The organism is Streptomyces sp. NPDC006261, assembly GCF_040613515.1.
GTDB lineage: Bacteria > Actinomycetota > Actinomycetes > Streptomycetales > Streptomycetaceae > Streptomyces.
The window spans coordinates 56,358-111,234 of sequence record NZ_JBEXSI010000022.1 but is presented as its reverse complement, the minus strand read 5'-3'; the positions used below and the strand labels follow the sequence as shown (position 1 = coordinate 111,234).

General features: G+C 71.9%; 57 protein-coding genes and 1 pseudogene (2 of these 58 only partly in view). 27 read left to right on the top strand and 31 right to left on the bottom strand.

Features of this window, described 5'->3' with window-relative positions:
• From ABZ154_RS16970 to ABZ154_RS16960, 3 genes are all read right to left on the bottom strand, one after another.
• On the bottom strand, positions 1-674 hold the 5' portion of the coding sequence (locus ABZ154_RS16970; protein ID WP_356833284.1) for a sigma-70 family RNA polymerase sigma factor. It extends 367 nt beyond the left edge of the window; the window shows 674 of its 1,041 coding nt (coding positions 1-674); the start codon lies at positions 672-674; its stop codon lies off the left edge, out of view.
• 121 nt (positions 675-795) lie between these two features.
• On the bottom strand, positions 796-1,512 hold the full coding sequence (locus ABZ154_RS16965) for a L,D-transpeptidase (protein ID WP_356833282.1): 717 nt from the start codon (positions 1,510-1,512) through the stop codon (positions 796-798).
• A 147-nt stretch (positions 1,513-1,659) separates the two neighbouring features.
• Positions 1,660-2,967 (bottom strand): MFS transporter, encoded by a 1,308-nt coding sequence (locus ABZ154_RS16960; RefSeq protein ID WP_356833280.1) that lies wholly within the window; start codon positions 2,965-2,967, stop codon positions 1,660-1,662.
• 62 nt (positions 2,968-3,029) lie between these two features.
• Here ABZ154_RS16960 and ABZ154_RS16955 point away from each other — a divergent pair, with 62 nt between their 5' ends.
• On the top strand, positions 3,030-3,983 hold the full coding sequence (locus ABZ154_RS16955) for a LysR family transcriptional regulator (RefSeq protein WP_356833278.1): 954 nt from the start codon (positions 3,030-3,032) through the stop codon (positions 3,981-3,983).
• Positions 3,984-4,285: 302 nt separating this feature from the next.
• On the opposite strand, the gene ABZ154_RS16950 is transcribed toward ABZ154_RS16955, so the two are convergent.
• Entirely contained in the window at positions 4,286-5,047 is a 762-nt protein-coding gene (locus ABZ154_RS16950) for a dienelactone hydrolase family protein (protein WP_356833276.1), read from the bottom strand.
• Positions 5,048-5,160: 113 nt separating this feature from the next.
• Here ABZ154_RS16950 and ABZ154_RS16945 point away from each other — a divergent pair, with 113 nt between their 5' ends.
• Together ABZ154_RS16945 and ABZ154_RS16940 are read left to right on the top strand one after the other, a co-directional pair.
• Entirely contained in the window at positions 5,161-6,315 is a 1,155-nt protein-coding gene (locus ABZ154_RS16945; RefSeq protein ID WP_356833274.1) for an adenosine deaminase, read from the top strand.
• Positions 6,316-6,449: 134 nt separating this feature from the next.
• Entirely contained in the window at positions 6,450-6,752 is a 303-nt protein-coding gene (locus tag ABZ154_RS16940) for a hypothetical protein (RefSeq protein WP_356833272.1), read from the top strand.
• 122 nt (positions 6,753-6,874) lie between these two features.
• Here ABZ154_RS16940 and ABZ154_RS16935 read toward each other — a convergent pair whose 3' ends face one another.
• The 5 genes from ABZ154_RS16935 to afsQ1 all read right to left on the bottom strand — a co-directional run bounded on the left by ABZ154_RS16935 (position 6,875) and on the right by afsQ1 (position 10,760).
• Positions 6,875-7,081 (bottom strand): PspC domain-containing protein, encoded by a 207-nt coding sequence (locus ABZ154_RS16935; RefSeq protein ID WP_073879056.1) that lies wholly within the window; start codon positions 7,079-7,081, stop codon positions 6,875-6,877.
• 94 nt (positions 7,082-7,175) lie between these two features.
• The gene (locus ABZ154_RS16930) at positions 7,176-7,748 is read right to left on the bottom strand and encodes a VanZ family protein (RefSeq protein WP_356833270.1); all 573 of its coding nucleotides are present in this window, start codon (positions 7,746-7,748) and stop codon (positions 7,176-7,178) included.
• A 65-nt stretch (positions 7,749-7,813) separates the two neighbouring features.
• On the bottom strand, positions 7,814-8,512 hold the full coding sequence (locus ABZ154_RS16925; protein ID WP_356833268.1) for a hypothetical protein: 699 nt from the start codon (positions 8,510-8,512) through the stop codon (positions 7,814-7,816).
• The gene (locus ABZ154_RS16920; RefSeq protein ID WP_356833266.1) at positions 8,509-10,086 is read right to left on the bottom strand and encodes a HAMP domain-containing sensor histidine kinase; all 1,578 of its coding nucleotides are present in this window, start codon (positions 10,084-10,086) and stop codon (positions 8,509-8,511) included. The genes ABZ154_RS16925 and ABZ154_RS16920 overlap by 4 nt, the downstream gene beginning before the upstream one ends.
• Positions 10,083-10,760 (bottom strand): two-component system response regulator AfsQ1, encoded by a 678-nt coding sequence (gene afsQ1 / locus ABZ154_RS16915; protein ID WP_078533099.1) that lies wholly within the window; start codon positions 10,758-10,760, stop codon positions 10,083-10,085. The genes ABZ154_RS16920 and afsQ1 overlap by 4 nt, the downstream gene beginning before the upstream one ends.
• A 201-nt stretch (positions 10,761-10,961) precedes the next feature.
• Between afsQ1 and ABZ154_RS16910 the strand changes: the two genes are divergently transcribed.
• From ABZ154_RS16910 to ABZ154_RS16895, 4 genes are all read left to right on the top strand, one after another.
• On the top strand, positions 10,962-11,759 hold the full coding sequence (locus ABZ154_RS16910) for a SigE family RNA polymerase sigma factor (protein ID WP_356833264.1): 798 nt from the start codon (positions 10,962-10,964) through the stop codon (positions 11,757-11,759).
• Between the two features lie 309 nt (positions 11,760-12,068).
• The gene (locus ABZ154_RS16905; protein ID WP_356833262.1) at positions 12,069-12,593 is read left to right on the top strand and encodes a hypothetical protein; all 525 of its coding nucleotides are present in this window, start codon (positions 12,069-12,071) and stop codon (positions 12,591-12,593) included.
• 83 nt (positions 12,594-12,676) lie between these two features.
• Entirely contained in the window at positions 12,677-14,944 is a 2,268-nt protein-coding gene (locus ABZ154_RS16900; RefSeq protein ID WP_356833260.1) for a hypothetical protein, read from the top strand.
• A 62-nt stretch (positions 14,945-15,006) separates the two neighbouring features.
• Complete coding sequence (locus tag ABZ154_RS16895; RefSeq protein ID WP_356833302.1) at positions 15,007-16,014, top strand: hypothetical protein; 1,008 nt, start codon at positions 15,007-15,009, stop codon at positions 16,012-16,014.
• Positions 16,015-16,020: 6 nt separating this feature from the next.
• Here ABZ154_RS16895 and ABZ154_RS16890 read toward each other — a convergent pair whose 3' ends face one another.
• Positions 16,021-16,731, bottom strand: coding sequence for a uridine kinase (locus ABZ154_RS16890; protein WP_356833258.1), 711 nt, complete (start codon positions 16,729-16,731; stop codon positions 16,021-16,023).
• A 60-nt stretch (positions 16,732-16,791) separates the two neighbouring features.
• On the opposite strand from ABZ154_RS16890, the gene ABZ154_RS16885 reads away from it, so the two are divergent.
• Positions 16,792-17,214, top strand: coding sequence for a hypothetical protein (locus ABZ154_RS16885; RefSeq protein WP_356833256.1), 423 nt, complete (start codon positions 16,792-16,794; stop codon positions 17,212-17,214).
• 67 nt (positions 17,215-17,281) lie between these two features.
• Here ABZ154_RS16885 and ABZ154_RS16880 read toward each other — a convergent pair whose 3' ends face one another.
• From ABZ154_RS16880 to deoC, 3 genes are read right to left on the bottom strand one after another with little or no spacing between them, the layout of a single operon-like run.
• Positions 17,282-18,223, bottom strand: a complete 942-nt coding sequence (locus ABZ154_RS16880) for an aldehyde dehydrogenase family protein (RefSeq protein ID WP_356833254.1) — start codon at positions 18,221-18,223, stop codon at positions 17,282-17,284.
• On the bottom strand, positions 18,216-19,652 hold the full coding sequence (locus ABZ154_RS16875) for an aldehyde dehydrogenase family protein (protein WP_356833252.1): 1,437 nt from the start codon (positions 19,650-19,652) through the stop codon (positions 18,216-18,218). Before ABZ154_RS16875 ends, ABZ154_RS16880 begins: the two co-directional genes overlap by 8 nt.
• Positions 19,653-19,658: 6 nt before the next feature.
• The gene (deoC, locus tag ABZ154_RS16870; protein ID WP_356833300.1) at positions 19,659-20,606 is read right to left on the bottom strand and encodes a deoxyribose-phosphate aldolase; all 948 of its coding nucleotides are present in this window, start codon (positions 20,604-20,606) and stop codon (positions 19,659-19,661) included.
• Positions 20,607-20,733: 127 nt separating this feature from the next.
• Between deoC and ABZ154_RS16865 the strand changes: the two genes are divergently transcribed.
• Complete coding sequence (locus ABZ154_RS16865) at positions 20,734-21,378, top strand: PH domain-containing protein (RefSeq protein WP_356833250.1); 645 nt, start codon at positions 20,734-20,736, stop codon at positions 21,376-21,378.
• A gap of 109 nt (positions 21,379-21,487) precedes the next feature.
• Here the strand turns inward: ABZ154_RS16865 and ABZ154_RS16860 are convergent, their stop codons facing one another.
• From ABZ154_RS16860 to ABZ154_RS16850, 3 genes are all read right to left on the bottom strand, one after another.
• A complete protein-coding gene (locus ABZ154_RS16860; protein WP_356833248.1) occupies positions 21,488-23,128 on the bottom strand; it encodes a phospho-sugar mutase in 1,641 nt (546 codons plus the stop codon).
• A 298-nt stretch (positions 23,129-23,426) separates the two neighbouring features.
• The gene (locus tag ABZ154_RS16855; RefSeq protein WP_356833246.1) at positions 23,427-24,251 is read right to left on the bottom strand and encodes a purine-nucleoside phosphorylase; all 825 of its coding nucleotides are present in this window, start codon (positions 24,249-24,251) and stop codon (positions 23,427-23,429) included.
• Positions 24,252-24,356: 105 nt separating this feature from the next.
• Positions 24,357-24,794: a gamma-glutamylcyclotransferase gene (locus ABZ154_RS16850; protein ID WP_015610940.1), complete on the bottom strand. Its 438-nt coding sequence runs from the start codon at positions 24,792-24,794 to the stop codon at positions 24,357-24,359.
• A 320-nt stretch (positions 24,795-25,114) separates the two neighbouring features.
• On the opposite strand from ABZ154_RS16850, the gene ABZ154_RS16845 reads away from it, so the two are divergent.
• Positions 25,115-26,554, top strand: coding sequence for an NAD(P)H-quinone dehydrogenase (locus tag ABZ154_RS16845; RefSeq protein WP_356833244.1), 1,440 nt, complete (start codon positions 25,115-25,117; stop codon positions 26,552-26,554).
• Between the two features lie 219 nt (positions 26,555-26,773).
• Complete coding sequence (locus tag ABZ154_RS16840; RefSeq protein WP_356833242.1) at positions 26,774-27,745, top strand: DeoR/GlpR family DNA-binding transcription regulator; 972 nt, start codon at positions 26,774-26,776, stop codon at positions 27,743-27,745.
• 199 nt (positions 27,746-27,944) lie between these two features.
• Here the strand turns inward: ABZ154_RS16840 and ABZ154_RS16835 are convergent, their stop codons facing one another.
• Both ABZ154_RS16835 and ABZ154_RS16830 read right to left on the bottom strand, forming a co-directional pair.
• Positions 27,945-28,541 (bottom strand): TetR family transcriptional regulator, encoded by a 597-nt coding sequence (locus ABZ154_RS16835; RefSeq protein ID WP_356833240.1) that lies wholly within the window; start codon positions 28,539-28,541, stop codon positions 27,945-27,947.
• 119 nt (positions 28,542-28,660) lie between these two features.
• Positions 28,661-30,415: a biotin carboxylase N-terminal domain-containing protein gene (locus ABZ154_RS16830; RefSeq protein ID WP_356833238.1), complete on the bottom strand. Its 1,755-nt coding sequence runs from the start codon at positions 30,413-30,415 to the stop codon at positions 28,661-28,663.
• A gap of 379 nt (positions 30,416-30,794) precedes the next feature.
• Between ABZ154_RS16830 and ABZ154_RS16825 the strand changes: the two genes are divergently transcribed.
• Positions 30,795-31,232, top strand: a complete 438-nt coding sequence (locus tag ABZ154_RS16825) for a hypothetical protein (protein ID WP_356833298.1) — start codon at positions 30,795-30,797, stop codon at positions 31,230-31,232.
• A gap of 21 nt (positions 31,233-31,253) precedes the next feature.
• Here ABZ154_RS16825 and ABZ154_RS16820 read toward each other — a convergent pair whose 3' ends face one another.
• From ABZ154_RS16820 to ABZ154_RS16805, 4 genes are all read right to left on the bottom strand, one after another.
• On the bottom strand, positions 31,254-31,865 hold the full coding sequence (locus tag ABZ154_RS16820; protein ID WP_356833236.1) for a nucleoside triphosphate pyrophosphatase: 612 nt from the start codon (positions 31,863-31,865) through the stop codon (positions 31,254-31,256).
• Positions 31,866-31,948: 83 nt separating this feature from the next.
• A complete protein-coding gene (locus tag ABZ154_RS16815) occupies positions 31,949-32,077 on the bottom strand; it encodes a hypothetical protein (RefSeq protein WP_356833234.1) in 129 nt (42 codons plus the stop codon).
• A gap of 77 nt (positions 32,078-32,154) precedes the next feature.
• A complete protein-coding gene (locus tag ABZ154_RS16810) occupies positions 32,155-32,361 on the bottom strand; it encodes an acyl-CoA carboxylase subunit epsilon (RefSeq protein WP_356833232.1) in 207 nt (68 codons plus the stop codon).
• A gap of 30 nt (positions 32,362-32,391) precedes the next feature.
• Positions 32,392-33,972 (bottom strand): acyl-CoA carboxylase subunit beta, encoded by a 1,581-nt coding sequence (locus tag ABZ154_RS16805; protein WP_319175078.1) that lies wholly within the window; start codon positions 33,970-33,972, stop codon positions 32,392-32,394.
• Positions 33,973-34,178: 206 nt separating this feature from the next.
• Here ABZ154_RS16805 and ABZ154_RS16800 point away from each other — a divergent pair, with 206 nt between their 5' ends.
• From ABZ154_RS16800 to hutH, 5 genes are all read left to right on the top strand, one after another.
• Entirely contained in the window at positions 34,179-35,051 is an 873-nt protein-coding gene (locus ABZ154_RS16800; protein WP_356833230.1) for a biotin--[acetyl-CoA-carboxylase] ligase, read from the top strand.
• A 331-nt stretch (positions 35,052-35,382) separates the two neighbouring features.
• Positions 35,383-36,582 carry an adenylate/guanylate cyclase domain-containing protein gene (locus ABZ154_RS16795; RefSeq protein ID WP_356833228.1) on the top strand — a complete coding sequence of 400 codons (1,200 nt, stop codon included), beginning with the start codon at positions 35,383-35,385 and terminating at the stop codon, positions 36,580-36,582.
• Between the two features lie 156 nt (positions 36,583-36,738).
• Complete coding sequence (locus ABZ154_RS16790; RefSeq protein ID WP_356833226.1) at positions 36,739-37,551, top strand: enoyl-CoA hydratase-related protein; 813 nt, start codon at positions 36,739-36,741, stop codon at positions 37,549-37,551.
• 91 nt (positions 37,552-37,642) lie between these two features.
• Positions 37,643-38,797 carry a diguanylate cyclase gene (locus ABZ154_RS16785; RefSeq protein ID WP_327220229.1) on the top strand — a complete coding sequence of 385 codons (1,155 nt, stop codon included), beginning with the start codon at positions 37,643-37,645 and terminating at the stop codon, positions 38,795-38,797.
• Between the two features lie 78 nt (positions 38,798-38,875).
• On the top strand, positions 38,876-40,426 hold the full coding sequence (gene hutH / locus ABZ154_RS16780; protein ID WP_356833223.1) for a histidine ammonia-lyase: 1,551 nt from the start codon (positions 38,876-38,878) through the stop codon (positions 40,424-40,426).
• Between the two features lie 70 nt (positions 40,427-40,496).
• On the opposite strand, the gene ABZ154_RS16775 is transcribed toward hutH, so the two are convergent.
• Complete coding sequence (locus ABZ154_RS16775; RefSeq protein WP_356833221.1) at positions 40,497-40,808, bottom strand: hypothetical protein; 312 nt, start codon at positions 40,806-40,808, stop codon at positions 40,497-40,499.
• Between the two features lie 153 nt (positions 40,809-40,961).
• Here ABZ154_RS16775 and ABZ154_RS16770 point away from each other — a divergent pair, with 153 nt between their 5' ends.
• From ABZ154_RS16770 to ABZ154_RS16760, 3 genes are all read left to right on the top strand, one after another.
• Entirely contained in the window at positions 40,962-41,366 is a 405-nt protein-coding gene (locus tag ABZ154_RS16770) for a hypothetical protein (RefSeq protein ID WP_356833296.1), read from the top strand.
• Between the two features lie 236 nt (positions 41,367-41,602).
• A complete protein-coding gene (locus tag ABZ154_RS16765; protein ID WP_356833219.1) occupies positions 41,603-42,868 on the top strand; it encodes an Ig-like domain-containing protein in 1,266 nt (421 codons plus the stop codon).
• Positions 42,869-43,096: 228 nt separating this feature from the next.
• Positions 43,097-43,456: a DUF1330 domain-containing protein gene (locus tag ABZ154_RS16760; protein WP_356833217.1), complete on the top strand. Its 360-nt coding sequence runs from the start codon at positions 43,097-43,099 to the stop codon at positions 43,454-43,456.
• A 21-nt stretch (positions 43,457-43,477) separates the two neighbouring features.
• On the opposite strand, the gene ABZ154_RS16755 is transcribed toward ABZ154_RS16760, so the two are convergent.
• Positions 43,478-43,954 (bottom strand): RDD family protein, encoded by a 477-nt coding sequence (locus ABZ154_RS16755; protein WP_356833294.1) that lies wholly within the window; start codon positions 43,952-43,954, stop codon positions 43,478-43,480.
• A 490-nt stretch (positions 43,955-44,444) separates the two neighbouring features.
• On the opposite strand from ABZ154_RS16755, the gene gdhA reads away from it, so the two are divergent.
• The 4 genes and pseudogenes from gdhA to ABZ154_RS16735 all read left to right on the top strand — a co-directional run.
• Positions 44,445-45,848: an NADP-specific glutamate dehydrogenase gene (gdhA, locus tag ABZ154_RS16750; protein WP_356833215.1), complete on the top strand. Its 1,404-nt coding sequence runs from the start codon at positions 44,445-44,447 to the stop codon at positions 45,846-45,848.
• 155 nt (positions 45,849-46,003) lie between these two features.
• On the top strand, positions 46,004-46,567 hold the full coding sequence (locus ABZ154_RS16745) for a hypothetical protein (RefSeq protein WP_356833213.1): 564 nt from the start codon (positions 46,004-46,006) through the stop codon (positions 46,565-46,567).
• A 91-nt stretch (positions 46,568-46,658) separates the two neighbouring features.
• Positions 46,659-47,069, top strand: coding sequence for a helix-turn-helix transcriptional regulator (locus ABZ154_RS16740; RefSeq protein WP_356833211.1), 411 nt, complete (start codon positions 46,659-46,661; stop codon positions 47,067-47,069).
• 54 nt (positions 47,070-47,123) lie between these two features.
• Positions 47,124-47,732: pseudogene (locus ABZ154_RS16735) on the top strand (TetR/AcrR family transcriptional regulator); the annotation flags it as partial.
• A gap of 31 nt (positions 47,733-47,763) precedes the next feature.
• On the opposite strand, the gene ABZ154_RS16730 reads toward ABZ154_RS16735, so the two are convergent.
• From ABZ154_RS16730 to ABZ154_RS16720, 3 genes are all read right to left on the bottom strand, one after another.
• Positions 47,764-48,198, bottom strand: coding sequence for a VOC family protein (locus ABZ154_RS16730; RefSeq protein ID WP_356833209.1), 435 nt, complete (start codon positions 48,196-48,198; stop codon positions 47,764-47,766).
• A 61-nt stretch (positions 48,199-48,259) separates the two neighbouring features.
• Complete coding sequence (gene msrA / locus ABZ154_RS16725; protein WP_356833207.1) at positions 48,260-48,925, bottom strand: peptide-methionine (S)-S-oxide reductase MsrA; 666 nt, start codon at positions 48,923-48,925, stop codon at positions 48,260-48,262.
• Between the two features lie 86 nt (positions 48,926-49,011).
• On the bottom strand, positions 49,012-50,115 hold the full coding sequence (locus tag ABZ154_RS16720) for a hypothetical protein (RefSeq protein ID WP_356833205.1): 1,104 nt from the start codon (positions 50,113-50,115) through the stop codon (positions 49,012-49,014).
• A gap of 67 nt (positions 50,116-50,182) precedes the next feature.
• Here ABZ154_RS16720 and ABZ154_RS16715 point away from each other — a divergent pair, with 67 nt between their 5' ends.
• Complete coding sequence (locus ABZ154_RS16715; protein WP_356833203.1) at positions 50,183-51,328, top strand: cystathionine gamma-synthase; 1,146 nt, start codon at positions 50,183-50,185, stop codon at positions 51,326-51,328.
• A 61-nt stretch (positions 51,329-51,389) separates the two neighbouring features.
• Here ABZ154_RS16715 and ABZ154_RS16710 read toward each other — a convergent pair whose 3' ends face one another.
• From ABZ154_RS16710 to ABZ154_RS16695, 4 genes are all read right to left on the bottom strand, one after another.
• Positions 51,390-51,581, bottom strand: coding sequence for a DUF1059 domain-containing protein (locus ABZ154_RS16710; protein WP_356833201.1), 192 nt, complete (start codon positions 51,579-51,581; stop codon positions 51,390-51,392).
• Between the two features lie 70 nt (positions 51,582-51,651).
• Positions 51,652-51,912 (bottom strand): hypothetical protein, encoded by a 261-nt coding sequence (locus tag ABZ154_RS16705; RefSeq protein WP_356833199.1) that lies wholly within the window; start codon positions 51,910-51,912, stop codon positions 51,652-51,654.
• Complete coding sequence (locus ABZ154_RS16700; RefSeq protein WP_356833197.1) at positions 51,909-52,430, bottom strand: sigma factor-like helix-turn-helix DNA-binding protein; 522 nt, start codon at positions 52,428-52,430, stop codon at positions 51,909-51,911. Before ABZ154_RS16700 ends, ABZ154_RS16705 begins: the two co-directional genes overlap by 4 nt.
• A 269-nt stretch (positions 52,431-52,699) precedes the next feature.
• Positions 52,700-53,227, bottom strand: coding sequence for a MarR family transcriptional regulator (locus ABZ154_RS16695; RefSeq protein ID WP_356833195.1), 528 nt, complete (start codon positions 53,225-53,227; stop codon positions 52,700-52,702).
• A 157-nt stretch (positions 53,228-53,384) separates the two neighbouring features.
• Here ABZ154_RS16695 and ilvA point away from each other — a divergent pair, with 157 nt between their 5' ends.
• Positions 53,385-54,614 (top strand): threonine ammonia-lyase, encoded by a 1,230-nt coding sequence (gene ilvA / locus ABZ154_RS16690; RefSeq protein ID WP_356833193.1) that lies wholly within the window; start codon positions 53,385-53,387, stop codon positions 54,612-54,614.
• Positions 54,615-54,739: 125 nt separating this feature from the next.
• A protein-coding gene (locus ABZ154_RS16685) for an ATP-binding cassette domain-containing protein (protein ID WP_356833191.1) crosses the window boundary here: on the top strand, positions 54,740-54,877 show its beginning. 858 nt of this gene lie beyond the right edge of the window; 138 of the gene's 996 nt are visible here — the first part of the coding sequence; its start codon is at positions 54,740-54,742; its stop codon lies off the right edge, out of view.

Here is a 54,877-nt window from a genome sequence, read left to right as displayed (position 1 = left end):
CGCTCCAGGAGCTTCTGCTGCTCCTCGTCGAGCGGGTCCGCAGCGTCCGGGACCCGGCCCTCGTGCTCGGTCAGGGTGGCGCGGGCCCGCTGAAGGGCGCTGTTGACCGAGGCGACGGTGGTCTCCAGCAGCTCGGCGACCTCGGCGGCCTTCCAGGCGAGCACCTCGCGCAGGATCAGCACGGCACGCTGCTTGGGCGGCAGGTGCTGGAGGGCCGCGACGAACGCCAGGCGCACCGACTCCCGCGCCACGGCGGCCTCCGCCGGGTCCTCGACCGTCGGCAGGATGCGGCCGTCCGGCGCCGGCTCCAGCCAGACGTTCTCCGGCCGGGGACTGAGGGCGGCCTGCGCGAGGGGGGTCGGGCCCGTCAGGTCGACCGGACGGGCCCGCTTGTTGCCCGCGCTCAGCATGTCCAGGCAGACATTCGTGGCGATCCGGTAGAGCCAGGAGCGCAGCGAGGAGCGGCCCTCGAACTTGTCGAAGTTGCGCCAGGCCCGCACCAGGGTGTCCTGCACCGCGTCCTCGGCCTCGAACGCCGAGCCGAGCATCCGGTAGCAGTACCCGGTCAGCTCGGTCCGGTGGCCTTCGAGGCGGGCGTCGACATCCGTGGGGCCCGCGGCATCCGCACCGCCGGCACCCGCCCCCGCGGCCGTCCTCGTGGTCAGATCGCTCATCGCTCCACCCCTGTCGCGCAGCCGCGCCGCGGCATCCGTCACCCGGTAGGTCGGAAGCTACCGCAGGCCACTGACAACAGGGGTGGAAAGGAGCCGACGGGCGAACGCCGGACAGAACGGATCAGGTCCCGGGCTTGCGCCCGTAGACGTACACGTCGTCGCCGTTCTTCAGCAGTTTCCAGTATGCCTTCGCGTCGGCGGGGCGCATGTTCACGCACCCTCCGGAGCCCGGCGGGTTGTACATGGACTTGGTGACCGAGTGGAACGCCTGGCCGCCGTCGAAGAACTGCGAGTGCGGCATCCATACCTTGTAGATCGTCGACCAGTGCTTGATGTTGCGCCAGTAGATCTTCTTCGCGCCGGTCCGGGTCTCCGCGCCGTCACGCCCGGTCCGCACCGGCACCGGGCCGTACTTCAGCTTCTTGCCGTCCTGGATCCAGCTCAGCTGCCGGGTCAGGTCGACGCAGGCGATGCGGCCCTTGCCGGTGGGGCACTTACCGGCCTTGTTCGGGGTCTTCCCGGCCGCCTTCTGGGCGTTCATCGTGTTCATCGTGCGCCAGGTCAGCGGCCCCGCGTAGCCGATGGTGGGGGTGATCCCGTGGGCCTTCTGGAACTTCTGGATCGCCTTGCAGTCGGCGGCCGACTGCTTGCCGTCCACGGGCCGCTTCAGGAACTTCTCGACCTGCTTCTGGTGCGGCCCGGTGGAAGTGGAGCAGGAGGCCGCCTGGGCCGCGGTGCCGGTGCCCAGGACCAGGGCGGGTGCCGCCACAAGCCCGGCCACGGAGAGCGCGACCCCGCGTCGCAGTCGCCCTCCGGATACGTTCGCCATCACTCCCATGTGCCCCAACTCCCCTTCGCCCACAGTGATTTTGTGGTTACGCCTGGTAGACGCGCGAAAGGGAAGGGTGGTTGCACGGGGCAGGTCTCGGTTGCGTCGCGGTCCGGCATGGCCGGAATGACGCCTCCGGAACGAGCCCCCGGAGGGTCACCGCGTCGCCGGCACCAGCGCCCGCCGCTCGGCCCGCGCCACCCGGGTCCCGTACAGCGTGATGGAGACGACGCCGATGACCGCGAACAGGCCCAGTGCCACCGTCGCCGCCCAGCCGCCCGCGTGGAAGGCGACCGCGCCGAGGGTGCCGCCCGCGCTGGAGCCCAGGTAGTACGCCGACTGGTAGAGCGCCGACGCCTGTGCCCGGCCCGTCGTCGCGGTCCGGCTCACCGAGGAGGAGGCGACCGCGTGCCCGGCGAAGAACCCGGCCGTGATCAGCACTAGGCCCAGCAGGACGGCGGCCAGCTGGTCGGCGAGCGAGAGCAGCAGCCCGGCCGTCGTGGTGGAGACCGCCAGGTAGAGCGCGCCCCGGCGGCCGAGGCGGGCCACCAGGCGCCCGGCCGCGGCGGAGGAGACCGTACCGACCAGGTAGACCAGGAAGATCGACCCGACGATGCCCTGCGGCAGCGAGAACGGCTCCTCGGCCAGCCGGTAGCCGATCACCGTGTAGACCGCGCCGAACACCGTCATGAACAGCGCGCCGATCGCGTACAGCCTCACCAGCAGCGGGTTGCCCAGGTGGGTGGCGACGGTCTTCGCCAGTGCCTTCGGGTTCAGCGAACCGGGGGTGAAGTTACGCTCCTTGGGGATCAGGAAGTGGAACGCCACGGCGCACGCCACCGCCAGCAGCCCGACCGCCGCGAGCGCCGCGCGCCAGCCCCACAGCTGGGCGACCCAGCCGGTGAGGATGCGACCGCTCATGCCGCCGATGCTGTTGCCCGCGACGAACAGCCCGATGGCCGCGATCAGCGCCTTGGGCCGGACCTCCTCCGCGAGATACGCCATCGCGGAGGCCGGAAGCCCGGCGAGCGCCGCGCCCTGGATCGCCCGGAGCGCGATCAGCCAGCCGATCGAGGGGGCGAACGGCACCAGCATCCCGACCAGGACCGCGACCGTCAGCGAGGCCGTCATCATCTGCCGCCGCCCGAACCGCTCCGAGAGCGCGCTCAGCGGCAGCACGCAGAGCGCCAGTGCGCCGGTCGCCGCGGAGACCGTCCAGCTCGCCTGGCCGGCGCTCACGCCGTAGGAGGCGGAGATCGCGGGAAGCAGGGCCTGGGTGGAGTAGAGGAGGGCGAAGGCCGCGACACCTGCGGCGAAGAGCGCGAAGCTCATCCGGCGGTAGCCGGGGCGGCCGGGCTCCAGTCGCTCGGCGGCGGGCGCGGCGGCGCGGGAGGTGATGACGGGGGACGACGGGGCAGAGGCATCCACGACGACGGTGGATGCCCCGGTATCGGCGGGAGGCATACGACGAACGTAGGGCCCCACGTTTCATGCGTCCAATGCACGAAACCGCCATAATCGATCCCATGGCGCATCAACGCAGCTCACAGCCTCGGCTGTCACCGAGCAGTTACGAAGAAGACATCCGGGCCGTCCTCGCGCCCCGCCTCGCGTACTTCGAGGCGGTCGCCCGGCACGAGCATGTGACCCGCGCCGCACATGAGCTCGGCGTCCCGCAGTCCACGCTCTCGCGGGCCATGGTCCGGCTCGAAACGGACCTGGGCGTCGCCCTGTTCGCCCGCAAGGGCCGTACCGTCTCGCTCACGCCGGCCGGCCGCACCTTCCTCACCTCTGCCGAACGGGCCCTGGCCGAGGTGGAGAAGGCCGCCGACTCGGTCCGGGCGGACGCCGACCCCACAGCGGGCCGGGTCTCCTTCGGCTTTCTGCACACCATGGGGTCGGAGACCGTACCCGCCCTGATCCGCGGCTTCCGGGCCGACCACCCGAAGGTCCGCTTCCAGCTCGTCCAGAACTACGGCGAGGCGATGATCGAGCGGCTGCGCGCGGGCGGTCTCGACCTCTGCCTCACCTCGCCCGTGCCCGACGCCCCCGACCTGGTCACCCGCCGCCTGGACGAACAGCGCCTGCGTCTGGTGGTCCCCGACGACCACCGACTGGCTTCCCGCCGCCGCATCCGCCTCGCGGAGGCCGCCGACGAGACGTTCGTGACGCTGGAGCCGGGTTACGGGCTGCGCCGGATCACCGACGACCTCTGCACGGAGGCCGGTTTCACCCCACGCGTCGCCTTCGAGGGGGAGGAGGCCGAGACCCTGCGCGGGCTGGTCGCCGCCGGGCTCGGGGTGGCCCTGCTGCCGCCGCCCGCGGTCGCCCGGCCGGGTGTCGTGGAGCTGACGGTCACCGCCCCGCGCGCGGTCCGCGAGATCGGGGTCGCCTGGCTGGACGGCCACCCCGACACCCCGCCGGTCGCCGCCTTCAAGCGGTTCCTCCTCTCGCGGCGGGGGAATCTGCTGCCGGACTGAAGTGCGCCCTGGAACCTGAGAGAAGCCCCGAAGGAAGAGCGGAGAGCAGACCGTTGCCCGCCAAGGACACGAGGAGTGCGTTCGACCGGTACGTCGGGAGATGCGAAGCGGCACCCGTCGCCGCCGTCCAGTTCCTGTACCGATCCGTCCTCGAGCACGCGCGGAGGGGGAGGGAGTCGCCGGCCTACCAGACAGACCTGACCGCCTCGCTCCGGGTGGCCCAGGGGGGAGCCCGGTCCGGAGTGGGCCCGGGAGCGTGCGGCCTGACGCCGTACGCGCTCCGCTCCGTAAGCATCAGGCGTTCAGTGCCGCAGCGACCGCCCGAACCCGGCGGCCAGCGGCATCCGCAGCCCCAGCGGCGGTGGTGCGGCCAGCGCGTCCTTCACCGGCCGGGCGTAGGACCGGGCGAAGAGCGAACCCCGGACGAAGTCGGCGGCCAGCGCCACCACTTCGGAGCGGTGCTGGCGCAGCGCGTGCCCGTCCGAGTGGACCTCGAAGCGGCAGGTGTCCCGGTTGGACTTCTTCGCCCGCTCGGCCAGCCGGTACGACAGCTCCGGGTCGGTGCGCTCGTCGTCGGTGCCGTGCACGATCAGCACCCGCCGCCCCACGAGCTGCTTCACCGGCTCCGGTTCGGCGGCGGCGTGCTCCGGCAGCCAGGGGGCCATCGCCAGGACCGAGGTGACCGCCCCGTGACCGGCGGCCCGCAGCGCCGCCCGCCCGCCCATCCCGTGGCCGACCAGGCACACGGGCACGTCCCCGTACCGCCGCTGGACCTCGTCGGCCGCCCAGGCGGCGTCCTCGGCCGGGTGCGCGTCGGTGTCGTTCCAGCCGCGGCAGCGGTAGCGCAGGACGTGCACCGCCAGCCCGTCGCCCTCCCCGGCGCGCGCCAGCGCACGGGCGAACGGCAGCTGGACCGCGTACGACAGGGGGGAGGGGCGGCGCCGTGAGTCGGCCTCGCCGTCAGGGAGCAGCAGGACCACGCCGCTGACCTCGTAGGGTGCTCCGGCCGTCGAAACGGCCCGTCCCAGCCTCGCAGCAGGCAGGGGGAGTGCGCGCTGTGCCATGACAGAACAGTCTCAGAAGGGCAGGTGTACTCCACCCGACTTTCCGGTCACTGTTACGCATCGACGGAAGGCGCCACCCAGCGCTCTACGCGCGTAGGCGCTAGAGTGCCCAGATGACGAGCCAGACCCTGAATGTCCCTGATTCCGACCAGATCCGGCGCGCCCCCAAGGTGCTGCTCCACGACCACCTCGACGGCGGCCTGCGGCCGGGCACGATCATCGAGCTGGCCCGCGCGCAGGGCTACGACTCCCTCCCCGAGACCGAGGCCGACAAGCTCGGCGTCTGGTTCCGCGAGGCCGCCGACTCCGGTTCGCTGCCGCGGTATCTGGAGACCTTCGCCCACACCTGCGCCGTCATGCAGACCCGCGACGCGCTCTTCCGGGTGGCCGCTGAGTGCGCCGAGGACCTCGCCGAGGACGGCGTCGTCTACGCCGAGATCCGGTACGCCCCCGAGCAGCACCTTGAGGGCGGCCTGACCCTCGAAGAGGTCGTCGAGGCGGTCAACGCGGGCTTCCGTGAGGGCGAGCGCATCGCCCGGGCCAACGGCCACCGCATCCGCGTCGGCGCCCTGCTCACCGCCATGCGGCACGCGGCCCGCGCGCTGGAGATCGCCGAGCTGGCCAACAGCTACCGCGACCAGGGCGTCGTCGGCTTCGACATCGCGGGCGCCGAGGCCGGCTTCCCTCCCACCCGCCACCTCGACGCTTTCGAGTACCTCAAGCGGGAGAACAACCACTTCACGATCCACGCGGGCGAGGCCTTCGGCCTGCCCTCGATCTGGCAGGCCCTGCAGTGGTGCGGCGCCGACCGGCTCGGCCACGGGGTGCGGATCATCGACGACATCGAGGTCGCCGACGACGGCTCGGTCACCCTCGGCCGCCTCGCCTCCTACGTACGCGACAAGCGCATCCCGCTGGAGATGTGCCCGACGTCCAACCTGCAGACCGGCGCGGCCACCTCGTACGCGGAGCACCCGATCGGGCTGCTGCGGAAGCTGCATTTCCGCGTCACCGTGAACACGGACAACCGCCTCATGAGCGGGACGAGCATGAGCCGGGAATTCGAGCTGTTGACCGAGGCGTTCGGATACACGCTCGACGACATGCAGTGGTTCACCGTCAATGCGATGAAATCAGCTTTCATTCCTTTCGACGAACGTCTGGCGATGATCAATGAGGTCGTCAAGCCTGGTTATGCCGAGCTGAAATCCGAGTGGCTTTTCCGGCAGACCGCTGTGACCAGTGGTTCTGCTGCTCCCGCGAGCTGACGTTCGGGATATGGAAGATGGCCGGGAATCGAATTCCCGGCCATTTTTCGCGTGTCGGGATGTTTGCGGACGGGGTGGCGGCATGACTACCGTGCAGAGCCGCTCACATCCCCTTCCCCAAGGATGAATTCTTCATGAAGAAGACCGCTGCCAAGACTCTCGGTGTCGCCGCTATCGGCGCCGCTTTCGCCGCGGCCGCTGCCGGGAGCGCCTCCGCCGCCCCCTCGCTGCCGCTCGACACCGTGGCCGGTGCGCTCCCCGTCTCCACCATGGCGCTGGAGAGCGTCGCCACGGCGGCCCAGAACGCGCCGGTCCAGGAGACCGTCGGCAAGGTCCTCGGCGGCGACGCCACCGACGCCGCCGCCCCGGTCACCGGCCTGCTCGGCGGACTGCCCACCCAGGGACTGACCGCCAACGGCATTCCGCTCGGCGGCTGACCGCACCCGCACAGGGACGACCGTGGGGCGCACACCCTGGATCGGGGTGTGCGCCCCACTGTGCTGAGCTGTGCTGCGCCGTGCGTACGCCGACACCGCACCCTGTCGTGTCGCCTGCCGCGTCACCAGGCCGTCGCGGACGAGGAGGACTTCTCCGAGGGCAGCAGCGCCCACAGGGCCAGATAGATCAGGAACTGCGGGCCGGGCAGCAGGCACGAGACGACGAAGATGACGCGCATCGTGCCGGCCGAGGTGCCGAAGCGCCGTGCCAGCCCCGCGCACACGCCGCCGATCATGCGGCCTTCAGTGGGGCGGACCAGTGCGGCCATGGTGGGCTCCTTCGCGAACGGTAGCGGTGGGAGCGGCTCTGTTCGGCTCCCGGTATATCCATGGTGCGCCCGCGAAGAGGGACAAAGCATCGCTCTACGGGGCGATGCCGACCCTGGTAATCGTCGGGGTCGGACCCCCAGGGGCCTCGTCCCTGAGACGGGTCTCCCGCCGGTACCGGGGCAGATCCCGTACGCCCGGCACTCCGCGGCGGCGCAGCCGCGCCCGGCACACCGGGACGACCAGCAGATGGGCCAGGACCACACCGCTGGTGTTCAGCAGCACCGAGTCGATGTCGACCACCTGGCCCGGCACCCCGGTCTGGCCCAGCTCGATGGCGAGCGAGATCAGCGCCCCGGCCGCCACCGTCCGCAGCAGCGACACCCAGGGGGAGACGAAGATCCGGCCCCCGGCCATCGGCAGCAGCACCCCGAGTGGGGCCAGCAGGAGCAGCGCCCCGCCGATCCGGCGCACGGCCTCGACCGGGCCCAGCGCGAGGTCGGCCCTGATCGTGGCGAGCGGCTCGAAGTTGGCGGCCGTGATCCAGGGCACGTCCAGCGGGCGCAGCGTCAGCCACCCGACGAGCAGCAGGTGTGCGAGGAGGAGAGTGACCCCCGCCGCGCGGAAGTGGATGACGGCCTGACCGTCCGGACCTTGACGCACGTCCACCAAGACGCCGCGACCGGCAGGATCGGTTCCGTGACTTCGCCGGGGGCCTCGCGGTGTTCGGACGCTCAGTCCAGGTCGAGCACGTCCGGAGCGGTTCCGTCCTGCGGCCGCGCCTTCGTCTGCGAGGTGCAGAGATAGCCGCGCGGCGGGTACTCCCCGGGGCCGCCGAGGACCACCGAGCCCTTGGTGACCAGCGCCTGGTTCTCCGCGTACGTGCACACCAGCTGGGCCAGCGCCTCCTCCGAGAGGTCCTCGGGCTGGCTGCTCAGCCGAAGAGTGCCCGCCGGGTCGCCGGCCCGGGAGGGCTCCACCCGCAGCCCCGCCGGGACCGCCGTGGAGAACCCGGCCCGGCGCTCGCTCTCGGGCGGCGCCTGCTGCACCTGGCCCAGCAGGGCGCGGGCGGCCACCAGTGCGCCGGAGCCGGACGTGCCGGCCGGTACCGGCCGGTCCACGGTCACCAGCTGCGAGGCGCACACCAGGTACACCGGTGCCGCGACGCTGTCCGGGGACCGGGTCGTGACATCCGCCGAGGGCAGCTTGCACGGCACCCGGGAAGGCGCTGCCCCGGCGTCCACGGGCACGGACGTCGTCCGGATCCCGCACCCCGAGGCCAGCACGACGACCGCCAGGACGGCGCCCAGGGCGGCGACGGCGGCGCGCCGTCGGAACGGGCCCGCCGTCACCCTGGAGGGGCCCTCTGAGACCCAGGACGGGCCCCCGGCCACCCGGGACGAGCGCCTCGTCGGCCGGAACACACCCGTCATGCCACCCCACCGTCCCCGTCCACGTCTCCGTCCACGTCTCCGCCCCGGGACCCGCCGTCCCTGTCCCGCCCGCCGCGCCCGTCCGCCCCGCCGCCGGTCAGCTCCGAGGGGTCGCGCGGCAGCCGCAGGACGAAGACCGCCCCGCCGTCGGGGGAGTTGGCGGCCGTGATGTCACCGCCGTGGATGTGCGCGTTCTCCATGGCGATCGAGAGCCCGAGCCCGCTGCCCTCCGAACGCGGCCGGGAGGCGCTGGCCTTGTAGAACCGGTCGAAGACGTGCGGCAGCACCTCCTCGGGGATGCCCGGACCGTGGTCCCGTACCTCGATGACCAGCTCCTCGCCCTCGGTCCGCACCCTGACCCCCACCGGCGACCCCCCGTGCTTGAGGGCGTTGCCGATCAGATTGGCCAGGATCACGTCGAGGCGGCGCGGGTCGAGGCGGACCATCATGCCGCGCTCCGCGTCCAGGTCCACCGCGTCCAGCCAGGCCCGCGCGTCGATGCACGCGGTGACCTGGTCGGCCACGTCGACGTCGTCCAGGACCAGTCGCGCGGTGCCCGCGTCGAAGCGGGTCACCTCCATCAGGTTCTCCACCAGGTCGTTCAGCCGCCGGGTCTCGCTCACCACGAGGTGCACGGCGGGCGCGATCATCGGGTCGAGACTGTCCGCCTCGTCCTCCAGCACCTCGGCCACCGCGGTGATCGCGGTCAGCGGGGTGCGGAGCTCGTGCGACATGTCGGCGACGAACCGCCGGCTCGACTCCTCCCGCGCGCTCATGTCCGCGACCTTCTTCTCCAACGAGCTCGCGGTCCGGTTGAACGTACGGGAGAGGTCGGCGAGCTCGTCCGTACCGGAGACGGTGAGCCGGGTGTCGAGCTTGCCCTCCCCGAGCTTGCGGGCCGCGTCACCGAGCCGCTGCACGGGGCGCAGGACCGTCGTCGCGGCGGCCTGGGCCAGCAGCGCCGAACCGATCAGCGCCAGGGTGGTGGCGATCCCCAGCGACCAGGCCAGCGAGTTGAGGTCCTGCCGCTCCTGGTCCAGGGACTTGAGCATGTACCCGGTCGGGCCGCCGCCGATGATCCGCGTACCGGCGACGAGGTACGGAGTGCCCGCGATGCTCGTACGCTGCCAGAACAGGTGGTACTCGTGCTCGTTGTCCGAGTTCAGCGGCTGCTTGCGGGCCACCTGCTCCTGCAGCGAGTCCGGTACGTCGTCCCGGGTGAAGGTGTCCAGGTCGGAGAAGCCGACGATCGGCTTGCCGCGCTCGCGCTCGTCCACCAGCAGCACGCTGTAGCCGGGGCCGCCGGAGGCCATCTGCCCGGCGGCCCGCTGGAGGTCGTCCTTGGTGGGCCGCACCGGCAGCGCCGCCGCCGTGTCCTGCATCTGCCGCCGGAAGTCGTCGAGCGCGGTGTCCTGCGTACGGGTCAGCACGGCCTCGCGGTTGAGCCAGTACGCGATCCCCGAGGCGGAGACCGCGGCGGTCAGCGCCACCAGCGCGAACACCACGACGAGCCGCAGCCGCAGACTGGTCCAGCGCAGCCCCGCGCGCAGGGACCGCTTGGTTCTCTCCGTCACTGAGGCGAGTCCAGCCGGTAACCCACGCCCCGCACCGTACGGATCAGGGTCGGCGAGGACGGCACGTCCTCCACCTTGGCGCGCAGCCGCTGCACACAGGCGTCCACCAGGCGTGAGTCGCCCAGGTAGTCGTGCTCCCACACCAGACGCAGCAGCTGCTGGCGGGAGAGGGCCTGGCCGGGCCGGCGGCTCAGCTCCAGCAGGAGACGCAGCTCCGTCGGCGTGAGCTGCAGATCCTCACCGCCCTTGGTCACGGTCATGGCGGAACGGTCGATGACCACGTTGCCGAAGGTCGCCGAGTCGGTCGACTCGCGCTCACCGCGGCGCAGTACCGCCCGGATCCGGGCGTCCAGCACCCGGCCCTGGACGGGTTTGACCACGTAGTCGTCCGCGCCGGACTCCAGTCCCACCACGACGTCGATGTCGTCGCTGCGCGCGGTCAGCAGAATGATCGGCAGCTGGTCGGTGCGCCGGATTCGCCGGCACACCTCGAAACCGTCGATCCCGGGCAGCATCACATCCAGCACGACCAGGTCGGGGCGCTGCTCACGCAGCAGCTCCAGGCCGTCCTCTCCCGTCGCCGCGGTGGCCACACGGTGGCCCTGGCGTGACAACGAGAGTTCGAGGGCCGTGCGGATGGCGTCGTCGTCCTCGATCAGCAGCAGGAAAGGCACGAGCGTCATTCTGGCCCATGGTGGCGCTTCAGTTCGACCTGTGGCCGGTCCCGATGTCCGGGCACGGCCGCGACAGCCCCTGTGACAGGCCTGTGACAGTCGGGGGACAGCGCCATGAAACTGCCCCGGCAAGCTCTTGGGCAGCAGGAAAACGCGGGAAACGAACGGACTTCACCGATCTCCACCGACAGGGGGCGCGAGATGAACGCACTGCACAGCACCAGCTCAAGCGCAGTTGTGACGCGTCTCCACGACGTCGGCCGGTCCACGGAGAAGTCCGGCGCGACGAACGTGACGAACATGCGGGGGTGTGTTCGGAGCGTCGGGCGTCAGCGCCCGGCGGCGACGGCGGAGCAGTTGCGCAAGCCGTACATCACGGTGGTTGACGCGCCCACGGGGGAGAAGCGGGGGGACAACGGGGGAAGCGCGGACGGGGAGGCCACGGGGGACCGCACCGACCGGGCGGGGACCGAGGGCGCCGAAGCGGCGTTCACGGCCTACGTCCAGGAGCGGCGGGCCTCCCTGTACGCAACCGCCTACCACCTGACCGGCGACCGCTTCGAGGCCGAGGACCTGCTGCAGAGCGCCCTCTTCTCGACGTACCGGGCCTGGGACAGGATCAGCGACAAGGCGGCGGTCGGCGGCTATCTGCGCCGCACCATGACGAACCTGCACATCAGCGCCTGGCGCCGGCGCAAGCTGAACGAATACCCGACCGAGGAGCTGCCGGAGACGGTGGGCGACACGGACGCGATGCGCGGCACGGAGCTGCGGGCGGTGCTCTGGCAGGCGCTCGCCCGGCTGCCCGAACTCCAGCGCACGATGCTGGTCCTGCGGTACTACGAGGGCCGCACCGATCCGGAGATCGCGTCGATCCTCGACATCAGTGTCGGCACGGTGAAGTCGAGCATCTGGCGGTCCCTCCGCCGGCTGCGCGAGGACGAGGTCCTCAGCTTCGGACGTGACGAGCAGGAGTCCTTCGGCGAGCTGGTGGCCTGAGGCAGCGGGGGAAACGGGGGAACGGCCACTGCTTCGGGGGAGGCAGGGGCTACGGGGGAGCAGGAAGAACGGGTCCGAGGGGGCCCGGGGGAAACACGGGGGAAACACGGGGGAAACGGTCCGTCGCTTCGGGGGAGGCGCCGGCCACGGGGGAAAAGCAGCGGGGCCGTACGGGCCGGGGGGTCCTGTACGGCCCCGTTCGCCGTGCGCGGGCAGGCTTCGGTCCCACGTGCGGGTGGCGGAAAAGGTGGTTGTTAGTCTGGCGGATCACGTCAAGCGTGGTAGTCCGAGGAAACTCATGGGGGCCAAGTGAGCAGCGAGGCAGGCGAGCGGACAGCGGCGGGCGCGGAGGGCGGAGCGTCGACCTCGATGCAGCTCAACGAGGTCCCCGACGCCCCCTCGCCACCTCCCGTGTACGGCCCCTTCGCCCCGGGGCAGGGCCCTGACGCCTCGACCCAGGTCCCTTACGCCCCCGGGCACGCGCCGCCGTTCGCACCCTCCGCCCCCTCGCTGGCCACCGACCCGGCCCGCAAGAAGGCCGCGGCCGAGGCCATCCGTACGCGCATCAAGCCCCAGACCAAGGCCGCCGGCGAGCACGCGGACGAGGAGACCTCGGCCGCCGTCAAGGGGCTCGGTGCCAAGGACGGCGACGGGTGGGTCACCTCCCGTGCGCTGAAGGACGCGCACAAGACGTGGGGCGGGCAGGTGCGGTCCATGCTGGGCCGGCTCGACGCGGACATCAACAGTCTGAGCGGCGCCCGCCGGAACCTCCTCGGGGCCGACGTGCAGAGCGGACTGGGGTTCCGCCGGGCCTCGCCGTTCGACAACTTCTGACAGGTGCGGAGCGGGAAGAGCCGGCTCAGCGCGTTCATCAGGCATTCCGGACACCTGGAATGCCGGACAACGGGGACAAGGGCATGCCCACCTATCACGAGATCATGACGACGGACCTCTCCGCTCTCACCACGGCCGCGGACAAGTGGACCGGTATGGCAGGCGAGTTCGGCAAGCAGGAGAAGGCGTACGAGAAAGAGGTCCAGGGCATCACGCTGGAGCGGACCTGGATCGGCCAGAGCGCGGACGCCGCCAACGCGCAGTTCCGCGTCATGCTCAACGAGTACCGGGCGGCCCAGACCCAGGCCAAGGCGATCGCCTCGCTGCTGCGGGACGCGCACACCCAGTTCGCGGAGTTCAAGAGCAAGCTCCAGACGGTGAAGGCCGACGCCCTGAAGGCCGACATGCTGATCTCCGACGCCGGCAGGGTCACCTTCGACATGTCGAGCCTGAGCGAGGGTTCCCGGGCCGCCTACCGCCACGACCCGGACTACCAGAAGTCCGTACGCGACGCCGTCGGCTCGTGGCAGCGGGCGATCGACCGGCTGGTCGCGCAGACGTCGGACGCCGACGCCGGTGTCGAGATCGCGCTGAAGGCGGTGGTGAAGGACACCGACGCCACGGACGGCACCAGGGACGGCTTCAACGCCAAGGCGCTCGGCGACGTCGAGGCGTACGAGCTGCGCAACTCCGAGGAGATCGCCGAGCGCCTGCTCGACGGCAAGAAGGTCTCCGACGCCGACCTCGCCGAGCTGGACCGGGCGATGCGGGACCAGGCCGGCGACAAGGTCTTCGCGCAGTCCCTGCTGAACAAGCTCGGCCCCGAGGGCCTGGTCAAGCTGAGCGACGTCATGTCCGACCGGGAGCGGGACGGCGGGTCCTCCGCCGGCCAGTACACCAAGCTCCTCGGCGGACTGGCCAACACGGTCGCGACGGCCACCCAGGTCCCCGGTTCGATGGCGGACGCGGGGCCCGGCTCGGCGAAGTACCAGGCCTGGCTGAACAGCCCGGACGGCGCGTTCTACAAGAAGTTCACCGAAGGCCTCAAGGAGGCCGGGGCCAAGAACTACGACTCGAAGACCAACCCGCTCTACGGCTACCGCCCGTTCGTCGAGATGATGACCCGCGCCGACCAGCCGTTCGACGACCAGTTCCTCAACCAGCTCGGCCACGACATGATCGCCGCCGAGAAGGACAACCGGGCCATCTTCGAACAGTGGGGCGGCAACCACCGCGAGGGCCGGGCGGACGCGCTCGACAGCCTGCTCGGCGTGATGAGCAAGAACCCTGACGCCTCCACCGCCTTCTTCGACCCGAAGATGGAGCACGGCCAGGCGCACCTGGACTACCTGGTGGGCAACGGGGACGATGCGCGGGAGTGGCCGAAGCTGAACACCGTTGCCGGCCCCCGGTTGATCATCGATGACGACCCGTTGAGCCGCCACGGCCTGGGGCTCGCGCTGGAGGCCGGGGCGACGGGAAACGAGCCGGGTGCGCCGCTGGGCAAACCGGGGCCGCACAGCGAGGGGCAGGCCCGGGTCATGCAGGGCATCATCTCCGCGCTGGATCAGGGGACCAAGGGCGACACCGTCCCCGAGGCCCTCAAGGTGCCGCTCGGCCGTGTGCTGAACGACTACACGGCGGACACGCACGCCATCCTGGGCGGGTATGCGCCGGGCAGCCCGAGCGGCCTGAACGACGTCGAAGGATCGGGCGACAGTGCTTCCATCACCAACGGCAAGGCCGGCCTGCTGCGGGTGATGCGTGGCGTGTCGGACGGCGTGGCCGGTGAGGACGAGGAGGGGAATCCCATCCGGGTCTTCGACGCCCTCTACGAGGCGCAGCGCCATTACGCGGTGGAGTACCTGGACACGGGCGATCGCGTTCCGCAGAGCAGTCTGACCGAGAACGTGACCGGCTGGGATGTCAGGTCACGTGATGTGGGGCAGGCCTTCGGCGGCATGAACGCCATTGCCACGGACATGATCCTCGACGTTCGTGACGCCGAGATCGGGAAGATCAACGACCAGGCGCGTTACGGCTACCACGGTCTGGGGGCGGTGGCCAACATGATTCCGCAGGCCGGCGACATCGCGCAGCGGGCCGTGGACGCCGCCATGTACGAGTGGTCCGTCGGCGCCGCGGACGAGGCGGAACTGGTGGCGAAGGGCCAGGTCAGCGAGAAGACGGCGTGGGGCATCACGAGCACGAACGGCCTCATCCAGGACTGGGCCGACACGCGTGGGGCCTCGAAGGACGACAACGCCGTCCGGAACGCCGTGCAAGAAGCGGGACAGAGCTACATCACCGGCCGTGAAGAAGCGTATTCGGCCCTGCGAACCAGGAAGTGAGCCAGTTGAGCACAGCAGGAGCAGCAGGCCGTACGCGTCCGGCGTGGAAGGTCTGGGCGGTCGTGGCCGCCGTGGTCGTGGTGGTCGCGGGGTTGCTGCACGCCTGGCGCAACACCAACGTCCTGACGGCGGAACGGCTCTGCGGGGACCTGGTCTCGGCGAAGAAGGTGGACGCTGTTCTTCCGGGGTCCGGGCGTCTGGACGCCGAAGGGGACGGTCTGGACGACGACGACCTGACGGATACGAGGTGCAGGGTCGAGAAGTCGTCCGTCGTCCTCGGTTCCGGCGAGAGCGGGCTCAGTGTCCGGCTCCGGGGAGTACGGGGCCATGACCCACTGGCGTTCGAAAGCGAGCCCTACCCGCCGGGCGCCTCGTACTTCACCGGCGAGGTGACCGGCGGGGTCAATGCGTACAAAGCGTGGGTCATGCTGCCCGAGAAGTGCTGGACCGACCGGCCGGTGGTCGCCGAGTTCAGCATCACCGAACCGGCTGCCGACCGCACCGCCTTCGCCGCCCTGGCCACCGACACCGCACGGACCATCGTGGCCCGGACCCAGTGCGGTGACCTCCCCGAGAAGCGCGGGACGCTCGTGCCTCCCCGCTCCGGTGCCGCCCGCCCGGTCTCCGAAGGACAGGTGTGCGGCCTGGACAGCCTGACCGTGGCGGGCCAGGTGCCGGCGGGGACGAAGGTGCTCGAAGAGGGGCAGCAGGCCCCCGCCGCCCTATGGGCTTGCAAGCTGACTCTGAATGACGAGACGCGTGGCTTTGTCCGTGCGGACGGCTTCATGAAGTACTCCGCCACCCGAGATCCGCTGCTCATCGACGCCATGCGGAAGTTCCCGGGCACGGCCAAGGGCACGGCGCCGGACGGCCGGGAAGCCGAAATCGTCGACAAGGGTGTCGGATTCATCCTGCCCTGCGCGGACGGCGGCTCTCTCTACCTGGCGGTGGAATCGGGGCAGCAGTACCTGGAGGCGAGCAAGCGCCACGAGGACCTTCCGAAGCGGGACGCCTACTTCGCCCCCTTCGCGAAGGCCGCCGCCAAAACCTTCGGCTGCGCGGCCGGCTGAGAGGCCCTACTCCGGCGCCCCCACCGTCGCCCGGCGGCACCGCCCCGCCGCCGCGGCGGCGAAGCGCCCCAACGCCTCGTCCTTGCCGCACGGGTACGCCCCCAGCGCCGTCTGGCGGGCCACGATGCGCCGCTCGGCCCGCATCAGGCGCCAGCCGCGCCGGAGCAGGAACGGGACCGACTTGCGGCCCTCGCGCAGGTCCCGGACCAGGCGGCGGCGGAACGTGGTGGAGGGGCGGCCGCGCAGGCAGAGCGCGTCCGCCAGCAGACCCAGTTCCTGGCAGCGCCCGACGATGTCCGCCGCGAAGATGCCCTCGGCCACGAAGAGCGGCGAGCGGTCGATGTGGAAGGTCTCGTGGTCCGTACGGGAGCTGGTGGCGATGTCGTACACCGGGACGTCCGTACGGCCGGACCGGCACAGCTCGGCGATGGCCGCCACCGCCGCGTCCGCGTCCCAGGACGCGGCGGAGTCCCAGTCGATGTCCGGGGAGCCGGGGACCCGGGGCAGCGTCGGGTCGTCGTGCTCCTTGTAGAAGTCGTCCAGGCGCAGCACCGGGAGGCCGGTGCGGGCGGCCAGGACGGACTTGCCGGAGCCGGAGGGGCCCGCGAGCAGCACGACGCGGGTCGGGATCGATCGGGAACGGGAACTCACAGAACAGAAGTGTGAGGCATTGACCCGCGCAGGGGACCACCCGGGCCTCCTGTTGGTATCCAGCATCACACCTCAACTACTCTGCGCATACGGACGATTACCCGACCAGGTCGATCAGGTGGAAACATGGCACTTCACGCACGTAAGCCCGAACGTCGCGCCCTGCTGCGCGCCGGTCTGACCGTGACCGCGCTGGGAGCGGCCCTGGGGGCCGCTGCGGGCTCCGCCCAGGCGGCCCCTCAGCTGCCTCCGGTCGCCGAGATCCCGGAGCAGGGCACCGCGGCCGTCCAGGCGGTCACCGAGAGCGCCGGGCCCGCGGTGACCAGCGCGCTCGGGACCTCGCTGACCAACAGCATCCGTCCCATCACCGACCTCCAGCTGCACCCGCTGGCCAAGACCGGGGTGGACCCGCTGGACAACGCGGTGGGCACCCAGGTCGCCGACTTCCAGCCGGTGTCGACGGCGATCCTCACCGACCCGCTCACCGGCGGCGGCGCGATCAACGACCTGCCGGTGGTCGGGACGGTGACCCGGCTCGTCACGGGCTGACCCGGACGGCATGACGGACGGGGCCGCCTCCAGCGTGTGGAGGCGGCCCCGTCCGCGTGCTGATCGGCTAGTACGACGAACCCGAAACTCCCAACGCCCCCGTCGGGTGCCAGACCGTCTTGGTCTCCAGGAACGCCGTCAGCCGGTGCGTGCCGGGCGCGGCCAGCCAGTCGGTGGAGGCGTCCGAGCCGTCCGCCTCGGCGGGGAGCGGGCGCAGGACCCGCTTCAGGTTGTCCGCCGCCGCGATCTCCAGCTCCTTGGCCAGCTCGGCGCCGGCTCCGGTGAGGTCGATCGCGTTGACGTCCTGGTGGGCGGCGAGCGGGGCCGCCAGCTCCGCCGTGGCGCCGGACAGGATGTTGACCACGCCGCCGGGGACGTCGGAGGTGGCCAGCACCTCGCCCAGCGAGAGCGCGGGCAGCGGGGCGTCGGCCGAGGCGATGACGACCGCCGTGTTGCCGGTCGCGATCACCGGGGCGATCACCGAGACCAGGCCGAGCAGCGAGGACTTCTGCGGCGCGAGGACCGCGACCACACCGGTCGGCTCGGGGGTGGACAGGTTGAGATACGGGCCCGCGACCGGGTTCGTCCCGCCGGAGATCTGCCCGATCTTGTCGGTCCAGCCCGCGTACCAGACCCAGCGGTCGATCGCCGCGTCGACGACGGCCGCCGCCTTGGACTTGGACAGCCCTTCGGAGGCCGCCACCTCACGGACGAACTGCTCCTTGCGGCCCTCCAGCATCTCGGCGACGCGGTAGAGGACCTGGCCGCGGTTGTACGCGGTCGCGCCCGACCAGCCGCCGAACGCCTTCCGCGCGGCCACGACCGCGTCACGTGCGTCCTTGCGGGAGGACTGCGGCGCGTTGGCGAGCCACTGGCCCTTGGAGTCCGTCACCTCGTACACCCGGCCGCTCTCGGAGCGGGGGAACTTGCCCCCCACGTACAGCTTGTAGGTCTTGAAGACGCCAAGACGCCGCTCGGCGGAGCCGTTGATGGATTCGCGGTCAGACATCGAGGTACGCCTCCAGGCCGTGGCGGCCGCCCTCGCGGCCGTAGCCCGACTCCTTGTAGCCGCCGAAGGGCGCCGTCGGGTCGAACTTGTTGAACGTGTTGGCCCAGACGACGCCCGCGCGGAGCTTGTTCGCCACCGCGAGGATGCGGGAGCCCTTCTCCGTCCAGATGCCGGCGGAGAGGCCGTACTGGCTGTTGTTGGCCTTGGCCACCGCCTCGTCCGGGGTGCGGAACGAGAGCACGGAGAGGACCGGGCCGAAGATCTCGTCACGGGCCACCGTGTGGGCCTGGGTGACGTTGGTGAACAGGGTCGGTGCGAACCAGTAACCCGAGGACGGCAGTTCGCAGGGGGCGCTCCAGCGCTCCGCGCCCTCCGCCTCGCCGGTCTCCACCAGGGTGGTGATGCGGGCGAGCTGCTCGGCGGAGTTGATCGCGCCGATGTCGGTGTTCTTGTCCAGCGGGTCGCCGAGCCGGAGGGTCGAGAGCCTGCGCTTCAGCGCGTCCAGCACCTCGTCCTGGACCGACTCCTGGACCAGCAGCCGGGAGCCCGCGCAGCAGACCTGGCCCTGGTTGAAGAAGATGCCGGTGACGATGCCCTCGACGGCCTGGTCGATGGGGGCGTCGTCGAAGACGATGTTGGCGCCCTTGCCGCCCAGCTCCAGGGTGACCTTCTTGTCCGTGCCCGCGACGGAGCGCGCGATGGCCTTGCCGACGGCGGTCGAACCGGTGAAGGCGACCTTGTCGACGTCCGGGTGCGTGACGAGGGCCTCGCCCGCGTCCCCGTAGCCGGTGAGGATGTTGACGACGCCCTTGGGGAGTCCCGCCTGGCGGCAGACGTCCGCGAAGAACAGCGCGCTCAGCGGGGTCGTCTCGGCGGGCTTCAGCACCACCGTGTTGCCCGTGGCGAGCGCCGGGGCGATCTTCCACGCGAGCATCAGCAGCGGGAAGTTCCACGGGATGACCTGGCCCGCCACACCCAGCGGCCGGGGGTTCGCCCCGTATCCCGCGTGGTCCAGCTTGTCGGCCCAGCCCGCGTAGTAGAAGAAGTGCGCGGCGACCAGCGGGAGGTCCGCGTCGCGTGTCTCCTTGATCGGCTTGCCGTTGTCGAGGGTCTCCAGGACGGCCAGCTCACGGCTGCGCTCCTGGATGATCCGCGCGATCCGGAACAGGTACTTGGCGCGCTCGGAGCCGGGCAGCGCCGACCACTTCTCGAACGCCTTACGTGCCGCCTTCACGGCCCGGTCCACGTCCGCCGCGCCCGCCTGGGCGACCTCGGAGAGGACCTCCTCGGTGCTCGGCGAGACGGTCTTGAAGACTTTGCCGTCGGCGGCCTCGGTGAACTCACCGTCGATGAACAGCCCGTAGGAGGGAGCGATGTCGACGACGGAGCGGGACTCCGGCGCCGGTGCGTACTCGAATGCAGATGCCATGGCGTATCAGTCCACCGTCACGTAATCGGGGCCGGAGTAACGGCCGGTGCTGAGCTTCTGGCGCTGCATCAGCAGGTCGTTGAGCAGGCTGGAGGCGCCGAACCGGAACCAGTGGTTGTCCAGCCAGTCCTCGCCCGCCGTCTCGTTCACCAGCACCAGGAACTTGACCGCGTCCTTGGTCGTGCGGATGCCGCCGGCCGGCTTCACACCGATCTGTACGCCGGTCTGCGCCCGGAAGTCGCGGACGGCCTCCAGCATCAGCAGCGTGTTGGCGGGGGTGGCGTTGGTGGCCACCTTGCCGGTCGAGGTCTTGATGAAGTCCGCGCCCGCCAGCATCCCGAGCCAGGAGGCCCGGCGGATGTTGTCGTACGTGGAGAGCTCACCGGTCTCGAAGATCACCTTGAGGCGGGCGGTGCCGCACTCGGCCTTCACGGCCAGGATCTCCTCGTAGACCTTCATGAACCGGCCGGAGAGGAAGGCCCCCCGGTCGATCACCATGTCGATCTCGTCGGCCCCCGCGGCCACGGCGTCGCGGACGTCCGCGAGCTTGATGTCCAGCGTGGCGCGGCCGGCCGGGAAGGCGGTCGCCACGGACGCCACCTTCACACCGGAACCGGCGAGCGCGGCTGCGGCGGTGGCCGCCATGTCGGGGTAGACGCAGACCGCGGCGGTGCGCGGGGTCGTGCGGTCGGTCGGGTCGGGGTGGACGGCCTTGGCGGCGAGAGCCCGGACCTTGCCCGGGGTGTCCGCGCCTTCCAGCGTCGTCAGGTCGATCATCGAGATGGCGAGATCGATGGCGTACGCCTTGGCCGTCGTCTTGATCGAACGGGTTCCGAGGGAGGCGGCGCGCGCTTCGAGGCCGACGGCGTCGACGCCGGGCAGCCCGAACAGGAAGCGGCGCAGCGCACTGTCGGACGCCGTCGCGTCGGAGAATGCGGGAGCAGTGGTGGGCATGGTCACCAGGGGAGCATATCTACGCGCGTAGCGACCTGTACAGGGGTCCCGCTCAACCGTGCGCACCGCCACACACGCCCTCGGGGCAGATGACTCCCCCGCGGGTCCGTCAGGCAGAATCGGCCCCATGACGAGCCCCACACCCCCCGCAGAGCCGCAGTTCGCCGACCGGACCTACCGCTCGACATCCGCGCTGGTCTGCGGAGTGCTGCTCCTCGCACTGGTCGCCGTGATGGCCGGGGACGCCCTGCTCCGGGGCGAGGGACAGGCACCGTGGCTGGCCCTGGCCGCCCTGCTCACCGCCGTACCGCTGATCGTGGCGTTCACCCTGCGGCCCGTCGTCTTCGTGAACGACGAGCGGATCCGCGTCCGCAACCCGTTCCGGACGATCCAGCTGCCCTGGACCGAGGTCGCCGACGTCCGGGCGGGCTACTCCTCCGAGCTGATCGCCGCCGACGGCACCAAGTACCAGCTCTGGGCGGTGCCCGTCTCGCTGCGCGACCGCAAGCGGGCCTCGCGCGCGGCGGGCCGCGCGCAGCACAAGGACGCCTACGGCCGCTTCTCGCCCGGCGCGGCGGCCGACGCCCACCAGCACAGCGCGCCGCCCGTCGCGGCCGCCGACCAGACGATCATGGAGCTGCGGGGCCTGGCCGAGCGGGCGGGCGATCCGGCGGGCGAGGCCACCACGGGCTCGGTGCGCTGGGCGTACGAGGTGATCGCGCCGGCCGCCGTGGGGGTGGTGCTGTTCGTGGTGCTGGTGGCGATCGGCTGAGAGGCCCGCACGTCCGGTGCGGAAGGGCTGAGAGGCCCGCACGTCCAACGAGGAAGGACCGGCCCCCTGCGCTTGTGCCGGGGTGCCGGTCCTTTCCCGTACGTACGCCTCAGATCCCGGCGGCCGCCGCCAGGTCCCGCTTGATCCCGGCGAGCAGCTCCGCGCCCCGCGCCCGTGCGGTGGGCAGCCCGGAGGCGTCCGCGACCGGGACCACGACCTCCAGGTAGCACTTCAGCTTCGGCTCGGTGCCGCTCGGGCGGACGATCACCCGGGCGCCCTCCAGCTGGTAGCGCAGCCCGTCGGTGGGCGGCAGCTTGTCCGTGCCCCGCGACAGGTCCTCGGCCGAGGTGACCGCGAGGCCGGCCAGGGCGGTCGGCGGCTGCTCCCGGAGCCGGGCCATGGCGTCCGCGATGACTGTCAGGTCCTCCACCCGCACCGACAGCTGGTCGGTGGCGTGCAGGCCGTGGGCGAGGGCCAGGTCGTCCAGCAGGTCCAGCAGCGTACGGCCCTGCTCCTTGAGTACGGAGGCGAGCTCGGCGACGAGCAGGGCGGCGGTGATGCCGTCCTTGTCGCGGACGCCCTCGGGGTCGACGCAGTAGCCGAGAGCCTCCTCGTAGCCGTACCGCAGGCCGTCCACCCGGGCGATCCACTTGAAGCCCGTCAGGGTCTCCTCGTAACCGAGGCCCGCCTTCTCGGCGATCCGGCCGAGCAGTGACGACGACACGATCGACTCCGCGAACACGCCGGAGACGCCCCGCTCGACCAGGTGCGCGGCGAGCAGCGCACCCACCTCGTCGCCGCGCAGCATCCGCCAGCCGCCCTCGGTGGCGGTGTCGGGCACGGCGACGGCGCAGCGGTCCGCGTCCGGGTCGTTGGCGATGATCAGGTCCGGCGCCGCCCGGCGTGCGGTGGCGAAGGCGAGATCCATCGCGCCGGGCTCCTCCGGGTTGGGGAAGGCCACGGTGGGGAACGCGGGATCGGGCTCGGCCTGCTCGGCGACGAGCACCGGCTCGGGGAACCCGGCTCGGGCGAAGGCGGCGGTCAGCACGGAGGTGCCGACGCCGTGCATCGCGGTGTAGACGGTGCGTGCGGTACGGGGGCTGCCGGGGGCCAGGACCGCGTCCGTACGGGCGAGGTAGGCGGCCAGGACCTCCTCGCCGAGGGTCTGCCAGCCGCCCTCGGGGCGAGCCACGCCGTCCAGCGGGCCGACCGCGGCGATGGCGGCCGCGATCTCGCCGTCGGCCGGGGGCACGATCTGCGAGCCGTCGCCGAGGTAGACCTTGTAGCCGTTGTCGCGCGGCGGGTTGTGGCTGGCGGTGACCTCGACGCCGGCGACGGCCCCCAGGTGCCTTATGGCGTAGGCCAGTACGGGGGTGGGCAGCGGGCGGGGGAGCACGGCGGCGCGGAGTCCGGCGCCGGTCATCACGGCCGCGGTGTCGCGCGCGAAGTCGGCGGACTTGTAACGGGCGTCGTACCCGACGACGACGAGCCCGCCCTCCTGGCCCTGGGCCTTCAGGTACGCGGCGAGGCCCGCCGCCGCCCGGATCACCACGGACCGGTTCATCCGCATGGGTCCGGCCCCCAGCTCGCCGCGCAGTCCGGCGGTGCCGAACTGGAGCGTGCCCGCGAAACGGGCGGCGAGCTCCTCGGTGTCGCCCGCCTCGATGAGGGCGCCCAGCTCGTCGCGTGTCTCGGGGTCGGGGTCCTCGGCCAGCCAGGTCCTGGCCTGCGCGATGAGGTCGTGCTGCACGGGGTCCGCCTTTCGGGATGCGGGAGTTTTCGGGGGTGCGGGGGGTACGGGGGCGGGTGCGGGCACCCAGTGGGGTGGGGGTGGGCGCTGCGCGGGCTGTTCCCCTCCCCGCCCCTTCCTGAAACCCGAGCTCCGCCCCGCACCCCGGTCCTCGAACGCCGGAGGGGCCGGAGAAGAAGCCGGACGGGGTGGAGCGGAAAGGAAGCCGGGCGGGCTGGAAAAGGAAGCCCGCACAGGTCCCACGGAGCCGTAGGGCGTGCCAGGCGTCGCGGACCCGGTCAAGATCCGCCGGACACGCCTAGATGCGGTCCAGCACCCTTGCCAGCAGCGCGCCCATCCGCGTCGCCGAGTCGCGGCCCGCCTGGAGGACCTCCTCGTGGTTCAGGGGCTCGCCCGAGAGGCCCGCCGCCAGGTTGGTGACCAGGGAGAGGCCGAGCACCTCGGCGCCCGCCTCGCGGGCCGCGATGGCCTCCAGGACGGTGGACATGCCGACCAGGTCGCCGCCCATGACCCGGACCATGTTGATCTCGGCCGGGGTCTCGTAGTGCGGGCCGGGGAACTGGACGTACACGCCCTCTTCGAGGGTGTCGTCGATCTCCTTGCACAGTGCGCGCAGGCGCGGCGAGTACAGGTCGGTCAGGTCCACGAAGTTGGCGCCCACGATCGGCGAGGTCGCCGTGAGGTTGATGTGGTCGCTGATCAGCACCGGCTGTCCGGGGCGCATACCCTCGCGCAGGCCGCCGCAGCCGTTGGTCAGGACGACGGTCCTGCAGCCCGCCGCCACCGCCGTACGGACTCCGTGGGCGACGGCGGCGACGCCGCGGCCCTCGTAGTAGTGCGTGCGGCCGAGGAAGACCAGCGCACGCTTGTCACCGATCTTGTACGAGCGGATCGTGCCGCCGTGGCCCTCGACCGCGGGCGCCGGGAAGCCGGGGAGCGCGGTGACGGGGAACTCGGCCTCCGGGGCGCCGAGTGCTTCGCCCGCGGGCGCCCAGCCGGAGCCCATGACCAGGGCGACGTCATGGGTCTCGGCGCCGGTCAGCTCGCGCAGGCGGGCGGCGGCCCCGACAGCGGCTGCGTACGGGTCGCCCTGGATGTTGTCCGGAATAACTGATGCGTTCACGCGGAAGAGCGTAACCGCTGAATGCCTACGCGCGTAGATGTACCTGTGCAAAGACTCGCCGGGGGGCTTTGTGGATTCGCACGAAGCGTGGTGGCCGCACCCCGCTCAGCAGGGGCGTTTGCGCAGGCCCATCACATAGTCGTGCGGGGCGCCCGCGGACTCGGCGGCGTCCGCGATCTCGCCCAGGTAGCGCGCCGAGGGCAGGCCGCCCTCGTACCCGTTCAGCACATACATCCAGGCCGGCTCCTCGCCGTCCAGGGTGTGCACGCGGACGCGCATGCGCCGGTAGATGTCGAGGCCGACGCCCTCCCAGCGGTCCATGGAGTCCTCGTCCATCGGCGCCAGGTCGTACAGCGCGACGAAGACCTGGGAGCGCGGCGCCTCCACCACGGTGGCCAGCGCCCCCTCCCAGCCCATCTGCTCCCCGCCGAAGGTCAGCCGCCAGCCGTTCAGCCAGCCGGTGCTGCGCATCGGGGAATGCGGGGCGCGGCGGGTCATGAGCCGCGCGTCGAGGTTGCCGGCGTACGCGGCGTAGAGCGACATGGCACCGAGGGTACGGGAGGGGGGCGCGAGAGTGCCGGTTCCTGTGACGAAGGCCCCGGTCGGGGGAGTACCGGGCGGCGTTCGAAGAGCTGTGCGGGCGGCCCGTTCCCGTACGTCCGGAGTCCCGTCTCCCGTACGGTCGGCGCTCCGTCTCCCGTATGTCCGGAGCCCCGTCTCCCGTATGGAGGGCCCCGGGGCGAATCTGTTTGGCGCGTGCGGGACAATGGAGTACGTACTGCATCCCCCGGGGCGATCCCCCGGACCCCCGGCCGGGGCGGCAGACGGCCGGTGGATCGACACCCACGCGAGGCGGACTTTTCGTGACCCGGATCGTGATCATCGGCGGCGGCCCCGGCGGCTACGAGGCGGCTCTGGTGGGAGCCCAGCTCGGCGCGGAGGTGACCGTCGTCGACTGCGACGGCCTCGGCGGAGCCTCGGTACTCACCGACTGCGTGCCATCGAAGACCCTGATCGCGACGGCCGAGGTGATGACGACCTTCGACTCCTCGTACGAGGAGCTGGGGATCATCGTCGCCGACGACACGCCGCACAAGGAGCACGCCGCCCGGGTGGTCGGCGTGGACCTCGGCAAGGTCAACCGACGGGTGAAGCGCCTTGCGCTCGCCCAGTCCCACGACATCACCGCCTCCGTCACCCGGGCCGGCGCCCGTGTGATGCGCGGCCGCGGCCGCCTCGACGGACTCCAGGCGGCCGACGGCTCCCGCCAGGTCGTCGTCACCGCCGCCGACGGCACCGAGGAGCGGCTGGCCGCCGACGCGGTGCTCATCGCGACCGGTGGTCACCCCCGCGAGATCCCGGACGCGCAGCCGGACGGCGAGCGCATCCTGAACTGGACCCAGGTCTACGACCTCGACGAGCTCCCCGAGGAGCTCATCGTGGTCGGTTCCGGTGTCACCGGTGCCGAGTTCGCCGGGGCCTACCAGGCGCTCGGCTCCCGCGTCACCCTCGTCTCCTCCCGCGACCGGGTGCTGCCGGGCGAGGACCCGGACGCCGCCGCCGTGCTGGAGGACGTGTTCCGGCGCCGCGGCATGAACGTCATGGCCCGCTCCCGCGCCCAGGCCGCCAAGCGCGTCGGCGACCGGGTCGAGGTGACCCTCGCCGACGGCCGGGTCATCACCGGTTCGCACTGCCTGATGGCGGTCGGCGCGATCCCCAACACCGCGGGCATGGGCCTGGAGGAGGCCGGCGTACGGCTGAAGGACTCCGGTCACATCCTGACCGACCGGGTCTCGCGCACCAGCGCCCCCGGCGTCTACGCGGCCGGTGACGTCACCGGGATCTTCGCGCTGGCCTCGGTCGCGGCGATGCAGGGCCGGATCGCGATGTACCACTTCCTCGGCGACGCGGTCGCCCCGCTGAACCTCAAGACGGTCTCCGCCAACGTCTTCACCGACCCGGAGATCGCCACCGTCGGCTACAGCCAGGCCGACGTGGACGGGGGCAGGATCGACGCCCGCGTGGTGAAGCTGCCGCTGCTGCGCAACCCGCGCGCCAAGATGCAGGGCATCCGCGACGGATTCGTCAAGATCTTCTGCCGTCCCGGTACGGGGATCGTGGTCGGCGGCTGCGTCGTCGCGCCGCGCGCCAGCGAACTGATTCATCCGATCTCGCTCGCGGTCGACAACAACCTGACCGTGGAACAGATCGCAAAGGCGTTCACCGTGTACCCGTCCCTGTCCGGATCGATCGCGGAAGTGGCCCGGCAGCTGCACACCCGCAAACTCACGGACGAGGGCTGACAGCAGGTCAGAGGCGGCGTGGACGCCTTACGGGGCCGGGGAATCCCGGCATTTCCCGGCAACCCCCGTCACTCCGGACGGGGATGGCGGCCGCTCCGCGATCACACCCGGACAACAGCGAAATCCCCTATACCACTTGGGGGTCCGCCGGATGTACAACTTCCGTTATTCGGCGCAAACTGCTGAAAACTCACCGGCGGCCAGGTTACTGTCAGTTTCGTGTTCGCTGCAGAACGTCGTCAGTTGATCCTCGAAATGGTGCGTGCCAACGGGGCGGTATCGCTCCGTGAGCTCGCCCGCGTCGTCCAGACCTCCGAAGTGACCGTACGGCGGGACGTGCGGGCACTGGAGGCAGAAGGACTCCTCGACCGCCGGCACGGCGGTGCGGTCTTGCCGGGCGGTTTCACGCGGGAGTCCGGCTTTCCGCAGAAATCCCATCTCTCCACCGCGGAGAAGACGGCCATCGCCGACCTGGCGGCCTCGCTGGTCGGTGAGGGCGAGGCCATCGTGGTCGGCGCCGGTACGACCACGCAGGAGCTGGCCCGCCGGCTCGCGCGGGTCCCCGGCCTGACCGTGGTCACCAACTCGCTGCTGGTCGCCCAGGCGTTGGCCCATGCCAACCGGGTGGAGGTCGTCATGACCGGCGGCACCCTGCGCGGCAGCAACTACGCGCTGGTGGGCAGCGGGGCCGAGCAGTCCCTCCAGGGGCTGCGGGTCTCCCGGGCCTTCCTCTCCGGGAGCGGCCTCACGGCGGAGCGCGGCCTGTCCACCTCCAACATGCTCTCGGCCAGCGTGGACCTGGCCCTCGTGCAGGCCGCCGCGGAGGTGGTCGTCCTGGCGGACCACACGAAGCTGGGCGCCGACACCATGTTCCAGACGGTGCCCACGGAGCTGATCACCCGGCTCGTGACGGACGAACCCCCGCTCCACGACGAGCGCGCGGCCGCGGAGCTCCAGGCCTTGGCGGACCAGGGCGTGGAGGTCACGGTGGCGGGCCCCGAGGCGGACGCGGCGGCGGGCGACGGTCCTCCTGCGGGGCGCCCGCCCCGCCGCGACATGCCGTTGCCGGGGCAGCGGCGGACGACGACGCGGAACGGGGGGCTGGGGCCGCAGCTGCGTAGCGCGTCGTCCCTGTCCGACCAGGCGTCGTCGGGTGAGCGGGCCCGGGTGGCGGACCTGCGGCGGCGGTAGGGCCACGTCGGGGGGCGCTGCGATTCCAGCCTCTCCGACGTCTGAGGAGCGGGTTGTGGGCGGAGCCCCGAAACCTCAGCCCGTCCGGCGCTTGAGGACGGAGCGGAGCCCGGGGCAGCGCCCCGGGCTCGGGAAGGGGCGGGGCGGTGAGGGGCCCTGCGCAGCGGCCCGTCATACTGCGGCCCCACCCAGCGCACCCCTACTTCAGCCCCCGCAACGTCAGCCGCAGCAACCGCCCCGCCAGCTCCGGATCATTCGGCGACTGCTCGGCGGCCAGCGCGATCGCGTTCGTCAGCTGCAGCAGATCGTCGATCGAGACATCCGCCCGCACCGACCCGCTCTCCTGAGCCCGACGCAACAGCCCCGCCCCCGCCTCCCGCAACGGCAGATGGCACGGGGCGAGCGCCGAAGTCACGTCCTGCGAGGCCGACATGAGCGCGCGGGCCAGCCCGCGGTACTCACCCGCATGAGCGACGATCGCACCCAGCCAGTCCACCAGCGCCCGGCACGGAGCCTCGGCGCCCGCGAGCTCCCGGGAGCGGTCCAGGAGTGAGCGCAGGGCATCCTGGAAGACCGCGTTCAGCAGGGCGTGCCGGTGGGGGAAGTGCCGGTAGAGGGTGCCGATACCCACGCCCGCCTGCCGCGCGATGTCCTCCAGCGAGGCATCCGTGCCGTGCTCGGCGAAGGCCGTACGAGCCACGCCGACCAGCCGTTCGTGGTTCCGGCGGGCGTCCGCGCGCATCGGCCGCTCCGACGGCCGTCCCGTGTCCGTCTCCATCGAGATCGGCCCTGCCATGGCTCCCGCCCTCCCTGGGTCCTATGGGGCCTGTCGGGATCCAGGATGCCACTCCACGCGGAGGGGCCCGGCCCGCGTCCTGACGACGCGAACCGGGCCCCTCCGTACGAGCTGGGCCGTCAGTCCTTGATCTCGCAGATCAGGGCGCCGGAGGAGACGGAACCCCCGACCTCCGCCGTGAGTCCCTTGACCGTGCCGGAGCGGTGCGCGTTCAGCGGCTGCTCCATCTTCATGGCCTCCAGGACGACGACGAGGTCGCCCTCCTTGACCTCCTGGCCCTCCTCGACCGCGACCTTGACGATCGTGCCCTGCATGGGCGAGGCGAGGGAGTCGCCGGAGGCGGCGGAGCCGGCCTTCTTCGCCGCGCGCCGCTTCGGCTTCGCACCGGCGGCGAGACCCGTGCGGGCCAGCGACATGCCGAGCGAGGAGGGCAGCGAGACCTCCAGGCGCTTGCCGCCCACCTCGACGACCACGGTCTCGCGACCGGCCTCGTCCTCCGCGTCCGCGTCGGCGGGCGCGGCGAACGGCTTGATCTCGTTGACGAACTCCGTCTCGATCCAGCGGGTGTGGATGGTGAACGGGTCCGCGGTGAAGGCGGGGTCGGCGACGACGGCGCGGTGGAAGGGGATGGCGGTGGCCATGCCCTCGACCTGGAACTCGGCCAGCGCACGCGCGGCGCGCTGGAGGGCCTGCTCGCGGGTGGCGCCGGTGACGATGAGCTTGGCGAGGAGCGAGTCCCAGGCCGGGCCGATCACCGATCCGGACTCCACGCCGGCGTCCAGGCGGACGCCGGGGCCGGTCGGCGGGGCGAACGTCGTCACCGTGCCGGGAGCCGGGAGGAACCCGCGGCCCGGGTCCTCGCCGTTGATGCGGAACTCGAAGGAGTGCCCGCGCACGGACGGGTCGCCGTAGCCGAGCTCCTCGCCGTCGGCGATGCGGAACATCTCGCGTACGAGGTCGATGCCGGTGACCTCTTCGGTGACGGGGTGCTCGACCTGGAGGCGGGTGTTGACCTCCAGGAACGAGATCGTCCCGTCGGCCCCGACGAGGAACTCCACCGTGCCCGCGCCGACGTATCCGGCTTCCTTGAGGATCGCCTTGGACGCGGCGTACAGCTCCGCGTTCTGCGCCGCGGACAGGAAGGGGGCCGGAGCCTCCTCCACCAGCTTCTGGTGGCGGCGCTGGAGCGAGCAGTCACGGGTCGAGACGACCACCACGTTGCCGTGCTGGTCGGCCAGGCACTGGGTCTCCACGTGGCGCGGCTTGTCGAGGTAGCGCTCCACGAAGCACTCGCCCCGGCCGAACGCGGCGACGGCCTCGCGGACGGCGGAGTCGTACAGCTCCGGGATCTCCTCCAGCGTGCGGGCCACCTTCAGCCCGCGCCCACCGCCACCGAAGGCGGCCTTGATCGCGATCGGGAGCCCGTTGGCCTCGGCGAACGCCACCACCTCGTCCGAGCCGCCCACCGGGTCCGGCGTACCGGCCACCAGCGGCGCACCCGCACGCTGCGCGATGTGGCGGGCCGCGACCTTGTCACCCAGATCCCGGATGGCCTGCGGCGGCGGGCCGATCCAGGTGAGCCCGGCGTCCAGGACGGCCTGGGCGAACTCGGCGTTCTCCGACAGGAACCCGTAGCCGGGGTGGATGGCGTCCGCGCCGGAGTCCGCGGCTGCCTGCAGCACCTTGGCCATGTCCAGATAGCTGGCGGCCGGGGTGTCGCCGCCCAACGCGAACGCCTCGTCGGCGGCCCGGACATGCAACGCGTCCCGGTCCGGATCGGCGTAGACCGCGACACTCGCGATCCCCGCGTCCCGGCACGCCCGAGCAACGCGGACAGCGATTTCGCCACGGTTGGCGATGAGCACCTTGCGCACGATGACTCCCTCCTGGAAACAAGCTGAGTTTAGGGACTACCGACACGGCACTACGACCCGTCCCCAATGGTGAGCTTGCCCACACGGAGTGTGACTCGAGGCTTGCCCTAGTAGTGAAGTCTCTTGTGGCACCACGGTACGCCGGGTTCTACAACCGCACAGTAACTACCCGGTGTGGTGCAGGTCTCTGTCCTGAAGGTCAACGCCTCACGGCGTTTCTTTGTGGACTCCCTACGAACGGCCCAGGGATTCTTTGCGTGGCGTGCGGGGTGGTCGACCCCCTTGTCCGGAGGAATACCGGTGAGTAAGGTCCGCGACACGCACGTACTGCAGGTAACGGGCTGCGGGTGACAGGGCAGGTAACAGGGGAGGCGCCGTGCTGCGCAGACCGGTGGCGATCGTGACCGCGCTCGTGCTGTTCGGGGAGGCGGTGGGCGTCCTCGCCGTCAACGCCGTCCTCGCCACGGTCGCCGAGAACCAGAACATGTCACTGGCGGGCATGGACCCGAAGGCCATGTCCACCGGCACCTGGGTGATGGGCGGCGCCTCGGCCGTGCTGCTGATCGGGTGCGGGCTGGTCGCCCTGCTCGCCGGGGTCCGGGACCGCTCGTCGGGGCGGTTCGGGCGGATCGCGCTGATCGGCTGCGCGGTGGTGCACGGAGTGCTCGGGGCGGTGACCGTGGGGCTCGTGGGCTGGGCCGCGTTCGCCTTCATGATGGTGGTGCTGGCCCTGCTGGTGTTCACCCTGCTCTCGTACGGTCCCGAGCCCCGTACCGAGGACCGGGCGGGCGGCGAGGCGGCCCCGGCGGCGGTATGAGCCGGGGCCCGGAAAATCGGCTCAGACCCACAACTCCGTCACGGAGATGCCCAGTTCGCCCAGCAGGCGGCGCAGCAGCGGCAGCGAGAGGCCGATCACGTTGCCGTGGTCGCCCTCGATGGAGTCGACGAACGGCGCCGACCGGCCGTCCAGCGTGAAGGCCCCGGCGACGTGCAGCGGCTCGCCCGACGCGACGTATGCGGCGACCTCGGCGTCGCTCGGCTCGCCGAACCGTACGACAGTGGACGCCGTCGCCGAGGCGTGACCGCCCGAGGCGGTGTCGATCACGCTGTGGCCGGTCCGCAGGATGCCGGAGCGGCCGCGCATCGCCTTCCAGCGGGCGGTGGCCTCCTCGGCGTCCGCCGGCTTGCCGAGCGCCTCGCCGTCCAGCTCCAGCACCGAGTCGCAGCCGATGACCAGGGCCCCCGCCGCCTCGGGGCGCTCCGCGACGGCCGCCGCCTTGGCCCGGGCCAGCACCAGGGCCAGCTCGGCGGGGGTCGGCGCATTCAGAGCGTCCTCGTCCACCCCGCTGACGATCACCTCGGGGGCGAATCCCGCCTGGCGCAGCAGGCCGAGGCGGGCGGGGGAGGCGGAGGCGAGCACGAGACGGCGCTGATCAGTCATACCGGCCATCGTAGAAGGGCCCGGAGCCGGACCCGTACCCGCTCGAGAGCCCCGTACCGAAGGAGCTCAGCGGGTGCCGGGCACGGACAGGCTCAGCGGGTGCCGAGCACGAACATCGCGACCACCATCGCCAGCGCGAGCACGAAACCCGCGCGACGCAGCATGTCCTGGGCGTCGCGCAGTTCCTTCGGCGGCTTGTTCTCGGGGTCGGACCACAGCATGCTTCCGATCCTGCCCGCGTCGGGCGCCGATGCGCCTGAGTACGGGTACTCAAGCGTGCCGGCGCCCCGCGGACACCTCAGGTCGGCCAGTACGTCCGGGCCCAGGCCCGCGGGCCCGGCTGCGGGCGCCCCGTACGGGCGATGCGGCCCGGGTCGGACCACTGCTCGTGCGGGACGGGCGCGCCGGACGGCACGGCGGCGCTCGCCGCGGCGCGGGCCTGGACCACCGCCAGGGCGGCGGCCAGCTCCTCGGGGGTCGGGTTGCCCCGTACGACCCTGATCATGGGCAGACCTCTCTGTGGCAGGGCGGGCGGCTACAGCGGGATGTTGCCGTGCTTCTTCGGGGGAAGCGATTCCCGCTTCGTACGCAGCTGACGCAGCCCCTTCACGATGTGGGCCCGCGTCTCGGACGGCATGATCACCGCGTCGACGTAGCCGCGCTCGGCCGCCACGTACGGGTTGAGCAGCGCGTCCTCGTACGCCGTCATCAGCTCGGCCCGCGTCGCGTCCGGGTCCTCGGCGGCGGCGATGGTGCGGCGGTGCAGGATGTTCACCGCGCCCTGGGCGCCCATGACGGCGATCTGTGCGGTCGGCCAGGCCACGTTCAGGTCGGCGCCCAGGTGCTTGGAGCCCATCACGTCGTACGCGCCGCCGAACGCCTTGCGGGTGATGACGGTGATCAGCGGGACCGTCGCCTCCGCGTACGCGTAGATCAGCTTCGCGCCGCGGCGGATGATGCCGCCGTACTCCTGGTCCACGCCCGGCAGGAAGCCCGGCACGTCCACGAAGGTGATGACGGGCACGTTGAACGCGTCGCAGGTGCGGACGAAGCGCGCCGCCTTCTCGCTCGCGTCGATGTCCAGGCAGCCTGCGAACTGCATCGGCTGGTTGGCGACGATCCCGACCGGGTGGCCCTCCACCCGCCCGAAGCCGGTGATGATGTTCGGCGCGAACAGGGCCTGGGTCTCCAGGAATTCGGCGTCGTCCAGCACGTGCTCGATCGCCGTGTGCATGTCGTACGGCTGGTTCGCCGAGTCCGGGATGAGGGTGTCCAGCTCCCGGTCCTCGTCCGTGGTGGCGAGGTCCGCCTCCTCCGGGAAGGCCGGGGCCTCGGAGAGGTTGTTCGAAGGGAGGTAGGAGAGAAGGGACTTGACGTACTCGATGGCGTCCTTCTCGTCGCCCGCCATGTGGTGCGCCACCCCGGAGGTGGTGTTGTGCGTACGGGCGCCGCCCAGCTCCTCGAAGCCGACGTCCTCGCCGGTGACCGTCTTGATGACGTCGGGGCCGGTGATGAACATGTGCGAGGTCTGGTCGACCATCACCGTGAAGTCGGTGATCGCCGGGGAGTAGACCGCACCGCCCGCGCACGGGCCGACGATCAGCGAGATCTGCGGGATCACCCCGGAGGCGTGCACGTTGCGGCGGAAGATCTCGGCGAACAGGCCGAGGGCCGCCACGCCCTCCTGGATGCGCGCGCCGCCGCCGTCGTTGATGCCGATGACCGGACAGCCGGTCTTCAGCGCGAAGTCCATGACCTTGACGATCTTCTCGCCGTAGACCTCGCCGAGCGAGCCGCCGAAGATGGTGAAGTCCTGCGAGTAGACGCAGACGGGGCGGCCGTCGACCGTGCCGTACCCGGTGACGACACCGTCGCCGTACGGGCGGTTCTTCTCGATGCCGAAGTTGGTGGAGCGGTGCCGGGCGAACTCGTCGAGCTCCACGAAGGAACCCTCGTCCAGCAGGAGATCGACCCGTTCACGGGCCGTCAGCTTGCCCTTGGCGTGCTGCTTCTCGACCGCGCGGGCCGAACCCGCGTGCGTCGCCTCCTCGATACGGCGGCTCAGGTCCGCGAGCTTGCCCGCGGTGGTGTGGATGTCGCTCTGCGGCTCGGACATCGGGGGGCGGCTCCCTGCCTGGTCACGGGGACGACGACCGGTGGTGGTCACGGGGGGACGACCGGTCGCCTGTCCGACTCTGCGGCTACTGGCTCGTAACTCTGGTTACGCGACTCTCGTACGTAACTCTCCGGCTACTGACTCGTAGGGTATCGGCGCGCCTCCGGAAAGGCAGTGCGTCCTTTGCCACACCTAGGGTGGCTTGCATGACACCACCGGATGCGCCACACAACCGCTGGTCGGACCTGGACCGACCGCCCCTGAACGTGACCGCGCTGCGCCGCGGGCTGCTGCGGCCCGAGTCGCTCTGGAGCGAGCTGGAGGTCGTGGAGACCACCGGGTCGACCAACTCCGACCTCGCGGAGCGGGCCCGCTCCGAGGGCCTGGCCGAGGGCACGGTCCTGGTCGCCGAGGAGCAGACCGCCGGGCGCGGCCGGCTGGAGCGGAGCTGGACCGCGCCGCCCCGTTCCGGGCTGTTCTTCTCGGTATACCTGGAGCCCGGCGACGGCGTCCCCGTGGAACGGTGGGGGTGGGTGCCGCTGCTCGCCGGGGTGGCCGCCGCGACGGGCCTCGCCAAGTCGGCGGGCGTCGACACGGCACTCAAGTGGCCCAACGACCTGCTGGTCACGGTGGAGGGGGAGGAGCGCAAGGCGGGCGGCATCCTCGGGGAGTTCGCCGGGGACGGCATCGTCGTGGGGCTCGGCGTCAACGTCTCGCTGCGCGCGGACGAGCTTCCCGCCCCCGCCGCCGGTTCGCTGGCGCTCGCCGGGGCGGTCTCCACCGACCGGGAGACGCTGCTGCGGGCCGTCCTGCGCTCGCTGGAGCACTGGTACGGGAAGTGGAAGGGCACGGGCGGCGACGCCGCCGCGAGCGGGCTCCAGGCGGCGTACGCGGCGGGGTGCGCGACCCTGGACCGGACGGTACGGGCCGAGCTGCCGGGCGGGAACTCCCTGGTCGGGCAGGCCGTGGCGATCGACGGCGACGGGCGTCTGGTGCTCTCCACCGCCGAGGGGCTCCAGCAGCCGGTGTCGGCCGGGGACATCGTGCACCTGCGGGGCGCGGCGGGCGGGCTGACCTGAGCATCCGGGCAGGGAAGGCGGCTGACCTGAGGATCCGGGCAGGGGAAGCGGCTGACCTGAGGATCCGGGCAAGGGAAGCGGCTGACCTGAGGATCCGGGCAGGGGAAGCGGCGGAAAGCCCGTCGGCGTACGTCGGATCCACCCGATGGCCCTACCGGTGGATACGGCGTAACCGGTGGATGTCACGCGCGACGCACCCGTGTCGGGCAACCAAGGACGTGAGCTAGGGCACACCTGCCGTATTGTTGAGGCGATCCAGCGACAGATCACTGTTGAGGCGATCAGCGACAGATCGGCAGGCAGTGCGCAGGGAACGGGCAGGAGGCGGCTGGTGACCGTCGGCGACACGACGTCCGGCGCGGGCGAGGAGCCCCCGTCGGACTCCTCGGTCCATGCCACCCCGCATCACGAGGTCGACCACACGGCCGAACCGACGGACGACCCCCTCGCGATCCGCCTCGAAGCGCTGATCCTCGGGGCCGACCGCCGCTACACCCCCTTCCAGGCCGCCCGCACCGCCGGGGTCTCCATGGACCTGGCCTCCCGCTTCTGGCGGGCCATGGGCTTCGCCGACATCGGCCAGGCCAAGGCGCTCACCGAGGCCGACGTGCTGGCCCTGCGCCGGCTCGCCGGTCTGGTGGAGGCGGGGCTGCTCAGCGAGCCGATGGCGATCCAGGTGGCCCGCTCGACCGGGCAGACCACCGCGCGGCTGGCGGAGTGGCAGATCGACTCGTTCCTGGAGGGGCTCACCGAGCCGCCCGAGCCGGGGATGACCCGGACCGAGGTCACGTATCCGCTGGTCGAGCTGTTGCTGCCGGAGCTCCAGGAGTTCCTCGTCTACGTGTGGCGGCGACAGCTGGCCGCCGCGACCGGGCGGGTCGTGCAGGCGGCGGACGACGACGAGATGGTCGACCGGCGCCTCGCCGTCGGCTTCGCGGACCTCGTCGGCTTCACCCGGCTGACCCGGCGCCTGGAGGAGGAGGAGCTCGGCGAGCTGGTCGAGTCCTTCGAGACGACCGCCGCCGACCTGGTCGCCGCGCACGGCGGACGGCTCATCAAGACCCTCGGCGACGAGGTGCTCTTCGCCGCCGACGACGCGGGCACCGCCGCCGAGATAGCCCTCCGGCTGATCGAGGCGATGTCCCAGGACGAGACGATGCCCGCCCTGCGCGTCGGCATCGCCTTCGGCACGGTCACCACGCGCATGGGCGATGTCTTCGGCACCACGGTGAACCTCGCCAGCCGGCTCACCTCGATAGCTCCGAAGGACGCCGTCCTGGTGGACGGGGCGTTCGCCAAGGAGCTGGTCCGGCACGGGGACGCCCCGGAGTCGGAGGCCCAGGCCGCCGAGGAGGTCTCGGCCGCCGCCGAGCGGGCGCGGCTGGCTGAGAAGGAGGGCCGCGAGGCGGTCGACGAGCCGCCGCTGCCCACGTACCGCTTCGGGCTCCAGCCGATGTGGCAGCGGCCGGTGCGCGGGCTGGGTGTCGTGGAGCCGTGGCTGCTGGCGCGGCGGGGGAAGACGGGGTCCTGAGCCGCGCCCTGACGGGCCGGGCGCGGTCCTGAGACGCACCTTCACGTGTTCGGGCCCGGCTCGGCCTGTCGGTCCCCCGTACGTGCTGTCTAGGATCCCTGTCGACAACGCCCGTTAACCGGCGTTCACCGGCAGTCGACCGACAGGGGTGCAGTCATGACCGTCACGTCCGAGCAGCGGTTCGGGGAGTTCGTCGCCGTACGGCGTCACGTGGGCCAGGAGCATGTGGCCGAGCTGGTCCTCGACCGGCCGAAGGCCATGAACGCCGTCTCCACCGACATGGCCCGCTCCATCGCCGCCGCCTGCGAGGCGCTCGGCGCCGACCGGGCCGTCCGCGTCACCGTCCTCACCTCCAGCCACGAGCGGGCCTTCTGCGTGGGCGCCGACCTCAAGGAGCGGAACTCCTTCACCGACGCCGAGCTGGTACGCCAGCGGCCTACCGCCCGGGCCGCCTACACCGGCGTCCTGGAGCTGCCGATGCCGACGATCGCCGCCGTGCACGGCTTCGCCCTCGGCGGCGGCTTCGAGCTGGCCCTCGCCTGCGATGTGATCGTCGCCGACGCCACCGCCGTGGTCGGGCTGCCCGAGGTGTCCGTGGGCGTCATCCCCGGCGGCGGCGGTACGCAGCTGCTGCCGCGCCGGGTGGGAGCGGCCCGCGCCGCCGAGCTGGTGTTCACAGCGCGCCGGGTGGAGGCGGCCGAGGCGCGTGAGCTGGGCCTGGTGGACGAGCTGGTGGCGGCGGGCCGGGACCGGGAGGAGGCCCTCGCGCTGGGCGCCCGGATGGCCGCCAACTCGCCGGTCGGGCTGCGGGCGGCCAAGAAGGCGCTGCGGCTGGGGCACGGGCTTGACCTGCGGGCGGGCCTGGAGGTGGAGGACGCCGCCTGGCGGGCGGTGGCCTTCTCCGGGGACCGCGCGGAGGGTGTGGCCGCCTTCAACGAGAAGCGGGCCCCGCAGTGGCCGGGTGAGTGATGCGTCCGTCCCGGATGCCCGCTGCGTGACGCCGGAAATTAGTTGCGCATCAAACTGATCAAAAGGGAACAAATCTACATAAGCTGGATAAATGGGTGAAGACGATGCTCGGCTGCGGGCCGTGGTTTCGCTGGCGCAGACGATGGCCGCGGCCTACACGCCGCGCGAGTCGTGGCGGGCGGCCGCGCTGGGGGCCTGCGAGGCGCTGGGCGGCAGCTTCGCCGCGCTCTCCGTGTGGGAGCGGGACCGGGGAAGGCTGCGGGTCCTGGTCAACGCGGGGCAGCGGGCCGAGGGGGAGGAGGAGTTCCCCGAGGAGGAGGCCTACCCGGTCCACGAGTTCCCGGAGATCACCGAGTTCCTGCACGAACGCTGGGCCGGCGGCGGCGAGCCCGACGCCTGGGTGGAGACCGCCGACGGCCTGCCCGGGGCGGGCGGACCGGCGCGCGGCGCCCGCCCGTACTGCCACCAGCGGGTGGCGGCGCTGCGGCGGCGCGGCCGGGGCTGCTGCGTGGTCGCGCCGATCGTGCTGCACGGGCGGGCCTGGGGTGAGCTGTACGTGGCACGCCCCGCCGGGAAGCCGGTGTTCGACCGGGACGACGCTAACTTCGCGACCGTGCTCGCCGCCGTCGTGGCCTCCGGCATCGCCCAGACCGAGCGCCTGGAGGAGGTCCGCAAGCTGGCCTTCACCGACCCGCTGACCGGCCTCGCCAACCGCCGGGCCGTCGATATCCGGCTCGACGAGGCGGTCGAGGCGCACCGCACCGCCGGGGTCGTCGTCAGCCTCGTCGTCTGCGATCTCAACGGCCTGAAAGCGGTGAACGACACCCACGGGCACGCGGTCGGCGACCGCCTGCTGGAACGTTTCGGCTCGGTACTCTCCCTCTGCGGGGCGATGCTCCCGGACGCGCTGGCCGCCCGGCTCGGCGGCGACGAGTTCTGCCTGGTGGCCGACGGCCCCGAGGCGGACGACGTGGTCGGGGTGGCCACCGAGCTCTGCGACCGGGCGGCGGTGATCGAACTCGGCAACGGGGTCGCCTGCGGGGTCGCGTCGACCGGTGACCCGATCGGCCCGGTGCGCTCGGCCCGCCGGCTGTTCCGGCTGGCGGACGCCGCCCAGTACCGGGCCAAGGCCGCCCGCTCGCTGCGGCCGGTGGTGGCCGGGCGGGACGGCGAGGTCATCCGGCTCGCCGACTCGCCGCCGAAGTCGGCGCACGACCGCCGCAGGCTGCGCGGCAACCGGCCGTGAAAGCGCGAGGGGAGCTGTAAGGGGCCCAGCGCTCAACCACTAGTGACATAGCGGGTTTCAATCCGTACGCTGCTGAATATGGATATGCACACTGTCGTGGTGGGGACGACCGGAACCACCGCCGAGGACGTCGTCGCCGTGGCCCGCCACGGCGCCCGGGTCGAGCTCTCCGCCGCCGCCGTGGACGCGCTGGCCGCCTCCCGCCTCATCGTGGACGCGCTCGCAGCGAAGCCCGAGCCGGTCTATGGCGTCTCCACCGGCTTCGGCGCCCTGGCCAGCCGTCACATCAGCCCGGAGCTGCGCGCCCAGCTCCAGCGCAACATCGTCCGCTCACACGCGGCGGGCATGGGCCCCCGGGTGGAGCGCGAGGTCGTGCGCGCGCTGATGTTCCTCCGGCTCAAGACGGTCGCCTCCGGCCACACCGGCGTACGCCCCGAGGTCGCGCAGACCATGGCGGACGTGCTCAACGCGGGCATCACGCCCGTCGTCCACGAGTACGGTTCACTCGGCTGCTCCGGCGACCTCGCCCCCCTCTCCCACTGCGCGCTCACCCTGATGGGCGAGGGCGACGCGGAGGGTCCCGACGGCACGGTCCGCCCGGCGGGCGAGCTGCTCGCCGCGCACGGGATCACCCCGGTCGAGCTGCGCGAGAAGGAGGGCCTGGCCCTCCTCAACGGCACCGACGGCATGCTCGGCATGCTGGTCATGGCCCTCGCCGACCTGCGCAACCTCTACACCTCCGCCGACATCACCGCCGCCCTCTCGCTGGAGGCGCTGCTCGGCACGGACAAGGTCCTCGCCCCCGAGCTGCACGCCATCCGCCCGCACCCCGGCCAGGGCGTCAGCGCGGACAACATGCTGCGGGTGCTGGCCGGCTCGGGCCTGACCGGCCACCACCAGGACGACGCGCCCCGGGTCCAGGACGCCTACTCCGTGCGCTGCGCCCCCCAGGTCAACGGCGCGGGCCGCGACACGCTCGACTACGCGGCCGTGGTCGCCGGGCGCGAACTGGCCTCGTCGGTCGACAACCCGGTGATCCTCCCCGACGGGCGGGTGGAGTCCAACGGCAACTTCCACGGAGCGCCCGTCGCGTACGTCCTGGACTTCCTCGCCATCGTCGCCGCCGACCTCGGCTCGATCTGCGAGCGCCGCACCGACCGGCTGCTCGACAAGAACCGCTCGCACGGCCTGCCGCCGTTCCTCGCGGACGACGCCGGGGTCGATTCGGGCCTCATGATCGCCCAGTACACCCAGGCCGCCCTGGTCAGTGAGATGAAGCGGCTCGCCGTCCCCGCCTCCGCCGACTCCATCCCGTCCTCCGCGATGCAGGAGGACCACGTCTCCATGGGCTGGTCGGCCGCGCGCAAGCTCCGTACCGCTGTGGACAACCTGGCCAGGATCGTCGCCGTCGAGCTGTACGCGGCGACCCGCGCCGTGGAGATCCGGGCCGCCGGCGGCCTCACCCCGGCCCCCGCCTCGCAGGCCGCCGTGGCCGCGCTGCGGGCGGCCGGTGCACAGGGCCCGGGCCCGGACCGCTTCCTCGCGCCGGACCTGGCCGCCGCCGACACGTTCGTACGGGAGGGGCGTCTGGTCGCTGCCGTGGAGCCGGTCACGGGGCCGCTGGCCTGAGGCCGGCCCCGTACGCACACGAAGGGCTGCCGCACCGGGGGGTGTGGCAGCCCTTTACGCGTGTACGGGCTCAGACCGCCGGGCGTGCTGCGGTCCCGGAACGGCGCACCGAGTAGGTCACGAAGCCGGCACCGAGGCCCAGCAGCGCCGTGCCGCCGATCAGATACGGGGTGGTGTCCACCCCCGGCCCGGTCTCGGCGAGTTGCGGCGCGGTGGCGGCAAGGTCTTCGGCGGCCGGCTGCGCACCCCGGCCGGACGCGGCGGCCACGCCGCTCTGCGAGGTGGTTTCGACGGTCGCGTTGGCCGACGGGACGAACCAGAGAGCGGCCAGCAGCGTTCCCGCGGCGGTGGCGGTCAGGAGTGTGCGACGAGTGACGGACACAGTTTCGATCCCCTTGCGACAACCATGAGTTAGCCCCGTGGGCCGATGCTAAGCAAAGCAGCGGGTCGGAGGAAAGTCGTGGCGGCGATGAGTCATACGCTCCGGAGTATGAGCACAGAAGAGACATCCAGGTTTGTTCGCGTCCGGGTGGAAATGGTGCTGGAGGTCACCGACCTCGACGCCCTCACCGGCACCGCCCTCGAATCCATCGCCGCCGAGTACGGGGAGCCGGTCTCGGGCATCACCGAGAGCGACACCGCCGAGGAGCGCATGCATGCCGAGGCCACCGTCCGGGCGGACGGAGCGGAGGCCCTCGCCTCGCTGATCGACCCGTTCGACCTGGTCAGCGAGGTGCCCGGGGTCGAGCTCGCGCAGGCGTCCTGGAGCAGCGAGAGCGTCGACCACGACCCCGACGCGGAGGGCTGGGACGACGACGAGGACGACGAGGACGGCCCGTTCGTGGCCGGGATCGAGGACGACGAGGAGGGGTCCGGCGACGCGGTCGCGCACAATGGGAGGAATGACGGCGAGGACGGTGACCTCGCGCAGCGGGCCTGACGTGTGAGAACACCGGCCCCGGCCCCGCTTCACCGCGGACCGGGGCCGCGCTGTGCGGCAGTTCCGTATCCCGGCTCGACAGCGGGAACCACCGCTGCCGCAGCCGCGTCGATGAGTGGTGTTCCCCACATCCCTGGCGGATGTGGAACGGAGTGCCCGTTCCGGGTGTTCTTGGAACATTGACGGGGAATCGCCGCCTGGCGGCCCCGTTCGGGGATTTTGGGGAATCGGCAACGATGGAGAAGCGTGTGATGACGGACAGCAAGCGGCGCAGGGGCCTCGCGGCCGTGTCCGCACTGCTCGGCGGCGTGCTGGTGCTTTCGGCCTGTAGCGACGACGGCGACAAGAAGGCGGGCGCCGGAAGTTCGGAGTCGTCGCAGGCGCAGGAGGTGGACAAGGCCGCGGCCGAGGACGCGTCCGAGGCACAGATAGCCATCAAGCCGGAGAACGGCGCCACCAACGCCAGCATCAACAACGCCGCCCAGGTCTCCGTCGAGAAGGGCAAGCTGACCGAGGTCGTCATGACCACGGCGGACGGCAAGACGGTCGAGGGCACGCTGGCTGCCGACGGTTCCAGCTGGAAGCCGACGGGGCAGCTGGAGCGCTCCACCACGTACAAGATCGACGCCACGGCGGAGGACGCGAAGGGCCGCAAGGCCCACGAGAACAGCTCCTTCACCACCGTCTCGCCCGACAACAGCTTCATCGGGAACTTCACCCCCGAGGACGGCTCCACCGTCGGCGTCGGGATGCCCGTCTCGATCAACTTCAACAAGCCGATCACGGACAAGAAGGCCGTCCAGGACGGCATCACCGTGACCTCCAGCAGCGGCCAGGAGGTCGTCGGCCACTGGTTCAACGCCCAGCGCCTGGACCTGCGCCCCGAGAAGTACTGGCAGGGTGGCTCCACCGTCACCCTGAAGCTGGAGCTGGACGGCGTCGAGGGCGCGGACGGCGTCGTCGGCGTGCAGCAGAAGACCGTGACGTTCAAGGTCGGCCGCAACCAGGTCTCGACCGTCGACGCGAAGACCAAGATGATGACGGTCACCCGCGACGGCAAGACGATCAAGACCATCCCGATCTCCGCGGGCGCGCCCGAGAACCCCACGTACAACGGCGAGATGGTGATCTCCGAGAAGCACAAGGAGACCCGGATGAACGGCGCCACCGTCGGCTTCACCGATGACGACGGCAAGGGCGAGTACGACATCAAGGACGTGCCGCACGCGATGCGCCTGTCCACCTCGGGCACCTTCATCCACGGCAACTACTGGGGCAAGGGCATCTTCGGCACTGCCAACACCAGCCACGGCTGCGTGGGCCTCGCCGACGTGAAGGGCGCGAACGACGCCAACCAGCCCGCCGCCTGGTTCTACAACAACTCGCTCATCGGCGACGTGGTCATCGTCAAGAACTCCCCGGACAAGACCATCACCCCGGACAACGGCCTCAACGGCTGGAACATGGACTGGGCCCAGTGGAAGGCCGGCTCCGCCGCCTGACCCTGACCCTCGCTTCACCCCCCCACCCCCGCCCGCCCGAAGGCGGCGGCCCCCGAACGCCGGGGCCGCCGCCTTCGGCATACCCGGCGCGCCGCTCCGCGACCCCGCCGCCATGACCTCCGAGGTAATCGACGCCCGCCGTCCCGCCCGGCAGCATCGTGGGTGTCAGGAGGGCCCGGCGCACCGGCGCCGACGGCCACCACGATCCCACCCCCGGAGGACCGGACCATGACCGCGTACGCCCTCGCCCGTCTGCGCCCGACCGACGGCCCCGTCGAGGACGAGGTGCTGAGCTACATCGAGCGCATCCAGGCCACCATGGAGCCCTACGGGGGCCGCTTCCTGGTGCACGGGGCCGAGGTGGAGGTGGTGGAGGGGGCGTGGCCGGGCGCGTTGGTCGTCATCGCCTTCCCGGGTACCGAGGAGATCCGTGCCTGGTACGCGTCCCCCGCCTACCAGGCGATCCTGCCGCTGCGCACCCGGCACATCGACGGTGACGTGATCATCGTCCCGGGCGTCGGCCCGGAGTACGACGCGTCGGCGACCGCTGCGGCGATGCGGTCGGCGCGGGAGCGGGTGGCGGGGTAACCCTCGCGGGCGTGGGCCGACTCAGCCCGTGCGCTCCGCCACCGCCTCCCGGTAGTGCCGCAGGTCGCTGCGGTGGACCTGGCGCACCCCTGCCAGGTCCACCGCAGCGGCCGGGGGGCCGCCGCCCAGACGTTCCCGGGGCGGCTCCGCGGTGGCCCGGCGGAGGTGGTGCCAGGGCTGGAGGGGGAGCCAGAACAGGCCGTACAGCCAGCGCAGTGCCAGGCGGCGGAAGCCCGGCCGGCCCGCGTCGGGCAGCCGGATCACCCGTACGCCCATGATCAGCTTTCCGGCGCTCGCCCTTACGGCCATCGTGAGCAGCACCTGGTTGGCGAAGGACAACACGGTGAGGTGACCGATGAGCACCGCAGCCGTCCGGCCGGCCCCCGCACCCGCCGGGCCCAGGCAGGAGTGCACCAGCAGGCCGACGACCAGCAGGCACAGGTAGCAGTCGAGCCCGACCGCCAGGTAGCGGCGGGTCTCCCCGGTGCCCTTGGGGATACGGGGCGGGCGCCCAAGTGCTCCGCACGGGGGCGGCTGCGGCCGTCCAGGAGGGGCCACGGCCCGGCCGGATCCGAACAACAACCTTGGCTGATAAGGAGATTGCGCTCTCCGACGCCCCCGCGGCTTCGTCATGGAGAGCATCATGACTGATCGTCAGGCGAGGTGTCGCGGTTCCTGACGGGTAACCCCCTTGCCCGTGTCGGCCTTCACCGGTCCCTTACCGTGACGGGAACGGATGCACGAGTAGGCAGGGGGGCGGCGACGGGCTTCAACGGCACCACATGGAGGCTGCGGCGCAACACGGAACTCGTCGGGGAGATCGCCGTCGACGACGTCGACTTCCCGTGGGCCTGCGTCAAACGGCCAGTATGTGGATGGGTGTCGAAGATCATCGGGTGACGCGGGACAATCGGGGCGTACGACGCCGGCGCCCTCCGGTACGGGGGCGCCGACGCGCACGAGCCGACCCACGGAAGGTCTTGATCAGATGCCGCTCACCCCTGACTCCGCCCCTGACTCCGCCCCTGACTCCGTTCGCACGCACGATGCCGCGAACCGGGTCATCGAGCCGCTCTACGCCGAGATCCTGCGGCGCAACCAGGGCGAGAAGGAGTTCCACCAGGCGGTCCGCGAGGTCCTGGAGACGCTCGGTCCCGTGCTGACGCAGCGCCCCGAGTTCGTGGACGCCCGCATCATCGAGCGGCTGTGCGAGCCGGAGCGCCAGCTGATCTTCCGGGTGCCGTGGGCGGACGACTCCGGCGACATCCACGTCAACCGCGGCTTCCGGGTCGAGTTCTCCAGCTCGCTCGGCCCGTACAAGGGCGGCCTGCGCTTCCACCCGTCGGTCAACCTCGGCATCGTGAAGTTCCTCGGCTTCGAGCAGATCTTCAAGAACGCCCTCACCGGCATGCCCATCGGCGGCGGCAAGGGCGGCGCGGACTTCGACCCCAAGGGCCGTTCCGACGCCGAGATCATGCGGTTCTGCCAGTCCTTCATGACCGAGCTCCACCGCCACCTGGGCGAGTACACCGACGTCCCCGCCGGTGACATCGGCGTGGGCGGCCGCGAGATCGGCTACCTCTTCGGCCAGTACAAGCGGATCACCAACCGTTACGAGTCCGGCGTCCTCACCGGCAAGGGCCTCGGCTGGGGCGGCGCCCAGGCCCGTACGGAGGCCACCGGCTACGGCACGGTCCTGTTCACCGCCGAGATGCTGCGCAGCCGGGGCGAGTCGCTGGAGGGCCAGACCGTCGCGGTCTCCGGCTCGGGCAACGTGGCCATCTACGCCGTCGAGAAGGCCCAGCAGCTCGGCGCAACCGTCATCACCTGCTCGGACTCCGGCGGCTACGTCGTGGACGAGAAGGGCATAGACCTCGCCCTCCTCAAGGAGATCAAGGAGGCGGGCCGGGGCCGGGTCTCCGATTACGCCGAGCGGCGCGGCCCGCACGCCCGGTTCGTGGCCGGTACGGGGGTGTGGTCGGTCCCCGTGGACGTGGCCCTGCCCTGCGCCACCCAGAACGAGCTCCACGAGGCCGACGCGCTCGCACTCGTACGAAACGGGGTCAAGGCGGTCGCGGAGGGCGCCAACATGCCCACCACGCCGGACGCGGTCCGGGTCCTCCAGGAGGCGGGCGTCGCCTTCGCCCCCGGAAAGGCGGCCAACGCGGGCGGGGTCGCGACGAGCGCCCTGGAGATGCAGCAGAACGCCTCCCGGGACTCCTGGACCTTCTCCCACACGGAGGAGCGCCTGGCCGAGATCATGCGCCACATCCACGACTCCTGCTTCACGACCGCCGAACGCTACGGCAGCCCCGGCAACTACGTGGTGGGCGCGAACATCGCGGGCTTCGAGCTGGTGGCGGACGCGATGCTGGCGCAGGGTCTGATCTGACCGTACGCGGAGAGGCGCCGGCGCCGGAGTTGTGTCGCCGCCGGCACGGCTCCCCCGCGCGGGCGAGGCTGCCAGGTGTGGTCTCCCCCGCGCGGGGGAGCGGGTCGGCGCGCGCGGGGGACGCCTCGTCGTGCCCGCTCCGCGAGGGTGGAGTCATGACACTGAAGATCCTTCACCGCCCGCCGTCCGTCAGTGACACCGAGCGGCCCGTTCCTCGCTGGGCGATGCGCCTGGCCTACGCGCTCCCGCTGCTTCTGCTGCCGGCGTGCCTGTGGCGGCTGCCCTTCGCCCTGCACTTCGAGATGGGGCTGCTTCAGGAGGGCGGTAAGCCTGCCCTCTGGCTGAGCATTCCGTACGTCCTCGGGCTCAGCGTGTTGACCGAATTGATCGCGATCCTGACCATCGGGCTGGTCCGGGGCTGGGGAGAGGTGGTGCCGGCCTGGATACCGGTCATCGGCGGCCGACGCGTCCGGCCGATGGCGGCCGTCGTCCCCGCCGTGCTCGGCGGCCTGGTACTCACCTTCCTGTTCACCGCCGTCCCACTGGGCGACGATCGCGACCTCACCCTGTACGGCGTCATCGACACCGTCGAGTTCACCAACGGCGCCTGGAACGCGCTGGCGACGGTATGCGTCACTCCCATCGCGGCTTGGGGGCCCATCACCATCGCTCTCGCGATCGCCTACTACCGGCGCCGCGCCCCCGCCGTCGACGGGTGAGAACTCATCCAGGCCTTCGCCCTCAGCAGATCCGCCCGGAGCGCAACGCCCGCCCCGTGCCGGCCGGGCGCACTGCTCCTAGGCTGGAGCGGTGAGCATCCGAGCGAACAACCAGGCCCGCGTCATCCCCCTGCGCCCGTTCCCGGCCCCGGCCGGGCCCGCTCCGTCCCGGCAGCCGCTCTGGCGCGACCTCGTGGGGGACGTGCTGCGGAGGGAACGGCTGTCCCAGGGGCGGACGCTGAAGGAGGTGGCCGACGCCGCACGGATCTCGATGGCCTACCTCTCCGAGGTGGAGCGCGGCCGCAAGGAGGCCTCTTCCGAGGTGCTGGCGGCTGCTGCCCAGGCGCTCGGGCTGAGCCTCGCCGACGTCCTGGCGCTGGCCGGGGAGCGGCTGGTCAGCCTTACGGCGGCTCGGTCGCGGTCCCGGTCGCTCGGGACGGCCGGCGGTCACCGGTCCGTGGGCCCGGCGGGCCCGACGGGCGGCGTGCTGCTGGCGGCCTGATCCGGGGAAGGGCCGTCACGCACGGCCGTCGACCGGGCGGCCCGGCCCGCGAGCGCCCTGGCGGACGCCGAAGGGCCGGCCGCCGTGTCGATGCGCGCGCTCGCGCAGCGGCTGGGCACCGGGCCCGCCTCGCTCTACCGCTATGTCGGGAGCCGGGACGAGCTGCTGGACCTCATGGCGGACGCGGTCGCGGGCGAGCTGGACCTCTCCGCCGCCCCCAGCGGCGACTGGCTCGGCGACCTCGTCGGCCTGGCCCTCCAGTCCAAGGCCGCCCACGCCCGCCACCCCTGGCTCGCGGAGCTGAACGACCGCCGGGGCGAGGTGCTCGGCCCGCACGCGATCGACTATCTGGACCACGCCCTGGCGGTCCTGGCCCCCGCACCCGGCACGAGCCGGCAGAAGCTGGAGGCCATCGGGCTCCTGGGCGGCCTCGCCACGCTCTTCGCCCGCCGTGAGACCCCCGCGAGCGCCGAGGGCACCACCGGCGCGGGGGACCCGCCCGCCCAGGCGGCCCACCTGGCCGCGGTCGCCGCCGAGGGCCGCCATCCGCACCTGCTGGCCGCCCTCACGACGGCGGGCCCGCCACCCTCGGCGGGCCCGGCCGAGCGTGACGCACTGTTCGAACGGCTGCTGCGCCGACTGCTTCCGGCGATGCTCGGCTAGGGCCTGCCCTCATCGTCGTACGGCACATGCGTCAGTCGAGGCAGAACTCGTTGCCCTCGATGTCCTGCATCACGATGCACGACTCGTTCTCCTCGTCGGCGACCATCACGCGCTCGCACACCGCGCCGAGCGCCACCAGCCGGTCGCGCTCGGCCTCCAGCGTGGCGAGCCGCTCCGCACCCACGAGCCCGAGGCCGGCCCGCACATCGAGATGGACCCGGTTCTTGACGACCTTGCCCTCCGGCACGCGCTGGAAGTACAGGCGCGGGCCGGCCCCCGACGGATCGCTGCAGGCGAACCACGCGTCCCGGTCCCCGGTCGGCAGCGAGAGGTTGTAGTCGTCCCAGGTCGCGAACCCCTCCGGCACCGGCGGCACGACGTACCCCAGCACCTCGCACCAGAAACGGGCGAGGCGCTCGGGCTGCGCGCAGTCGAAGGTGACCTGGAGCTTCCGGATCTTCGTCATCCGGGCACCCTAACGGCGCGTGTCACCCACCGGCATCCGCATTTCCGCGCCGCGCTGCCGCTCAGCCCTCGACCGGTGCCACACCGATCGGGCAGGACACCCCCGTACCGCCGATTCCGCAGTAACCGCCCGGGTTCTTGTCCAGGTACTGCTGGTGGTACGCCTCCGCCGGCCAGAACGGGCGGCCCTCGGCCGGGAGGATCTCCGTGGTGATCTCCTTGTGGCCCGACGCCGTCAAGACCTTCTGGTACGCCTCACGGGAGGCGTCCGCCGCCGCTGCCTGGGCGGGGGAGTGGGTGTAGAGCGCGGAGCGGTACTGGGTGCCCACGTCGTTGCCCTGGCGGAAGCCCTGGGTCGGGTTGTGGGACTCCCAGAACAGCTTGAGCAGCTCCTCGTAACTGACGACGGCCGGGTCGAAGACGACGCGGACCGCCTCCGTGTGGCCGGTCAGGCCCGAGCAGGTCTCCTCGTACGTCGGGTTCTCCGTGTAGCCGCCCTGGTAGCCGGCCAGCGTCGTCCAGACGCCCTCGGTCTGCCAGAACTTCCGCTCCGCGCCCCAGAAGCAGCCGAGCGCGAAGTCCGCCACCTCCAGGCCCTGCGGGTACGGCCCCACCAGCGGGTTGCCGAGGACGGTGTGGCGGGAGGGGACGGTGAATTCGGGGACGGGACGGCCGCGCAGGGCCTGCTCCGGGGTGGGGAGCTCGGGGGTGCGGCGGTTCAGGAACATGCGGGGGCTCCTCCGGGGTCGGTGGGGTTCGGTAGGTACAACAAGGGACCCGCCACCGGGATTCCGGGCGGCCCGGGGGCGCAGGCTCACTGCGGCAGCGTCGCCGGGGAGCCGCCGTTCGCCTCGTACCCCGCGACCGCCAGCGCCCGGTAGACCGTGTACTGGGCGGCCGGGTCCGGGTCCGCCGTCCACGGCAGCGCGCCCACGTGGCCGTCGATGAGGACCAGCTGGTGCATCGCCTCCGACCAGCGCTCCATGTGGACGAGGAACAGCACCAGCAGGTGCCGTACGTGGGCGAGCATCGGGTCGTCCGGGCGGGCCGCGTGGACCGCGAACATCGCGCCCTCGACCGCCTTCACCACCACCTGGCCGCGGTAGAAGCCCTGCACGAGGTTGACCTCCGGCAGGTGCTCGTACACCGCGAACAGCGGCAGCGCGGCGAGCAGCGAGCCCTGCGGGGCGCGGGCGGCGGCGGCCGTGGCGAAGGCGTCGGCGTCCTTGCGGGAGCCGTGCCACTTCTCGCAGTGGAAGTGCAGCGCCGCGATGTGCGCGCCCATGTGGGCCGGGGCCCGGTCGATGATCTTCGCCCAGAGCTGGTCGAACTGCTCCGGGGTGTAGTTCAGGCCGCGGGCCACCGCCAGCTCCACGATGTACGGCACCGGGTCGCCCGGGGCGAGCAGCGCCGCCTCGCCGCAGACCGTACGGGCCTCCTCCAGGATGATCCGGAAGTCGTCGGTCCCCGCGGCCGAGGAGCGCCACGCCTGCTGCACCAGGAACTCGGCGTGCACGGCCGCCCCGCCCGCGTCCTTCGGGGCCTCCGCACGCCAGGCGCGCAGCCATGAGCCGCCCTTCCCCGGCTGCTGGGCCAGCTCCAGCGAGGCCGCGCCCGCGAAGGCCTGCACCCGCTGCCAGCGCACCTCGCCCTCCTTCGGCGTACCGGAGAGCAGTTGGGAGGCCGCTCGCCAGTCCTGGGTGGCCTGGACGACGTCGAGGACGTCCAGGAGGTCCTGGTCCGGGCCCGGCATCCGGACGTCCAGCTCCTCCTGGCGGGCGAAGCCGTACGTGTCGGGGTCGGCCGCGTCGGGCGAACCCGGGGCGACCTGGCGGATACCACCGCGGCGGCGCATGACCCAGGGGCCGATGATCGCGGCGAGCATGCACATCGCGAGCAGGAACAACAGAATCTCCATGGCTCCATTGTCCCCGGAGCGTGGAGTGGCCGGTAAGGGCCCTCGCGACGAACTACGCTCGGGACTCATGAGCGACCAGCACAGCTTCGAGACTCTCGCGATCCACGCGGGGAACACCGCCGACCCCCTCACCGGCGCGGTGGTTCCGCCCATCTACCAGGTGTCCACGTACAAGCAGGACGGCGTGGGAGGACTGCGCGGCGGTTACGAGTACAGCCGCAGCGCCAACCCGACCCGGACCGCCCTGGAGGAGAACCTGGCGGCCCTGGAAGGCGGCCGCCGCGGTCTCGCCTTCGCCTCCGGCCTCGCCGCCGAGGACTGCCTCCTGCGTACGCTGCTGACCCCCGGTGACCACGTGGTCATCCCGAACGACGCCTACGGCGGCACCTTCCGGCTGTTCGCGAAGGTCGCCGCGCGCTGGGGCGTGGAGTTCTCGGTCGCCGACACCTCGGACGTGGCGGCGGTGCGCGAGGCGATCACCCCCCGCACCAAGGCGGTCTGGGTGGAGACCCCCTCCAACCCGCTGCTCGGCATCAGCGACATCGCCGCCGTCGCCCAGGTCGCGCACCAGGCCGGGGCGCGCCTCGTCGTCGACAACACCTTCGCCTCGCCCTACCTCCAGCAGCCGCTCGCGCTCGGCGCGGACGTCATCGTGCACTCCACCACCAAGTACATGGGCGGCCACTCCGACGTCGTCGGCGGCGCGCTCGTCGTCAGCGACCCGGAGCTGGCCGAGGAGCTGGCCTTCCACCAGAACGCCATGGGCGCGGTCTCCGGCCCCTTCGACGCCTGGCTCGTGCTGCGCGGCATCAAGACCCTCGCCGTCCGCATGGACCGTCACACCGAGAACGCCACCAAGGTCGCCGATCTGCTGACCCGCCACCCCAAGGTCTCCCACGTCCTCTACCCGGGGCTCCCCGAGCACCCCGGCCACGAGGTCGCCGCCAAGCAGATGAAGGCGTTCGGCGGCATGGTCTCCTTCCGCGTCGCGGGCGGTGAGGAGGCGGCGGTGGAGGTCTGCAACCGGGCGAAGCTCTTCACGCTGGGCGAGTCCCTCGGCGGTGTCGAGTCGCTGATCGAGCACCCCGGCCGGATGACGCACGCCTCCGTCGCGGGCTCCCTGCTGGAGGTCCCCGCCGACCTGGTCCGCCTCTCCGTCGGCATCGAGAACGGCGACGACCTGCTGGCCGACCTCACCCAGGCGCTGGGCTGACCGGCCGCCGTACGGCGACACACCCGGGCGCCCGCCGCTGAACGGCGGGCGCCCGCACGGATCAGACGTTCACCCTCTCGTCCTCCAGCATGGCCCGCACCTGGCTCCGCAGTTCGGGGCTGTCCTCATGGTCGTGGACGGAGACGGCGTGCTCGCTCGCGGCGCGGACGACCTCGTCCTCCTCACCGGAAATGGTGAGTGAGCAGTTCATCTCGCTCGGGTACTTGCGGCAGTCGGCGATCTTCCGTGTCATGACGGCCTCCTCGGCTCGTACGACGACCGGCTCCTCCAGGATAGGCCGGTCCCCCGGGGCTCCGACGCCGTCACCACCCCTCCAGCGGTGGTGTCACCTCCGCCGGTTCCGGCAGCCACGGCTGCTCGACCCCGGCCCACACCAGGAACGCCGCGAACGCCGTCCCCGCCAGCCACCAGGCCGTGCGCCGCATCCCGCGGCGCAGCCGCAGCAGCCGGGCGCCGCGCCGCGCGGCCCGGTCCGCCAGACCGGGCGGCACCGGCGGGTGCGGCCCCTGAAGCATCCGGCGGACCTCCGCCGCCTTGCGGTCCTGGCCCCGGTCCCGGATCACGGCGTCGCCCCGGAAGCGAACGGCGAACCGGCGGCCGGACCCCTGCGCCCCGAACCGGCCGCCCCGCGCCCTGTTACCCCCGAGCGCATCGCCGCGATCGAGCGGTCGCAGACAGCCCGTACCCGGTCCGCCGGAAGCCCCAGCAGCGCCGCCGTCTGGTCCTCGCCGACCTCCTCGTACAGCCGCAGCACCAGCACCAGCCGCTCCAGCGGCGCGAGCCGGTCCAGCACCCCGCCGAGCGGGTGCCGGTGGCGCCAGGCCTCCCGGGCGAAGCGGACCGCGAGCTCCTGGCGGGTGCGGTCGTAGGGGTCCTCGCCGCGCAGCCCGTCCCACTCCGCGTACGTACGTGCCAGGGCCGCGCAGAGCAGCCGCTGGGCCCGTACGTTGGTGCCGGCCGGTGCGGCCGGCTCGGCGGTGAGCAGCGTCGCCGTGTACAGCAGGCGGCCGCCCGCGCCTGCCACGAAGGCCTGGAACTCCTGGGCGCGGAGCCGTTCCCGGTGGGTCTGCCGCTCTCGCATGCAGCTCATCCGAGCCCTGGTGCGGTGCCCGGGTCAAGAGGGGCGGCACACCGGGTCCGGGGTCCGCGGCCCTCCCCTCAGTCCGCCGGTCCCGGGCCCGGCGCGATGGCGAGCGGCAGGGCCCGGGTTGTGACCGGCGCCGGCGACGTGGATCGGAGGGTACGGCAAGGCCTACAGGGCCTGGACGGCCTGTGGGCACAAGGAAGTTCGCGGGATGCGCGACGGACGGCTCACGGGGTGCGCGTCGCCGGGACGGGGGCCGGGAGGTGTCAGTCGCTCTGCGGCGGCTGAGCGGCCTGCCGGGCGGCCAGCGAACCGTTGAACCGGGTGAGCAGCGCGCAGAAGGTGTCCCGCTCCTCCTGCGTCCAGCCGTCCGTCACCTGCGACATCAGCTCGCGCCGCGAGGCGCGGACCTCCTCCAGGCGGGCCTGGCCGCGAGGAGAGAGCTGGAGCACGACGGCCCGGCCGTCCTCCGGGTGCGAGGTCCGCTTGACCAGCCCGGTGTCGACCAGCGGGGCGACCTGCCGGGTCACGGTCGAGGAGTCGATCCCCATGCCCGCGGCGAGCGCCTTGACGCCCATCGGGCCTTCCTTGTCCAGCCGGTTCAGCAGCAGGTACGCCGCCCGGTCCATCGAGTTGCGGACCTGGCCGACACCGCCGAGGCGGGTCTGCTCGGCACGGCGGGCGAAGACCGCCACCTGGTGCTGGAGGGAGTCCAGCAGGCGGTCGGGACCCGGGTGTTCGGGGGCGGCGCCCCCGGAAGGAGACGCAGCAGTCGTCATGTCCTGAGGGGGCATGGCCGGGGGCTCTCTTCGTGCGGTGTCGGATGGGTGGGGGACAGAGTACGCGGCCCCGGGGCAACGCGTACCAGTGCCGCACAAACCTGCGGACACCACCGCAGGCCGCCATGAGACAAGTCTGCCGCGACGGCTCCGAGCTGCAAGACTTGCCGGCATGACGTTCCGCGCGACCGCCCGACACCCGGCCCTGATCCTCGACGACGTCCGGGGCGCGCAGAAAATGCTGTCCGGGGTGGCCAGAGTCACCGCCCTGGAGGGCAGCCGGCATCTGACCGAGCTGGTCGGCGCCCCCGTCCACCTCAAGTGCGAGAACCTCCAGCGCACCGGCTCCTTCAAACTGCGCGGCGCGTACGTCCGGATCTCCGGCCTCACCCCCGTGGAGCGGGCGGCCGGGGTCGTCGCCGCGAGCGCCGGGAACCACGCCCAGGGCGTCGCGCTGGCCTCCTCCCTCCTCGGCGTGCGCTCCACGGTCTTCATGCCCGTCGGGGCACCGCTCCCCAAGGTCGCCGCGACCCAGGAGTACGGGGCCGAGGTGCGGCTGCACGGACAGGTCGTCGACGAGACACTGGCCGCCGCCCAGGAGTACGCGGACCGGACCGGCGCGGTCTTCATCCACCCCTTCGACCACCCCGACATCATCGCGGGCCAGGGAACGGTCGGCCTGGAGATCCTGGAACAGTGCCCGGAGGTCCGCACCATCGTCGTCGGCATCGGCGGCGGCGGTCTCGCGGCCGGTATCGCCGTCGCGGTGAAGGCGCTGCGCCCCGACATCCGCATCGTCGGCATCCAGGCCGAGGGCGCCGCCGCCTACCCGCCCTCGCTGGCCGCCGGCCGCCCGGTCTCCCTGGACAACCCGGTCACGATGGCGGACGGCATCAAGGTGGGGCGCCCCGGCGACGTCCCGTTCGCGGTGATCGAGGAGCTGGTCGACGAGGTCCGCACCGTCACCGAGAACGAGCTCTCCAGCGCGCTGCTGCTCTGCCTGGAGCGGGCCAAGCTCGTGGTGGAACCGGCCGGGGCGAGCCCGGTGGCCGCACTGCTCAGCGACCCGGACGCATTCCGGGGGCCGGTGGTGGCGGTGCTCTCCGGCGGCAACGTGGACCCGCTGCTGATGCAGCGCGTCCTGCGCCACGGGATGTCCGCCGCGGGCCGCTATCTGAGCCTGCGGCTGCGGCTCACCGACCGGCCTGGGGCGCTGGCCACCCTGCTGGCCGCACTGACCGTCGCCGACGCCAACGTGCTCGATATCGGCCATGTGCGCACCGACCCACGCCTCGGCCTGACCGAAGTGGAGGTCGACCTCCACCTGGAGACCAAGGGCCCCCGCCACTGCGAAGAGGTCGAGGCGGCGCTGCGCGCGGAGGGGTACCGGGTCATCGGCTGACCGTACGGTTCCTCACGGTTGGCCGGATCTCGTTATTCACCGCGCGGTGAAGCCCCGCCGATCCTAGGATCGCTCACGCAACCACGCAGGTGTACGTCGTCCGCGAGTGATGGGGGAGTTCGTCCATGCCAGGTGCCATCCATGCCGAAGGTCTGGTCAAGACCTTCGGTGACGTACGAGCCCTGGACGGAGTCGACCTCGATGTGCCCGAGGGCACCGTCCTCGGGCTCCTCGGACCCAACGGCGCGGGCAAGACGACCGCC

Excerpts from the sequence above, each read along its gene's own strand:
- ABZ154_RS16965 (WP_356833282.1), bottom strand. The coding sequence starts at position 1,512 with ATGGGAGTGATGGCGAACGTATCCGGAGGGCGACTGCGACGCGGGGTC.
- ABZ154_RS16960 (WP_356833280.1), bottom strand. The coding sequence starts at position 2,967 with ATGCCTCCCGCCGATACCGGGGCATCCACCGTCGTCGTGGATGCCTCT.
- ABZ154_RS16955 (WP_356833278.1), top strand. The coding sequence starts at position 3,030 with ATGGCGCATCAACGCAGCTCACAGCCTCGGCTGTCACCGAGCAGTTAC.
- ABZ154_RS16950 (WP_356833276.1), bottom strand. The coding sequence starts at position 5,047 with ATGGCACAGCGCGCACTCCCCCTGCCTGCTGCGAGGCTGGGACGGGCC.
- ABZ154_RS16945 (WP_356833274.1), top strand. The coding sequence starts at position 5,161 with ATGACGAGCCAGACCCTGAATGTCCCTGATTCCGACCAGATCCGGCGC.
- ABZ154_RS16940 (WP_356833272.1), top strand. The coding sequence starts at position 6,450 with ATGAAGAAGACCGCTGCCAAGACTCTCGGTGTCGCCGCTATCGGCGCC.
- ABZ154_RS16935 (WP_073879056.1), bottom strand. The coding sequence starts at position 7,081 with ATGGCCGCACTGGTCCGCCCCACTGAAGGCCGCATGATCGGCGGCGTG.
- ABZ154_RS16925 (WP_356833268.1), bottom strand. The coding sequence starts at position 8,512 with ATGACGGGTGTGTTCCGGCCGACGAGGCGCTCGTCCCGGGTGGCCGGG.
- ABZ154_RS16910 (WP_356833264.1), top strand. The coding sequence starts at position 10,962 with ATGAACGCACTGCACAGCACCAGCTCAAGCGCAGTTGTGACGCGTCTC.
- ABZ154_RS16900 (WP_356833260.1), top strand. The coding sequence starts at position 12,677 with ATGCCCACCTATCACGAGATCATGACGACGGACCTCTCCGCTCTCACC.
- ABZ154_RS16890 (WP_356833258.1), bottom strand. The coding sequence starts at position 16,731 with ATGCTGGATACCAACAGGAGGCCCGGGTGGTCCCCTGCGCGGGTCAAT.
- ABZ154_RS16885 (WP_356833256.1), top strand. The coding sequence starts at position 16,792 with ATGGCACTTCACGCACGTAAGCCCGAACGTCGCGCCCTGCTGCGCGCC.
- ABZ154_RS16880 (WP_356833254.1), bottom strand. The coding sequence starts at position 18,223 with ATGTCTGACCGCGAATCCATCAACGGCTCCGCCGAGCGGCGTCTTGGC.
- ABZ154_RS16875 (WP_356833252.1), bottom strand. The coding sequence starts at position 19,652 with ATGGCATCTGCATTCGAGTACGCACCGGCGCCGGAGTCCCGCTCCGTC.
- deoC (WP_356833300.1), bottom strand. The coding sequence starts at position 20,606 with ATGCCCACCACTGCTCCCGCATTCTCCGACGCGACGGCGTCCGACAGT.
- ABZ154_RS16865 (WP_356833250.1), top strand. The coding sequence starts at position 20,734 with ATGACGAGCCCCACACCCCCCGCAGAGCCGCAGTTCGCCGACCGGACC.
- ABZ154_RS16850 (WP_015610940.1), bottom strand. The coding sequence starts at position 24,794 with ATGTCGCTCTACGCCGCGTACGCCGGCAACCTCGACGCGCGGCTCATG.
- ABZ154_RS16835 (WP_356833240.1), bottom strand. The coding sequence starts at position 28,541 with ATGGCAGGGCCGATCTCGATGGAGACGGACACGGGACGGCCGTCGGAG.
- ABZ154_RS16820 (WP_356833236.1), bottom strand. The coding sequence starts at position 31,865 with ATGGCCGGTATGACTGATCAGCGCCGTCTCGTGCTCGCCTCCGCCTCC.
- ABZ154_RS16815 (WP_356833234.1), bottom strand. The coding sequence starts at position 32,077 with ATGCTGTGGTCCGACCCCGAGAACAAGCCGCCGAAGGAACTGCGCGAC.
- ABZ154_RS16810 (WP_356833232.1), bottom strand. The coding sequence starts at position 32,361 with ATGATCAGGGTCGTACGGGGCAACCCGACCCCCGAGGAGCTGGCCGCC.
- ABZ154_RS16805 (WP_319175078.1), bottom strand. The coding sequence starts at position 33,972 with ATGTCCGAGCCGCAGAGCGACATCCACACCACCGCGGGCAAGCTCGCG.
- ABZ154_RS16800 (WP_356833230.1), top strand. The coding sequence starts at position 34,179 with ATGACACCACCGGATGCGCCACACAACCGCTGGTCGGACCTGGACCGA.
- ABZ154_RS16790 (WP_356833226.1), top strand. The coding sequence starts at position 36,739 with ATGACCGTCACGTCCGAGCAGCGGTTCGGGGAGTTCGTCGCCGTACGG.
- ABZ154_RS16785 (WP_327220229.1), top strand. The coding sequence starts at position 37,643 with ATGGGTGAAGACGATGCTCGGCTGCGGGCCGTGGTTTCGCTGGCGCAG.
- hutH (WP_356833223.1), top strand. The coding sequence starts at position 38,876 with ATGGATATGCACACTGTCGTGGTGGGGACGACCGGAACCACCGCCGAG.
- ABZ154_RS16770 (WP_356833296.1), top strand. The coding sequence starts at position 40,962 with ATGGTGCTGGAGGTCACCGACCTCGACGCCCTCACCGGCACCGCCCTC.
- ABZ154_RS16765 (WP_356833219.1), top strand. The coding sequence starts at position 41,603 with ATGGAGAAGCGTGTGATGACGGACAGCAAGCGGCGCAGGGGCCTCGCG.
- ABZ154_RS16760 (WP_356833217.1), top strand. The coding sequence starts at position 43,097 with ATGACCGCGTACGCCCTCGCCCGTCTGCGCCCGACCGACGGCCCCGTC.
- gdhA (WP_356833215.1), top strand. The coding sequence starts at position 44,445 with ATGCCGCTCACCCCTGACTCCGCCCCTGACTCCGCCCCTGACTCCGTT.
- ABZ154_RS16745 (WP_356833213.1), top strand. The coding sequence starts at position 46,004 with ATGACACTGAAGATCCTTCACCGCCCGCCGTCCGTCAGTGACACCGAG.
- ABZ154_RS16730 (WP_356833209.1), bottom strand. The coding sequence starts at position 48,198 with ATGACGAAGATCCGGAAGCTCCAGGTCACCTTCGACTGCGCGCAGCCC.
- msrA (WP_356833207.1), bottom strand. The coding sequence starts at position 48,925 with ATGTTCCTGAACCGCCGCACCCCCGAGCTCCCCACCCCGGAGCAGGCC.
- ABZ154_RS16720 (WP_356833205.1), bottom strand. The coding sequence starts at position 50,115 with ATGGAGATTCTGTTGTTCCTGCTCGCGATGTGCATGCTCGCCGCGATC.
- ABZ154_RS16715 (WP_356833203.1), top strand. The coding sequence starts at position 50,183 with ATGAGCGACCAGCACAGCTTCGAGACTCTCGCGATCCACGCGGGGAAC.
- ABZ154_RS16710 (WP_356833201.1), bottom strand. The coding sequence starts at position 51,581 with ATGACACGGAAGATCGCCGACTGCCGCAAGTACCCGAGCGAGATGAAC.
- ABZ154_RS16700 (WP_356833197.1), bottom strand. The coding sequence starts at position 52,430 with ATGCGAGAGCGGCAGACCCACCGGGAACGGCTCCGCGCCCAGGAGTTC.
- ABZ154_RS16695 (WP_356833195.1), bottom strand. The coding sequence starts at position 53,227 with ATGCCCCCTCAGGACATGACGACTGCTGCGTCTCCTTCCGGGGGCGCC.
- ilvA (WP_356833193.1), top strand. The coding sequence starts at position 53,385 with ATGACGTTCCGCGCGACCGCCCGACACCCGGCCCTGATCCTCGACGAC.